Below are 43,698 nucleotides of genomic sequence, written 5' to 3' on the forward strand. Positions count from 1 at the left end.
GTCGATTTGCCGCATCCGGATGGGCCGACCAATGCGACAAACTCGCCGTCGGCGATCTTGAGCGTGGTCTTCGACAAAGCAGGCACGGCGCGGTCGCCGCGCCCGAAGGTCACCGAGGCCTCCGACAGCTCGATAGCGGTCGTCGCAGAGCCTTCGGGAACGGGCTGGCCGTCGAACTGGACGTTGGGTTGCATGCGCATCACAGAAAAAAGTGCATGCAAGCTGGATGCCAGCGATCGAGCCCCGCGAAATCAATGGCCTAGCCGAAACCCGCGCCAAACCGCCGGATTCGATTTAGGCAGTCCGGAGGCCAAACTGCATGCAATTGGAGCGCTGAATCGGCGCGAGCCTGTGCTAAAGAGAGATGTCACTCCCATGGGATTCGCCGATGGCGGCGCGCGCCAGCAGCAAGACTTCTGAATCGTCGGACAAGGTCAGCGTGATCTGCCGCGCGCTCCGGCGCGCCATCATCGAGCAGGCGCTGGAGCCCGGCGCCAAGCTGCCGGAAGATGCGCTCGGCGAACGTTTCGGCGTCAGCCGCACCATTGCCCGCCATGCCCTCGGCCAACTCGCCGCGGAAGGCCTCGTCGAGCTCCGCCGCAACCGGATCGCCGTGGTGGCGACGCCGAGCTGGCAGGAGGCGCGCGATGCCTTCGACATCCGCATCGAGCTCGAACGCCTCGTCGTGCGCCAGCTCGCGGGCAAGCTGACCAAGGCGCAGATCGCCGAGCTGAACGCCCATGTCGACGCCGAGGATCGCGCCCGCGGCGGCACGGATGCGGTGTCGATCCGACTCGCCACCGAATTCCACATTCTGCTCGCCCATATGACGAACAGCCCGATTCTGGTGCGCTATGTCAGCGAGGTCGCCTATCGCTGCTGCCTGACGCTGTCGCTGTACAGCCGGCCGCATTCCACCGAATGCGCCATCAACGAGCACCGCGCCATCATCGCGGCGCTCGCCAAGGGCGATGCGGCCAAGGTGATGGAATTGATGCATCATCACCTGGATTCGGTGGCCAATCGTGCGCTGGTCGCTCCCACTCCGCAGCGTGGCCGCGATCTACTCGACATCCTCGCCCCTTATGCGGACGAGGTGACCAGCAATCGCGTCGTCAAGCTGCCGAAAATCGCGCGGAGGGGCTAAGCCTCGATCCCGCGCTGAACGAGGATGCGCTCGGCGCTATCGTTCCAGACATCCATCTTCACGATCTGCCCGTCCCTCACGACGAAGCGATCGACGTAGCGGTTGCCCTCGAACGGCGTGCCGTCCATCCACTCGCCATAGAGCGTGCCGACGCTGTAGACGACGGTCTCATCCGCGCCCGGGCAGACGTCGAAGCGGTCCATCTTCTTCTTGACCCAGCGATAGCGCTTCGCGTTGAAGCCGGTCGGCCCGCGCGGATGGTCGAACGCGCGCCCGCCGGTGAACGTGATCACCGTGCCCGGCTTCATATAGGCCGCAGCGGCGTCGGGATCCGGTATCATCGAAGCGGTAAGATAGGCTTCGACAATCTCGGCGTCGGTCATCGGGCTTTCGGATTTTGCGGGAGTAGACATCGCGGGATTCTCTCCGGATGCCGCTATCTTACAATCCGGGCCTCAAAGTGCATGCACAATTTTTGGACAATCCAGCCCCAGCATTGCACACAATCTGGAGCTGCCCGCCCCCACGGCTTCCGCTAGGCTGCCACGGCTGAATCCAACGCCATGACCACCCAAGCCACCTTCGACCTGATCTTCCGCAACGCGCTGTTGCGCTCTTCCGCCGCACCGGTCGATATCGGGGTGAAGGACGGCCGCATCGCCGCGATCGCGCCCAAGCTGGCCTGCGAGGCCGCCGACGTCGATCTCGGCGGCCTCCTCGCCCTGCCCGGCTTCGTCGACACCCACATCCATCTCGACAAGGCCTGCCTGCTCGGCCGCTGCGGCCACGATCACGGCAGCGTCTCGGAGGCGATCCGCGCCGTCGCCGCGATGAAGAAGGATTTCACGATCGAGGATGTCTACGCACGCGGCGCAAGAGTGCTCGAACGCGCCATCGTCAACGGCACGACGCGCATGCGCACGCATGTCGAGATCGACCCTCGCATCGGCCTTCGCGGCTTCGAGGCGGTCAAGGCGCTGAAGCGCGATTACGCCTGGGCGATCGATCTCGAGCTCTGCGTCTTCCCGCAGGAAGGCCTCACCAATGATCCCGGAGCGGAGGAGCTGCTGATCCAGGCGCTTCGCGAGGGTGGTGAAGCCATCGGCGGCTGCCCCTACATGGACACCGACCCGAACGCGCACCTTGCGCGCATCTTCGACCTTGCCGGGGAATTCGACATCGACGTCGACCTCCATCTCGACTTCGACCTCGATCCCTCCTGGTGGCATCTCGACGAGGTCTGTCGCCAGACCGAGCAGCGCAATTATGGCGGACGCGTCGCGATCGGCCATGCCACGAAACTGTCGGCCTTGCCCCGCGAACGGATGAAGGCGGCCACTGCGCAACTGGCAAGGTCAGGCGTTGCGGTCACCGTCCTGCCCGCGACCGATCTCTATCTGATGGGGCGCGAGGCCACGCACAACGCGCCGCGCGGGCTGACCCTCGCCCACAAGCTTGCCGGCGACGGCGTGCTCTGCTCGGTCGCGACCAACAACGTGCTCAATCCCTTCACGCCGTTCGGCGATGCCTCGCTGCTGCGGATGGCGAACTTCTACGCCAACGTCGCGCACGCCTCTGTCAGCGACTTCGACACCTGCCTGGACCTCGTGACCGAGCTGCCGGCCCGGCTGATGAACCTCGCCGACTACGGCATCGAGGTCGGCAATCCCGCCGATCTGATCGTGCTCGATACCAGGGACAGCCGACTCGCGATCGCCGAGCTGCCCGACGTCCTGATGGGCTTCAAGCGCGGCCGGCAGACATTTGCACGGCCGCGGCCGACCCTGTTCAAGAGCTGAGCGCGTTTCGCGGCCGATATTTCGGGCATCGCGCGCACGACCTGATCGGCCGCGGGGCCACGGCAGTTCGATTTTACCGCCGGTCCGCGCCGACCCGAGTTCGGTAGAATCCCGGACCGTAGCTCAACGCATTGCGAGGCAGGCCGCGCCGCCGTAACTAGGACGTGCACTGACAATCTGCGTTCAGTGGGGAAGTATGAGTCTGTTCAGCGCATTCAGCAGCATCGATGATTCCGTCCACGCCCGAACGCCGACCGATACGGCGGTGAAGCGGCTGGACGGCATCGGCCACGTTCTCTCGGGCCTCGACATCTCGGCCATCCAGACGCAGGCCGACGTGAACCGTACGCTCTGGACGCTCGATGCCGCCAGCAAGTGCGTTCGCGCCGTGCTGGCGGAGTTCCGCACCCAGCCGGCCACCGAGCAGCTCGTCCGTAAATCCCGCAATCTGATCGACCTCATCGAACGCGCGCGTGACCAGGTCGGGAGCTTCGAATCCCGCGACCCGGTCCTGAGCTGACTATTTCGTCCGATTGATCTTCGCCAGGATCCGGTCCGCCTCGGTGCGCCAGTCCGCACTGCGGGCGAATTCGCTGCTGCCCCTCAACCCGAACAGCCCCTCATCGGCGAGATCGGCCATCCAGGCCTGCCGCTCGGCCGTGCCTTGCGCCGACCACGGCGTCAGCCCCGCCTCGCGCACGGTCTCGGCGACCTCGCGCACCTCCTCGGCCCGGCGGCGGCCGTGCTCGATCACGCGCTGGAAGCAATAGGCGCCCAGCTCCTCCCAGTCGATCCCGGGGAACGTTTCCGCAAGCGAAGGCAGCACCGCATCCTCGACGCCATAGGCACGCGCCGTCGTGAAGCTCTCGATGACCATGGCCTCCAGGCCCTTGATCATGATGCTGCGGCACATTTTGACGGCCGAGGACACGCCGAGCTTGTCACTGGCAACCTTGGCCGCGAAACCGATCGTATTCAGAAGCGGCTCGAGCTCCCTCGCGCCGGGTCCGCCGAGCAGCAAAGGCACCTTGATGCGATAAGGCGGCACCGAGGTCATCACCGCGCCCTCGACATAACGCCCGGCGGCACCGTCGATCAGCCCTGCCGCGCGCTGCTTGGCGCCGGGAGAGGCCGAGTTGAAATCGAGAAACCAGGTGCCCTGATTGATCGCTGCCGCACAGGCCTTTGCGACCGGCACGGCCTGGCTCGCCGTGACGGCGGAGATGATGAAGTCGGATTTCGCGGTCAGCTCGGCGTGGGACGTTGCAAGAGCGACACCGAATTTCGCCGCATGCTCTTGCAGCGACGCGCCCTGCTCGCCTCCGAGCTTGATGTCGTAGGCTGAGACCTTGATGTCCTGCTGGCGCAAATCCTCGGCCAAAATCCTGCCGACCTCGCCATAGCCGACCAACCCGATCTGCCAGCGCCTGGGATCACCTGCCATCAGTTCAGTCCTCGTGTCGTCTCGTCAAAGAGCTCATCGACCGCATAGCGGCGCGGGATCAGCGCCTGCTGGAATGCGTAGTCGATGATCAGCTCGAGCGGTTTTCTGTTGGCCTCGATCCCGAACGGAACGAGGTCGGGCGTTGCCGACGGCCCTGCCTGCGCCTTGCTCCGCTTCAAGAGATCATAAACGCCGGCGACCACGTCGGGGCGCGATTTCGCGAGGCTCTCGGTCACGACCACGAGATGATTGACCGGCACGACGCTGCGCCGCGCATACCATCGGGCGGCCTCTGCGGCCGGATCGGGAAACAACGGCTTCAGCTTGGGATCATCGGAGGTCTCGCCCAGAACGGCATCGAGCTCGCCGTCGCGCAGCATCTGCAGGATCTTCTTGTCCTTCGGCGCGCGCTCGGTGGTGTCGACATATTCGGCGACATGCGGATCCTCGAAGGTGATCCAGCGAATCCTGTCGAGATCGACGCCGCAATCGTTGGCGAGGATGCCCCTGATCCAGGCGCCCGTCGTGGTCGTGAAGGAGCGGATACCGACGCGCTTGCCTTCGAGATCAGTGGGCCCGAGCGTCCCATGCGCGGGATTATAGAGAGCGTAGGAATGCTGGAAGCGGCCGAGCATGGTCGCCGGCAGCAGCACCAGCGGCTTGCCGTGCGCTTTCGCCATCAGATAGGTGACGATCGCCATCTCGCAGACGTCGAGGGCCTGCTCGCGCACCATCGGCTTGAACGCCGTGTTGGTCGGCGTGTATTCGATGAAATCGAGATCGAACAGGTCGGAACGGAGCGCCCCGCTCTTCACCGCCTGCACATGGTGGTGACTGCCGAGCACGGCCTTCAGCTTGATGTTGCGGACCGGCGTCATGCCAGCTCGTCCGCAACCGTCGGGAACAGGCGCTGATAGGCCTCGCCATAGGTCATGGGCACGCCGGTGTTGCGGCTGCCCTGGATGCCGCGGTTGAGCGCGACGCGCTCGTAATAGCCCCAGAGATGTTTTTGCGCGGCGAGAATCTGGAACGCCTCGTATTTCTCCTTCCAGACCTCGTCGATCTTGAGAATGGTGTCGGGCTTGTAGTTACACTGCTCGGGCTGGTGCGGCTCGAACAGGAACACCGGCGGCGCCGAATATTTGTACGGCGCGCCGGGCTTGTAGCCCATGGCCTGCGCGACCACGCGCGTCTCCTGCGCGAAATGCGCCGCGTTCGGATGGTCGAAATTATAGGGGTCTTCCAGCGCATGCGTCAGGACGAAGCTCGGATTGAGCTCGCGGTAGATATCCACCATGCGGTCGAAATGCGCCTCGGTGAGCTTCAGCGGATAGTCACCGCAATCGAAGAACTCGATTTCGGCACCCAGCAGCCTGGCTGCCCGCTCCGCTTCGTCCTTGCGGCCGGCCTTGACCGATTCCAGCGTCGCGCCCTGCTCCTTCCAGGCGAACTGGCTCTCGCCGCGCTCCCCGAAGGACAGGCACACGATCTTCATCCGATAGCCCTTCCTCGCGTGCAGCGCGATGGCGCCGCCGGCGCGCCAGACGAAATCGCCGGGATGGGCTGTGACGACGAGGCCTGTTTTCATGGGCTACTCCTTTTCCTTGGTATGCATCCGCCGGCGCCCGCAACGCATGTCCGCGCAGCGTGCCGGTCGCGATGACGTCGTCACGCCTCGAACCCGAACAGGCGCGCGGGATTGTCGACCAAAATCTTCGTCTGCACCGCCGGCTCCGGCGCGAACAGCGGAATCAGATCGACGAGATCGCCGTCATTCGGCATCACCTTGATGTTGGGATGCGGCCAGTCCGTACCCCAGATGACGCGATCCGGCGCGGTCTCGACGATCTTTCGCGCGAACGGCACCGCATCGGTGAACGGCGGACCGATAGAGGACACCCGCTCCGAGCCGCAGATCTTCACCCAGCACTTGTCATCGCGCTGCATCAGCTCGATCAGGATTCTGAACGGCAACTGGTCGAGCCCGTCTGCCGCCTTCACCCGGCCCATATGGTCGATGGTGTAGGTCAGGGGCAGCCTTGTCAGCATGTCGGCATATTCGGGCAGATCGATCGCATCGAAATGCAGATCGATGTGCCAGCCGAGCGGCGTGACCATCGCGACCATGCGGTCAAACACGCGCTTGTCGGGGACGCCGCCGAGATGGCGGACGAAATTGAAACGGCAGCCGCGAAAACCGCCCTCATGCAGCACGCGCAGGTCGCGCTCGGTGACGGCGCCATCGATGTTGGCGACCGCGCGGTAGGCGCCATTGCTCTCAGCGATCGCATCGAGCGCCACCCTGTTGTCGGTGCCGTGCACGCTGGCATTGACGATGACGGCGCGCTCCACGCCGAGCTTGGCATGCAGGATGCGAAAATCCTCCAGCGGCGCATCCGGCGGCGTGTAGGAACGCTCCGGCGCGTAAGGGTATTTCGCGCCGGGCCCGAAGATGTGGCAATGCGCGTCACACGACAGCTGCGGCAGCCTGAACTTCGGCGTGCGCGTGTTCGGATCGGGCGGTGGAATGGTCGGCGTGTACATCATCGTCATGAGGTGAACCGCCGAAGCGAGATTTCTTGTTTCACGCCTTGCCGGCGACGACCGGCCGCCGCCGCGCCGGCGCGGCCTCATCCAGCGCCGGCGCCTGGAAGGCGGCGACGGTGGCCTGCACCAATTGTTCGATGGCGCAAGCGGCATCGCTGCCGTCGGCCTCGCCGCGCGACAGGCGCGACACGCGCTCCGGCGTCACCAGCGAATAATAGAGTGCGCCGAGCAGGAAGTGACTGCGCCAGACGATGTCCGTGCGCGGAATGTGCGGCAGACTCTCGTGCACCGCGTCGATGAAGGCGTGGCTGGTGTCGTCGAAGGTCTGCGCGATGATCTTTCGCGCGACCTCGTTACCTTCCGCCGACATCACCGCGCGCAGCCGCGTGAAACGCGCCCCGCCGCCGGCGAGATCGCTGCCCGAGGTGAAGGCCGGCACCACATAGGCCCGAACGATCGCCTCCAGCCGGTCCTGGAGATCGCGCACGCGCTTTGCGGCCGCGAGCAGCTCGGAACGGCGCAGATTCATCGGCCCGCAATGACGCCGGTAGATCTCCAGCAGCAAACCGTCCTTGGTCTTGAAATGATAGGTCACGCTGCCCGGATTTGCCCCGGCAGCTTGCGCAATGTCGCGCACCGATACGGCATTGAAGCCGTTGGTGGCGAACAGCTCCTCCGCGGCGGCGAGGATCGCCTCGCGCATGTTCGGCTTGCGGGCCGCTTCCTTGCTGGTGGGCTTGCGTACCATGAGATTTGTACTATCGTACAAAAGATCAGGTCTCGTCAACAAGAACGTGGCAATGGCGGGACGGCGCAGGCGCGTAAGCGCCGTTCAGTGACTGGCGCTCGCCCGCATCTTCTCCGGCGGTGCGGGACGCAGTCCGAGATCGCCCTCTCCGTCTCCCGACGGGATCAGGATGGCGCGGTCGCGCGGCAGCGCCTCCGGCATCTCGTCGCGGATGAAGGCGATGAGCTTCTCCCTGATCTCGCAGCGCAGGTCCCACGACTGCGGTGCGTTCCTGGCACTGACCAGCGCCCGAAGCTCGATGGTGCGCGAATCGGCATCGATCACCTGGAGATTCACCACCTCCCCGTCCCACAGCTTCGACTGCTTCACCGCCTCCTCCAGCCAGCGTCGGATGCGCGGGACGTCGGCGCGATAGTCGACATGCAGCGCGACGACGCCGATGAGGGATGCGGTGTCGCGCGTCCAGTTCTGGAACGGCTTTTCGATGAAGTAGGACAGCGGCACCACCATGCGGCGCCAATCCCACAGCCGGATCACGACATAGGTCGAGGCGATGTCCTCGATCCAGCCCCATTCGTTCTCGATGATCACGGCATCCTCGATGCGGATCGGCTGTGTGATCGCGATCTGCAGGCCGGCGATCAGATTGCTCAGCAGCGGGCGCGCGGCAAGGCCGACGATGATGCCGGCAGCACCTGCGGAGGCGAACAGGCTGACTCCGTATTGCTTCACGGAGTCGAACGTCATCAGCGCGGCGGAGACCGTGATGATGACGATGATGGTGTCTGTGACGCGCTTGAACACGCGCACCTGCGTGACATGCTTGCGCGCGACGAAATTCTCGGTGACATCGCGAAAGTTCTGCAAGTAGCGCGCCGCGCTCATGTCGACGATCCGGATCGAGATCCAGCCGATCAGCGCGATGAAGGCCACGACGAACAGCCGCGTCAGGGGAGTGCGGATCGTATCGTCGAGCGGCGCCAGCGGGAGCACCATTGCGACGGCGGCAAGGCAAAGCGCCATTTGCGCGGGGCCTGCCGTGCGCTCGATGAACACACTCAAGAGCGGAAGCCGCGTTCCGAAAGCGCGGTTGAGCAGCCATGTGGCGACCCGGTAGGCGAGCAGGGCAAGAAGGATCGCGCCGGCAACCAGGGTGAGGCCGATGAACCATGACGGTATCCAGCCGAACATCCTGTCGATATCGGCCGTCAGAGCCTGCCAATCCATGGATCGTCCCCATCATTGCATTCACGCAACCCGCACAACGCATCCCGGCCGGCTTCGCTCCCCCGCCCCGTGCAATGCAGCATCCCGCAGGTGCAACCGTCGCTGAGCTGCGCTAGGCTTGTCGCCATGACTCGACGAACCGGCAGCGCCGATCTTCCTCTTCACACCGGGCGGGTTCCGCCCTGGCTGGCAAGTCGCATGTCCTCGCTCGGGGCGATCGTCACCCAGGCGATCGTGCATCATTACGGCCGCGACGCATTTCTACAGCGCCTGTCGCATCCATTCTGGTTCCAGTCGTTTGGCGCCGTGATGGGAATGGACTGGCACTCCTCCGGCATCACCACCTCCGTGATCGGCGCGCTGAAGCGCGGGCTCGGACCGCTCCAGGACGAGCTCGGGATTTACGTCTGTGGCGGTCGCGGTCAGCATTCGCGCAAGACGCCGGACGAGCTGTTGCAGCTCGGCGACCGCGTCGGATTCGACGGCGTCAAGCTGACCCGGGCCAGCCGTTTGGTCGCCAAGGTCGACAGCGCCGCGGTCCAGGACGGCTTTGACCTTTACCTGCACGGCTTCTTCGTCACCACTGAGGGTAAATGGACGGTGGTGCAGCAGGGCATGAACGGCGACAAGCGGCAGGCGCGGCGCTATCACTGGCACTCCGAGGCACTGAAGAGCTTTGTCGATACACCGCACAGCGCAATCGACGGGCCGCAGCAGGGGGAGATCGTCAATCTCACCGATCATCGCGCCGATCTGTCTCGGACGGCACAGCTCGAGCTGCTCTCCGACCTCGGCCCGGATCGCATCGTCTCCGAATTCGAGCGGCTCGCGGGGACCCCGTCCACGCCGGCGCAAGGCATGCTGCCGCATCTGATCATGCCTGCGCATCATGATGTGCGGCCGAAGGACGTGTTCGCGCGCCGCCTGCACGGCACGCTCGCCGCCGCAGCCGAACGCGGCCCGGCGGATTTTCCGGAGCTGCTGCTGACGCCGGGCGTCGGCGCGCGCACGGTGCGCTCGCTCGCGATGGTTGCCGAGGTCGTGCACGGCGCGCCCTATCGCTTCACCGACCCCGCCCGTTTCTCGCTCGCCCATGGCGGCAAGGACCGGCATCCCTACCCCGTTCCGATCAAGGCCTATGACGAGACCATCCGGGTGCTGAAGGGCGCGATCCGAAACGCGAAGCTCGGACGCGACGAGGAGATGCAGGCGATCAAACGCCTCGACGACCAGGCACGGCGGTTGGAGAGGACCGCGCGCGGCCCCTCAGTCGATGCTTTCATCGCCGGCGAGCGTGCGGCCTCACCGGAGCTCGATGGCCGTTCGGTGTTCGGCTGGGAGCGTGACCTTGCGCCCACAAAAAAGCGGACCGGCTGAACACCGGTCCGCAAGTCGGCGGAAGGAACGTCCTCTCAGGTCTCGTCGGCCTCCGGCTTCTCATCGAGCCGGTTTGCTGCGTGGTCCTGATATTGTTCGGTCTGGATGGACTTGCCGTCCATGCCACGAATGTCCGAATGCTGTTTCTTGTCGCGGTTGGACAGGACCATGTTGTCGCCGATCATCTCCTTCGGCACGTCGGTCAATGCGCCGGTGCCGTCGCCCTTGCCATGCATGCCCGATCTGAAGTGCGTCTTGCTGCCATGCCCACCAGGCATCAGTCTCTCCTCTCTTCGGATGATTTAGTGCTTCTGTTGTGCCGTCGTCGGTTTGGGCGGCTTGTGGCCGCTCTGGCCGGGATCGTTGTGCTTGTTGTGATCGCTCTCCTGGTTGAGACCGCCGCGGCTCACTGGAAACTCGCTGTGACGAGCTTCGGGGTTCGCACGATGGACGCGCGTGTCTTGCGGGTTATGACCGGCGGCCTGCTCGAGTTCTCGCGCATCCGGAACATCTGGCTTCCGCTCGAGGATGCGCACTTGCTGTTCGTGAGTCTTCTTGCCCTGCATTGTGGGCCTCCAATCTTACCGGCCTCTTCGGGGCGAACCGCTCCGCGCGACATCCTTGTCGATACCGCCACCGGCGTTCACGTCGTTTTCGACGTCGCCTTCGATCGTGTTCTCGCCCAAGACGTCCTCGAGGTCGTCAGGCGAAACGCCTGCCCTGTTCACGCCCTTGGATCCGCCGATCAGGGGGTTGTCATGCAGGTCCTTCTCGGTCGGCGCGTACAGCTTGGGTTGCTTGTTGGCCATGTCACCTGCCTCCGCCCTTTCCGGCCTCGTCGTGCGTGTGATGGGAATCGCGCTCGCCACCGCCGCCGGAAACCCGGCTGTGGCTGCGCTGCGGATCGTCCGCCGGCGGCTTCTTCACCTGAAGCGGTGCCTTCGCGTTCTCATGCGAGGCGCCGGGTCCGCCCTGTCGAATGCTGTTCGGTGTCTTCGTGGATGTCGACATGAATGTCGTCCTCCTCAGCGATCTTGCTGATAGCCTTGGTTGGTCGTGTTCTGCTTGATGTTGCCCTGCTGTCCCTGCTGATCTGGATTCTGTACACGCTCCTGACCGCGCGGCATCTGATCGGCGGACATCTGCTTGCGATCGCCGGTTCCCTTGCGGCTCTGATTGTCCGGTGGAACAGGTGGCATCTTGCTGGCCATGATCTGGTCTCCCGTTAAGACGTCGATCTGCGACATGCGCCCCAAGGAACTCCCCTCCGCGTCATGTCGGGATGACAACAGCACGAACGGCACACCGTTCCTGGCCGATCACAACAGGCAAAGATTTTCCGAAGGGCGCCGCCAACGTCAGTTTGCCGCGGTGAGGGAACGATCGCCCCTCGTTCCGCTGCGTGCAGTCGCCTCTGTTCCGCGGCCCTCTGCCGTGACAGGAAGCTTCGCGATCGCGCGCAAGCCCGGCCGCTTGCGCCAGCGGATTTCAGCGGCATCGACGGCAAGACTCAATTTCGGCCAACGCACGAACAGCGCCTCCAGCGCGCAGGCCGCCTCGATGCGCGCGAGCTGATGGCCGAGGCAGAAGTGGATTCCCGTGCCGAATGAGATATGGCGGTTCGGCTTGCGTTCGAGATCGAGGGTCTCGGGACGATCATGTACCGCGGGATCCATGTTCGCAGCGGCGAGCATCACCATGACGCGATCGCCCTTCTTCAGGCGCACGCCCTCGACCTCGACATCGCGCCGCACGTAGCGTGGCTTGGAGAATTGCACGGGCGAGACGAAGCGCAGAAACTCCTCGACCGCGAGCCCGACGCGGCTCCAATCCTGTTCCAGCCAGTCGCGCAGCTCGGGATTCCTGAGCAGCTCGTAGATGGAACCGCTGATGAGATGGGTGGTGGTTTCCGATCCCGCCCCGAGCAACAGAAACACCATCGAGACCATTTCATCCGGCGTGATCTGGCCGCCTTCGCGCTCGACCTGAATCAGCTCGGCAATCAGGCCCTCGCCGCCCTGGACACGCGCGATCTGCAACTGCTGCTCGAGGTAGGCGCGCATCTTGCGCACCGCGAACAGCAGGCGGAAGAAGCTGACGACATTCGTCAGCGAGGATATCGCGTTGGCCCAGGCGATGAACTTTGGACGATCTGCGAGCGGCAGGCCGAGCAGCTCCGAGATCACCGCGAGCGGCAGGATGCGCGCATAGCGCTGGACCAGATCGGCCGGGGATCCTTGCGCGAACAGCTCGTCGGCCAGACCGTCAGCGATGGCCCGGATGCGCGGCTCCATCGCAACGATCGCGCGGCGGCGAAACGCTTCGTCGACGATGCTGCGCAGCCGCGTGTGATCCGGCTCGTCCATCGTCAGCATGTTGTTGGCGATGGTCCTGACGAATCTCGGCATCCACCAGCGCAAGCCCGCGATGTCGCCATCCTCCTTGCGCAACGTGAAGGTCGCGCCGTCCTTCAGAACCTGCGCCGTGGCGTCATGGGTCGTGGTGATCCAGACATCGCCGACGATGGGAAACGGCGTCGCGACCACGGGTGCGGACATGCGCAATTTCGCGATCGCCTTGGGCGGATCGCGAAAGAAGGCCTCGCTGGTGAAATCGAGGCGCGCTGTCATGTGATCACCGGAACGATTGGTGGCGTATCACCGAGATGGTGCGCGGCGCGGCCGGCGCAAGGGTGCGTCTGCTCGTCGGCCGCGGGCGTGGCGAGCCGCGGCTATCCGCGCCCGGAGGAGCGCTGGCCGCTCTTGCGCTGCTGTTGGGTGTAGGCGTCCCAATGGCTCCAGCTGCCATTGCTGAGGCTCTGCAGGTCGGTTGCGAGTGGACGGCGCGTCCGTTTGTCGTGATCGGCGATGGCGCGCTCCGACTGTGCGATCTTGCGCTTGAGTTCCGCGATCGTCTTCTGCGTCTGGCCGTTGCGCTTCGAGGTGGCGATCTCGCCCATCGTGAAGCGCGCGGTCTCCAGCGCCTTCAGCTCGGCGCGGTTCTTCTTCAACTGAACCCGGTGCCAGGCGATGTTGCTGTCGCTGTCCGCAACCATGTGGGAACTCCGCTGATTCGGTCCCACATAGTATCGTGCGCCGAATCGGCGCCGCAACGCCCCGGCGGTGGCGAAAATGCGATCTTCTCGCGCAGAAATTCCGGATCTGGAGCCCCGCAACGGGGCCCTTGATTCTTATTTGGGCGGGTCTTCTTGACGCGAACCGGTATCCACTTCGCTCGAAAACGCTTCAGCGCTCGGCGAAGGCCTTCTCGACCACGAACTGGGCAGGCTCGCCGTGATTGCCCTCGACGAAGCCGCGCTCACCCAGGAGGACACGGGTGTCCGCCACCAGGGCCGGGCTGCCGCAGATCATGACGCGGTCATGGGCGGCTTCCAGCACCGGCAGGCCGATATCGGCGAACAGCTTGCCTGAGGTGATGAGATCGGTGATGCGGCCGCGATTGCGGAAGGGATCGCGCGTCACGGTCGGATAGTAAATCAGCTGGTTCTGGATGTACTCGCCGAGCAGCTCGTCCTTCGGCAGATGCTCGGTGATCATCTCGCCATAGGCGAGCTCCTTGACGTGCCGACAGCCGTGCAGCAGCACCACCTTCTCGAACCGCTCGTAGGTCTCGGGATCCTTGATCACGCTCAGGAACGGCGCAAGACCCGTGCCGGTGCCGATCAGGTAGAGGTTACGTCCCTCTTCCAGATTGTCGATCACCAGTGTGCCGGTGGCCTTGCGGCTGACGATGATCTCGTCGCCTTCCTTCAGATGTTGGAGGCGCGAGGTCAGCGGTCCGTCCGGCACCTTGATCGAGAAGAATTCCAGCGTGTCCTCGTAATTGGCGCTGGCGACGCTGTAGGCCCGCAGCAGCGGCTTCTCGCCGACCCTGAGCCCGATCATGGTGAATTCGCCGTTGCGGAAGCGGAAGGTCGGGCTGCGGGTGGTCTTGAAGGAGAACAGCGTATCGGTCCAGTGGTGGACGCTCAAAACGCTTTCTTGATTGAAATTGCTCATCTCACCTTCCCTGTCGCGTCGATTGCGGTTCCGAGGCCGGCAGCTATGCGTCGTTTGTACACGATCATTCGTATACTAATGAATAATCCGGCTTGATCCCGCGGTCAAGGCTGCCCAAGATCGGAAGCGTTGCAGTTAGGAATAAGGAGCCCCTTCCATGGCGCATGACGCACCCCAGGCCACCGGACCCTCGAAGCTGGTGATCCGCAATATCGGCCTGATCCTGTCCGGCGCTTTGGAAAAGCCGATCCTGGACGGCGACACCATCGTCGCCGAGAACGGCAAGATCAGCGCGATCGGCCGCTTCAAGGAGGTCAATACCGAAGGCGCCACCACCATCGTCGACGCCAACGGCACCACGGTGGCGCCGGGCCTGATCGACAGCCACGTCCACCCTGTCGCCGGCGACTGGACGCCGCGGCAGAACCAGATCAACTGGATCGACAGCTATCTGCACGGCGGCGTCACCACCATGATCTCCGCCGGCGAGGTGCACATGCCTGGCCGACCCCGCGACGTCGTCGGCCTCAAGGCCATGGCCGTGTTCGCCCAGCGCGCATTCTGGACCTTGCGTCCTGGCGGGGTGAAGGTTCACGCCGGCGCACCGGTGATCGAATGCGAGATGGTGGAAGAGGACTTCAAGGAGATGGCGGCCAACGGCGTCAAGCTGCTCGGCGAGGTCGGCCTCGGCGGCGTCAAGGACGGCCCGACCGCGCGGAAGATGGTCGGCTGGGCGCGCAAATACGGTATCCAGAGCACCATCCACACCGGCGGCCCGTCGATCCCCGGCTCCGGCCTGATCGACAAGGACGTGGTGCTTGAGGCCGACACCGACGTGGTCGGCCACATCAACGGCGGCCACACTGCTCTGCCCGACGACCAGATCCGCTGCATCTGCGAGGGCTGCAAGCGCGGCCTCGAGCTCGTGCACAACGGCAATGAGCGCTCGGCCCTGTTCACGCTGCGCACCGCGCGCGAGATGGGCGACCTGCACCGCGTCATCCTCGGCACCGACGCACCCGCCGGCTCCGGCGTGCAGCCGCTCGGCATTCTGCGCATGGTCTCGATGCTGTCCTCGCTCGGCGACCTCCCGGCCGAGATCGCATTCTGCCTTGCCACCGGCAACACCGCGCGGATGCGTCAGCTCGATTGCGGCCTGATTGAGGTCGGCCGCTCCGCCGACTTCGTCATCATGGACAAGGCCCAGCACTCGCCTGGCAAGAGCATCCTGGAGAGCGTCCAGCTCGGTGACCTCCCCGGCATCGGGATGACCATCATCGACGGCATCGTCCGCACCCAGCGCAGCCGCAACACGCCGCCGGCCGGCAAGGTGCCGGAGGTGGTGGCGAAGTGATGGCAGACGTGCCGAAGCAGAAATTGGCAGTTGAAAGCTACTATCCACCTAGAATTTCAATCTCTCTCCAAGTATCATGGAGAGAGCATTCCTCACGCGAGCCCGTCGATGAATCCAGTTATCCAGGCACAACTCCGAGAGTTCGCCAAAGCCAACTCCATCACGACGGAACCGCAAGAGAAGCAATTTGAGATCTACTCGATATTCTCGGTGCTCAATGGCCTACTAGGCGAAACCATCGACTCTTATGACGTCCACCTCGACGGCGACGAGTTCGGCGTCGATGGAATCGCGGTAGTTGTCCAAGGGGAACTGGTTCTCAACAAACAAGAAGCCGAAGAAAAACTAGAGGCAGTCAACAATCCCTCCATCGAGTTTATTTTCTTTCAGGCAAAGACCAGCACAAGCTTTGACTATGGCGACATCTCGAAATTCTTCGACTCAGTGGCAGGCTTCTTTGATGGCGACTTGAAAGGAGAGAGCGATGCCGTGGACGACCTCATCGGGGCAATGGAAGCGATTTATGAAAGAGGCGTGGGAAAACGCAATCCCAAGATCAGTTGTTATTATGTGACGACGGGAAATTACGAGGAACCGTCTCGAATTGAGAAGTTGAAGTCTAGCTTTGTAGTCGATCTAGAAGAGAAAAATATCTTCGATGTAAGCACCATAGTCGTCAAGATGGTGGGAGCTCGTGAACTTCAACAATGGTATCGCGCAGCCACAAGGTCAGTCGAGGTCGAGATAGAATTTCCTCGCAATGTTGTTATGCCGAGCAACCAACACGTCGAGGAAGCATATATTGGATACCTTGACGCAAAGAATCTCCTTAGTTTGTACACCGTTAGAGATGCGGATGGGGAAGTTGTCGGCGTAAATCGCGCTGTGTTCTTCGACAACATCCGTGACTACGATCCCAAATCAAAGATAAACATTGCCATCAAGGAAGGCGTTCGCGGCGAGGGCGGGGCTGAGTTCGTATGACCATCATCGACGGCATTGTCCGCACCCAGCGCAGCCGCAACACGCCGCCGGCCGGCAAGGTGCCGGAGGTGGTGGCGAAGTGATGCAGCTGGAGCGGCCCGCCGCTCCGCATTGTCCCTCGAAGGCATTGAACAAGTCGCAAGCCTGTTGCGTCTAACGCAGGCAGCCCTCGGCGGCGGCAATTCATTGTTCGACCATCGAGGCAGACATGAAGGACCCATCACGGATAGCCGTGGGCGTCGCTGGCGCGGTGGCGGGCTATATCGCGATCTTTGTGCTGTTTTCTCTGCTCGATGTCGGCAACCGTGCGGACCCGATCACATCGGGTCTGCTGGGACTGTTCGTCTACTCGCCCACCGGTGCAATCGCCGGTGCGGTCCTCGCCAATTGGCTCGTGACGCGTTCAGGCAAAAATGCAGGGCAGGACGCAGGCGTCGGCGGCGTCGCGCGGAACAGCTTGAAGTCGCTCGGCATCGTCGCCCTGCTCTGCACCGCCGGCATCGGCGCCTACATTGCGTACGCATACGCGACCGCAACGCCCTGGCTCAACCGCAACGGCGCCAATCCCCTGCTCGTGTTCGAGGTCCGCTTTCCGGCGGGAGTAACGGTGCCGACATCGGCGCAGGACATCACCATCGAACTGCAAACCGACATCAACACCATGCCGGGCGAAGTCAGTCCGGCCGCGTTCTATCGCGATGGTGACCAGGCGGTTATCGCCGGCGAAGTCGAGCTGGCGTTTCGAACCTCGCACCGGCAGCTCGCCATCACCATCCAGGGCCAGCCGAGCCGGATCTATCCGATCGATTTGACGGCCCGGGCGCCGCATACGCCGGAATTCGGAACGTGGCGGCGGCTTGGTGACGGCAGCGAAATCCGCTACCGCGCCAAATGGCCGGGAAAGACGTAAGAGATCAGCGCTTCTTCGCAATCTCACAGCGCACATAGGTCTGGCGCTTGGCCCGCCCAACCGGACCGTTGTCCATCACCAGCCTGCCATCCGCAGCGACAGAGACGCGAGGATTGGAGCGAAATTTTTCGCCCTCGCCTTCGCAGGCCAGCTTCATTTTCCAGCCGAGCCTTCCGTCGGCCGTGATCTGGCTGGCGCGGCACCGCGTCTCATACCAGTACAGGCGATTGCCGCCCTCGATGCTCATGCGGTTGGGACTGTCGTCGTCGCGACAGTCCTTTTTGGTCGAGGCCCAGAAGCCTTCGTAAGGCTGCGCCGCCAAGGCGGGAGTGCTTTCGCCGACGAGCACGGCAGCAAAACTCAAGACAGCCGCAAAGCGCGTCGCAACTCTCATGACCAAAAACCTCGATAAACCCTTCATCAAGGTTAGTCGCCAGTTCCGGCACCTTGTTCAACTGCCGTAGGGTGGTCAAACGGCGCGAAGTGCCGTGCCCACGATTTTTGCGACTCGAGAAAGGATGGCGGGCACGCTTCGCTTTGCCCGCCCTACGAAACCTTCACCTGAGCTTGTTCAGCAGCATCATCAGCGTCTCGCGCTCTTTCGCCTCGAGCGGCGCCAGCGTCTCGCGGGTGATCGCCAGCGCGTTCGGCGCCAGCTTTTCGGCAAGCTGCTGTCCGGCGCGGGTCAGGCTCACCAGCAGGCGGCGGCCGTCCTCGGGATCCTGGCTCGTCTCGGTGAGGCCGCGCGCGGTGAGACGATCGATCACGCCCTTGATGGTCGCGACGTCCATCGCCGTCAGGCGCCCGAGCTGATTCTGCGAGCACGGCCCGGTCTCGGCCAGTTTCGACAGCGCCGCCCATTGCGTCGGCGTCAGATTAGTGCCGATGTCGCGGGCGAAGATCGAGCTGTGGCGCTGCCAGACCTGGCGCAGGATGAAGCCGACCTGTTCGTCGAGCACGTAAGGCGGTTTCGCCGGTTTGACACTTTTCTTTGCCGCAACGCTTCTCGCCATCCGTTCGCAGCCCTTCCCCTTGCCTCACAACGACAGATGCGCGTCGCGGATATCCGGGCGCGCGTCGAGCTCGGCCATGGTGCCGCCGAAGCAGATGCGGCCGCGCTCGATGATGTAGGCGCGATCCGAAATCAACCGCGCGAAATGCAGATTTTGCTCGGAGACGACGATGCTGACGCCTTCCTTCTTCATGGTCAGGATGGCATCAACCATCTGCTCCACGATCTTCGGCGACAGGCCCTCCGACGGCTCGTCCAGCAGCACCAGCGAGGGATTGCCCATCAGCGTGCGCGCAATGGTGAGCATCTGCTGCTCGCCGCCGCTCATTCGTCCGCCCGGGCGGTTCTTCATCTCGCCGAGGTTAGGAAACAGCGCGAACAGCTTTTCGCGCGTCCAGTGCGGCGCGTTCGGACGCTTCGGCTGGCGGCCGACTTCGAGGTTTTCCTCGACGGTCAGGTCCGTGAAGATGCGACGCTCCTCCGGCACGTAGCCGAGGCCCTCGCGCACGATCTCGTGCGTCGGTTTCGTCGAGACGTCCTTGCCCTCGAACGTGATGCGGCCGGAGCGCTGCGCGACGAGGCCGACGATCGAGCGGAACGTGGTCGACTTGCCGGCGCCGTTGCGTCCCAGCAGTGCCACCACCTCGCCCTCGCCGACCTCGAAGCCGATGTCGAACAGGATATGCGCCGGACCATAATGGCTGTTGAGGTCCTGCACCGTGAGCTTCATGTGGAGGCTCCCTCGCGGTGGCGGGAATCGTAGACCAGGCCCTCGCCGAGATAGACCGCCTGCACCTGGGGATTGCCGCGCACTTCCGCCGGCGAGCCCTCCGCGATCAACGTCCCGCGGTTGAGCACGAGGATGCGGTCGGCATGCTCGAACACCACGTCCATGTCGTGCTCGGTGAAGAGCACGCCGATGGATTTTTCCCGGGCAATGCGCGCGGTCAGCCGCATCAATTCGACGCGCTCGCGCGGTGCCATTCCGGCCGTCGGCTCGTCCATCAGCAGCAGTTTGGGCTGGTTGGCGAGCGCAACCGCAAGCTCGAGCCGCTTGAGATCGCCATAGGCAAGCTCGCCGCAGGGCCGGTCCGCATAGCCGCCCATGCCGACCAGCTCGAGCAGGCGGCCGGCCTCGTCGCGGTCGAACTTCGGCGCCGAGCCGAACAGATTGAACAGCTGCTTGCCGTGCGAGATCAGCGCGACCTGCACGTTCTCGCGCACGGTCATGGTGGCAAAGGTCGCGGTGATCTGGAATGTGCGGCCGACGCCGAGCCGCCAGACCTCACGCGGCTTCCGGCCGGTGATCTCCTCGCCGAGCAGGCGGACGTGGCCGCTATCAGGCATGTTCTGGCCGTTGAGCATGTCGAAGCAGGTGCTCTTTCCCGCGCCGTTCGGTCCGATCAGCGCCAGGATCTCGCCGGCCCGCAGCGAGAACGAGACGCCGCGCACGGCATGGATGCCACCATAGGATTTGGTCAGGCCTTCGACCGCGAGAAGTGGAGGTGCGACGCTCATTCGGCAGACTCGATCGGCTTGGCGAGCAAAGTTGATCCCGGCGGCGATGCTTTCTTGCGGCGCTGCGCCAGCATCTCCAGCGTGCCGACGATGCCCTTGGGGAAGACGACGACGATTAGCATGATGAAGCCGCCAAGCACGAGCTTCGACAGATCGGTCTGGCTCACCAGCCAGATGTTCAAAGCCTTGTAGACGATGGCGCCGATCACCGCGCCCGAGACCGTCTCGACGCCGCCGAGCAGCACCATGACGAGCGCGTCGACCGAGAGCGAAATGCCGAGATTGTCGGGGAACACGCTGCCCTTGAGGTAGGCGAACAAGGCACCGCCGATGCCGGCGGTCGTGCCGGCGATCACGAAGGCGGTCCACTGGATCCGCTTGGCATCGATGCCGATGGCTTCGCTGCGCAGAACCGAGTCGCGCGTGGCACGAAGCGCGTAGCCGAACGGCGAGAACACCATGGCCCGCAGCGCGACAGTCACCAGCGCCGCGACGCCGAGCGAAAGCCAATAGAAGCGCGACGGACTTGCCACCCAGCTCGATGGCCAGAGGCCGAGAATGCCGTTGTCGCCGCCGGTCACGTCCACCCACTGGAACGCGATCGACCAGACGATCTGCGCGAAGGCGAGCGTCAGCATCGCGAAATAGACGCCGGAGAGCTGCACCGCGAAGAAGCCGAACACGGCCGCGCCCATGCAGCCGAGCAGCGGCCCGAGCAGCAAGCAGACGATCATCGGCAGTCCCGCCATCTTGGCGAGGAAGGCGATGCCATAGGCGCCCAGGCCAAAATAGGCGGCGTGCCCGAACGATGCGAGGCCGCCGACCGACATCAGGAAGTGCAGGCTGACGGCGAAGATCACGAAGATCGCGATCTCCGAGCCCACGGTCAGCAGATAGTTGCCGGCGAACAGCGGCAGCATCGCTGCGACGATCAGCGCCGCAAGCGCCATCAGCCGCTCGTTCGACGTCAGCGGCCGCCAGGGATTGACGGTGAGACCCGGCGTCTTGCGCGCGGCCGCCTCCGGCTTGCCGAACAGGCCCCAGGGACGCACGATCAGCACCACGGCCATCACCAGGAATACAAGGATGATGGAGATCTTCGGGAAGATCAGGATGCCGAAGGCATTCAGCTCGGAGACCAGCACCGCCGCGACGAAAGCGCCGACGATGCTGCCGAGGCCACCGATCACCACCACGACGAAGACTTCGACGATGATGCGCAGGTCCATGGCGTGGTGCACGGCATCGCGCGGGATCTGGAGCGCGCCGCCGAGCGCTGCCAGGAAGACACCGACAGCGAACACCGACGTGAACAGCCACTTTTGGTTGACGCCGAGCGCGGCCACCATGTCGCGATCCTGCGTCGCCGCGCGCACCAAGACGCCCCAGCGCGTGCGCTGGAACAGCAGCCAGAGAATGCCGAGCACGACGGGACCGAGCACGATCAGGAACAGGTCGTAGCTCGGAATGTTCTGGCCGAAGAAATCGATCGCGCCCCTGAAGCCCGGCGCGCGGCGGCCGACGAGATCGTCGGGCCCCCAGATCAGCACGACGAGATCCTCGACCATCAAGGTCAGGCCGAAGGTCGCGAGCAGCTGGAACAGCTCGGGCGCATGATAGATGCGCCGGAGCAGCACCATCTCGACGATGACGCCGATCAGCGCCACCGCGAACGCGGCCAGGACGATGCCGCCCCAGAAGCCGAACGCGCCGGACAAGCGCTCGGTCAGCGTGAAGGCGATGTAGGCGCCGATCATGTAGAAGGCGCCATGCGCGAAATTCACGATCCGGGTCACGCCGAAAATGATCGACAGGCCCGAGGCCACCAGAAACAGCGACGCTGCGCTGGCGAGACCGGTCAGAAACTGTACGACGTAAAAGGCCATCGGCGGTCCGGGTTGGTTAGGTCTCGGTGCTGGTCTTCATCCTTCGAGACGGCGCTCCGCGCCTCCTCAGGATGAGGTCCGGGACCCTCATGGTGAGGAGCGCGGCGACGCCGCGCGTCTCGAACCATGAAGGCCCCGGTCTCTGTTGTATCAATCCTTCGGACGCAACTTCGCGACTTCGGCATCGCTGGGCAGATAGTCCGCGCCCTTCTTGTAGGACGAGTCCACCATCACGCCCTTGCCGTCCTTCAGCGCGGTCTTGCCGACGAACGCCCCCAGCGTCGACTGGTGGTCGATCTTGCGGAAGGTAATCTCGCCGAACGGCGATGGCATCGTAAGCCCCTCCGCCGCGGCAATCAGCTTCTCCGGATCGGTCGATCCAGCCTTCGTCAGGATCGCGGCGGCCGACTTGATGGTCTGGTAGCCGACGATCGAGCCGAGACGCGGATAATCGTTGTACTTGGCCTGGTACGCCTTCAGGAACGCATCATGCTCTGGCGTCTTGATCGAGTACCAGGGATAGCCGGTGACGATCCAGCCCTCCGGCGTCTCGTCCTTGAGCGGGTCGAGATATTCGGGCTCGCCGGTGAGGAAGGAGACGACCTCGCGCCCCTTGAACAGGCCGCGGGTGTTGCCTTCGCGCACGAGTTTGACGAGATCCGCGCCGAACGTGACGTTGAGGATCGCTTCCGGGTTGGCGGCGGCAACCGCCTGCACCACCGGGCCGGCGTCGATCTTGCCCTGCGGCGGCCATTGCTCGTCGACCCACTGGACGTCGGGGCGCTTCTCCGACATCAGCTTCTTGAACACCGCGACCGCCGACTGGCCGTATTCGTAGTTCGGCGCGATCGTCGCCCAGCGTTTGGCGGGCAGCTTGCTCGCGGCTTCCACCAGCATCGCCGCCTGCATGTAGTTGGAGGGACGCAGGCGGAACGTGTACTTGTTGCCCTTGGACCAGGTGATGGCGTCGGTGAGCGGCTCGGCCGCGAGGAAGAACACCTTCTTCTGGTTGGCGAAGTCAGAGACCGCAAGACCGATGTTCGACAGGAACGTGCCGGCGAGCATCGCGACGCCCTCGCTCGACACCAGCTCGTTGGCCGCGGTCTGCGCATCCGCCGGCTTGCCGCCGTCGTCCTTGGAGATAACGACGAGCTTCTTGCCGTTGATGCCGCCGGCCGCGTTGACTTCCTCGACCGCAAGCTGCCAGCCCTTGCGATAGGGCTCGGTGAATGCCGGCAGCAGCGAATAGCTGTTGATCTCGCCGATCTTGATATCCTGCGCCAGGGCCGAATGGGCCATGCCGCCCGCCAGAAGCGCGAAGGCCGCGCCGACGATAGTATTTCTTGCTCGCATCCCAACCTCCAGTTTGAACTCGCCTACGACTTCTATCTATCTCAGACCGTCTTCGCCCTTGATCTCCGCAACCGTCAGCCCGCCGACGCGCGGCAGCGGACGGCCGCTGTCGGTGACGGCGACCGCGACCATGATCTCGTTGGCGCGCGGCGCATCGTTGATCTGTACCTCCATCCCGTCGAAATGGCTGCGGACGAAGGCTGCGTCCTTGTGCCCCAGCGGAATGTCCAGGGTCGTGCCGGGGCCGCTGCGCTTCTTCGAGGACGGGATCAGCGCCGCGCCCTTGCCCAGAACTTTACGCACCGGCGCGCCCATCTTGGGGTGGAGGATTGCGGCGGCATGCTCCAGCTCGCCGTTCTCGCCGACGGCCGCGGCCTTGCCGTAGCTGTGCGCCTTGGCACCATCGATGCCGAGCGCCGCCACCGCGCGCTTCGACAGGAGCTCGCCCAGCTCCTCGCCGATCGCGATCAGCGGCGAAAGATCCTCGACATATTTTCCGGCGAAAGGATTTTCGATCACGGCGATCGCGGCGGCACGCCGGGTCGGCGGCGACACCTGGCGTCCCATCTCCATCTGCGTCTCTTCGACGACGGTGACGATCTTGCGGATGATCGCGCTCATGTTTCGCTTCCCTGTTCAGGCATGGACCGCGTTCTCCAGCACACGCGGGCGCGATCGTTGCTCTTCTATATCCTTTGTTCCGATGACAAGCATATCACCACAAAGCCGCAGCACGGCACCTTCGATCAGTCCGCGATCGAACAATTGCCGTGCACATTCCGCGCCAGATTCAAGCGCGGCTGCGATCTCATCGTGAGACAGCTCGCCGACACCGCGCGTCACAAGGCGTGCGCCCAGATCGCTGTCGGGCTGAAGCTCGTTCGCAGGCTGCCGGATGATTGCGGGATGCCCGGGCAGATCGACGGCATTGGCGATCACGGTCGCGGCCGCATCGGCCTGCGAAGCGGTTGCGGCCAGCACGGTCACGGCATCGGCGATCCCGAGCGAAAAGCTGCGGCCGTGCCGACCGCTGGTCGCGACGCCCCGCACCGGATCGTTCGCATCGATCCGCATCCTCCGCATCACGCCGTCGTGGTCGGGACGATCCATCAGGCCGACCGAAAAATGCTCGCCCACACCGAGATGCAGCGCGATGTCGCCGCCATTGTTGACGTAAATCCGATCGAGCGGTGCAGCGCGCAGCATCGCGGCCAGAATCTCCTCCGCGACGCTGCCGGCAACGGCCGCCATCGGCGTGATGAAGCAATCGGCGGCATAAGGCGCGACGGCAGCGTGCATGCGGCGGGCGACAACGCCCTTCAGCGAGGTCTTCTCCTCGACCGCCGTACGCAGCCCTGGCAATTCCGCGCAAAGCTCGTCGAGCAATCCAGTGAACCGCAGCGCCGCAGCCTCATAGGCGACCCGCACCGCATCCGTACGTCCCCTCGCCTCCACGATCAGATCGATCGGTCCATCCTGCAAATGCAGCCGCCGGCCATCAGACAGCAATGCGATTTGCGGGCGCCTGGTCATGTGCGAGGCCCCGGAATCGGGTTCTGCCAGGGCAATTGGCGGACATCGTCGCCGCTCTGCACCTCGGAGAGCGGCTTCACATAATCCATGTGGCCACCGAGCGCGGCATAGTCGGACAGCTTCATGGTGAATTCGATCGGCGCGACCAGGGCCGGTGTCGGCACATAGCCGAACGCGCCTGACGGCATCTGCGTCACGTCGACCATGTAGGTGATGCCGCCGCCGGGCCAGACATAGACCGGCGCGCCGCCGCTGGTGACGCGCGTCAGCGCATCCTTCACCGAGCGCGTCAGCCGCACCGGGTTGTCGGTGACGCCAGCGCGCAAGGAGCCGCCCGCGCCCGCCATGAACAGCACCGTGCACAGCGCGGGCTCGCAATTCTCCTGGATGCGCTCGACCGAGAACTTCAAGTCGTCAGGCATCTCGGTCTCGACCGGCTTCAAGGCCTCATCGAGCACGTAATAGGACGAATGCTCTCCGGTGGTGGAGACCATCAGCATGGTCAGACCGGGCTTTGCTTCCTTGGCATCGAACGGGCCAAGGATCGACAGGGGATCTGAGATGTTGGTGCCGCCCCAGCCCGTGCCTGGATCGGCCACCTGGAAATAGCGGCCGGGCGTCGAGCGACGGCCCTTCATCTTGATGCCGGTGTCGGCGATGTCGAGCAGCTTGCCCGCTTGATGCTCGCTGAGCACGCCGGTGATGTGGTCATCGACCACGACGACTTCGTCCACCTTGCCGTGCCATTGCTTGGCGAACATGCCGATCGTCGCCGAGCCGCAGCCGACGCGCATGCGCTCTTCCTTCACGCCGTTGACGATCGGCGGCTGCCCGGCCTGCACCACCACGGTGGCGCCGCCATCGATGGTGAGCTCGACCGCCTTGCAATTGGCGAGGTCCATCAGCGTGTCGCAGGTAACGCGGCCCTCCTTCTTGGAGCCGCCGGTGAGATGATGCACGCCGCCGAGCGAGAGCATCTGCGAGCCGTATTCGCTGGTCGTGACGTGGCCGACCGCCTCGCCCTGCGCGCGCACGGTCGCGGTCTCCGGGCCGAGATAGCGGTCGGTGTCGATCTTCACCTTGATGCCGCAATAGGAGAAGATGCCCTCGGTGACGACCGTCACCATGTCGACGCCGTCGACCTCCGCAGAGACGATGAACGGCGCCGGCTTGTAGTCGGGATAGGTCGTGCCTGCCCCGATCGCCGTCACGAAAGTCGAGGGCTCATGGACGATCTTGCCGTCCCAGTCCTCGGTGCGGCTGAACGGGACGAGCTTGCCGCCATGAGAGACGGTGCGCTCCAGGATGACGTGCGGATCGACGCGGACGAGCTTGCCGTCGTGATTGGCATAGCGATCGCAGGCCCCCGCTGCGCCGGGCTTGATGTAGCACATCACCGGACAAGCATCGCAGCGAATCTTGTCGATGACGGCGCTCGTCGTTTCTGTCACCATGTCGGAGCCGGCGGACACCGCTGTTATCATTCGTATACGAACGATGTTGCGCGCGCTGCCCCGGGGCTGTCAAGCGGCGGTGCAGCGCAAAAGATGCCACTGCCGCATAAAACCTCATTTGCCTATCCGCCCTGTCTACAAAGAAGGCAACCGCGCTGCAGTGCGGCATGCACGGCTTGCACGTTTGTGTACAAACGGTATCGTCGCGGCGTCCGATTTTCGCGATTGCATGATCTTGTATATCGTCTTGGGCTTGGGAACGAGGATGACGCAGACACCGATCCGCCTCACCGTGAACGGCAGGATCCACGAGGTCACGGCAGCGCCGGACACGCCGCTGCTTTATGTGCTGCGCAACGACCTCGCGCTGAACGGCCCGAAATACGGCTGCGGCCTCGGCGAATGCGGCACCTGTACTGTCCTGATCGACGGACTGGCGGCACGCTCCTGCGCGATTCCGGTGAGCGGCTGCGCCGGGCGCGACATCGTGACGCTCGAAGGCCTCGGCACAAGCGACAAGCCCGACGTCGTGCAGCAGGCCTTCATCGACGAGCAGGCCGCACAATGCGGCTATTGTCTCAACGGCATGATCATGACCACCAAGGCGTTGCTCGCGATCAACCCGCGGCCGACCGAGCAGGAGGCGCTGGCGGCACTGCGCTACAATCTCTGCCGCTGCGGCACGCATGTCGAGATCCTTCGGGCGGTGATGCGCGCATCGGGCCAGCTCACCGAGGCCGCAAATTGATGGCGTCCTTTGTTACGAACGGAGCTGAGCGTGCGGGTTCGCTCATCGTCGCGCGCAGCGTGGACGAGGTCACATCGGAAACCTTCGTCCGCATCACCGCGGACGGTTCGGTCACGGCCTATAACGGCCATGTCGATCTCGGCACCGGCATCCGCACTGCGCTGGGCCAGATCGTCGCCGAAGAGCTCGACGTTTCTTTTGCCCGCGTCATCGTCGTGCTCGGCGACACGGCATTGGTGCCGAACCAGGGCGCGACGATCGCGAGCGAAACCATCCAGATCACGGCCGTGCCGCTGCGGAAGGCTGCGGCGCAAGCCCGGCACTTTCTGATCGCGCGCGCGGCGGAACGCCTGGACTTGCCCGAAGCCGAGCTCAAGATCGAGGACGGACTCGTTCGCGGCCACGACAATCGCAGCGTCAGCTATGGCGAGCTCATCGGCGACGAAGCGATCCGCCTCGAGCTCGCCGATGACGTCGAGCTCAAGCCTGTCGGCGATTACGCGATCGTCGGCCAGTCGGTGCCGCGCGTCGATTTACCTGCTAAAGCCACGGGCGAGCTGACTTTCGTGCACGACGTCCGAGTATCAGGAATGGTGCATGGCCGCGTGGTGCGGCCGCCCTATGCTGGCGTCGATGCCGGACCGTTCGTCGGCACCAGCCTCATTGCGGTCGACGAATCCTCCGTGCGCGACATTCCCGGCCTTGTCGCCGTCGTGCGGATCGGCGATTTCGTCGGCGTCGTCGCCGAGCGCGAGGAGAATGCGATCCGTGCGGCAGAGCAGCTCAAGGTGAGCTGGAAGCCGACGCCGACGCTGACCGATCTTGGCGATGTCGAGACCGCCCTGCGTGCCAATCCATCGACGCCGCGCACGCTGATCGACAAGGGCGAGGTCGACAAGGCGATATCAGCCGCGGCCAAGCCGATGCAGCGCACTTACCTCTGGCCGTATCAGATGCACGCCTCGATCGGCCCCTCCTGCGCCGTCGCCGACTTTCAGGACTGCAACATCCGCGTCTGGTCGGGCACGCAGAACCCGCATGTGCTGCGCAACGACCTCGCGTTGCTGGTTGAGCGTCCCGAGAGCGAGATCGAGGTGATCCGGCTGGAGGCGGCCGGCTGCTACGGCCGCAACTGCGCCGACGACGTCACCGCCGATGCGCTGCTGCTGTCGCGCGCCGTCGGCCGTCCGGTCCGCGTGCAGCTGACGCGTGAGCAGGAGCATGCCTGGGAGCCCAAAGGCACGGCACAACTCATCGACGTCAATGGCGGCCTCGACGCTGACGGCGGCATTGCTGCTTACGACCTCGCCACGCGCTACCCCTCGAACGCCGCTCCGACGCTGGCGCTGCTGCTGACCGGTCGCATCTCCCCCGAGCCCACCGTGCTCCAGATGGGCGACCGCACCGCGATCCCGCCCTATGATTACGAGCACATGCGCGTCGTCGCCCACGACACGCCGCCGATCGTGCGGGCCTCCTGGTTCCGCGGCGTCTCGGCATTGCCGAACACCTTTGCGCATGAATCCTATATCGACGAGGCTGCGGCCGAAGCCGCCGTCGATCCGATCGAATATCGCCTGCGCTATCTGAAAGACCCGCGCGCGATCGATCTGGTCAATGCGGTGGCCGAGCGCGCGGGCTGGACGCCGCGGCCGGTCCGAGAGGAGAAGGACGGCGAGGTCGTGCACGGGCGCGGCTTTGCATATGCGCTCTACGTCCACAGCAAGTTTCCGGGTTACGGCGCGGCGTGGTCGGCCTGGGTTGCCGACGTCGCGGTGAACAAGACGACCGGCGACGTCAGCGTGACGCGCGTCGTCGCGGGGCAGGATTCCGGGTTGATGATTAACCCGGACGGCGTGCGCCACCAGATCCAGGGCAACGTCATCCAATCCACCAGCCGCGCGCTGATGGAAGAGGTGTCGTTCGAGCGCGGCACGGTGGCCGCGCGCGAATGGGGCGCCTATCCCATCATCCCCTTCCCCGACGTACCCAAGATCGACGTCTTGATGCTGCCGCGGCAGGACCAGCCGCCGCTCGGCGTCGGCGAGTCTGCTTCGGTGCCGAGCGCAGCGGCGATCGCGAACGCCATCTTCGATGCCACCGGCGTGCGCTTCCGCGAGCCGCCGTTCACGCCCGAGCGAATCCTCAAGGGTCTGCGTGGCGATGCGGCGGTGACGCCGCAGGCTCTGCCCGCACCGGCGGCATCGCGGCCGTCGCGGGTCTGGGCGAATCCGTTCGCCAGGCGCGCCGGTTTCGCTGCAGCGATCGCAGCCGTCTGCACCGCTGCCATCGGCATCGGTGCGGCGCTCCTTCCAGGTCGCGCGATTGCGCCGATCGCACGGCCCGACGCGTCGGTCTATTCCGCGGCGACCATCACCCGCGGCGAGCAGCTTGCAGCGCTTGGCAATTGCGCGGAGTGCCATACCAGCATTGGCGGCGCGCCCAACGCCGGCGGCCGCGCATTGGAGACGCCATTCGGCACGATCTATTCGACCAACATCACGCCCGACGTCGAGACTGGTATCGGTGCCTGGTCCTATCCGGCCTTCGAGCGCGCCATGCGCGATGGCTTGCATCGCGACGGACGGCAGCTCTATCCCGCTTTTCCCTACACGCATTTTGCAAAGACCAGCGACGCGGACATGCAGGCGCTCTATGCGTATCTGATCGCGCAGCCTTCAGTGCGTGCGACGGCACCGCCGAACGAACTCGCCTTCCCTTACAATCTCCGCTCGTTGCTCGCGGGCTGGAATGCGCTGTTCCACGACACGAAGGAGTTCAAGCCTGATCCCGCCAAGTCCGATCAATGGAATCGCGGCGCCTATCTGGTCGAAGGTCTCGGCCATTGCAGCGGCTGTCATTCGCCGCGCAACGCGCTCGGCGCCGAGCAACGCAACGCTTATCTCGCCGGCGGCTTTGCCGAGGGCTGGGAAGCGCCGGCGCTGACCTCGCTCTCGCACGCGCCGATTCCGTGGAGCGAGGAGGAGCTCTACGCCTATTTGCGCACCGGCCATTCGCGTTACCACGGTGTCGCGGCCGGCCCGATGGCGCCTGTCGTCAGGGATCTCAAAGCCCTGCCCGACCAGGACATCCGCGCGATGGCGGTCTATCTGAACTCCTTCAACGACACGGCCGATACACCAGCGCCGGATGCGCTCGCCGCCAAGCTCGAGAGCGCAACGCAAGTGACCGTCGCCTCCTCCGCGGGCGCCCGCCTCTATCAAGGCGCCTGCGCCGTGTGCCACGAGGTCGGCGGCCTGCCGCTGTTCGGCACGCGGCCCTCGCTCGCGCTCAACAGCAACGTTCACAGCACGAAGGCGGATAATCTCGTGCAGGTGATCCTGCACGGCATTGCAGACCCAGTCTCCAGCGATCTCGGCTACATGCCCGCGTTCAGGAATAGCATGAGCGATGCACAGGTCGAGGAGCTCGTGACGTTTTTGCGCAAGCAGTTCGCGCCGGACAAGCCGGCCTGGACCGGCGTGCGCGAGACGATCTCGCGGGTGCGAAGTTCGACCCACTAACGTCATTCCGGGGCCCGAGCATAGCGAGGGAGCCCGGAATCCATAGCCACCAGCCGGGGTTATGGATTCCGGGCTCGCCGCTTTGCGTCGCCCCGGAATGACACTGCGTGAATACGCTAGTCGTGCTTCACCTCCACCGGCGGCGTGCCGTGGGTGTGGAAGGACTCGATCGTCTTCAATCCCCAGGCCTGGCCCTTCTTGCGCTCCTCCTCGGTCCACACGATCGGCTTCCAGTCGGGCGCGAGAATGAGGCGCGCGCCGGCATTGGCGACTTCGACGCGGTTGCCGCCGGGCTCGTAGACATAGAGGAAGAAGGTCTGCTGGATCGCGTGCTTGTGCGGGCCGGTCTCGATGTGCACGCCGTTCTCTAGAAAAATGTCCGCGGCGCGCAGAATCTCCTCGCGGCTGTCGAGCGCGTAGGTGACGTGGTGGAAGCGGCCCGGCACGCCCGAATGATCGAGCGAATAGGCAAAGTCGTAGCTCTTGTTCGACATCGTCAGCCACATCGCCGCCTCACGGCCGTCGTTGAGCACGATCTGCTCGGTGAGGCGGCAGCCGAGGTAATTCTCGAAGAACTCGCGGTTGGCCTTGATATCGACGGCGAGGCAATTGAGATGATCGAGCCGGCGGACGTTGACGCCGCGCCCCGGAAAGCGCTGCGCCTGGTTCTTTAGTGCGGGCTTGAGCTCCGGCGGCGCCTGATACCATTCGGTCTCGTAATAGAGCTCGACGATGTGGCCATCGGGGTCGCGGCAGCGGAAGGTCGGCCCCTGCCCCATGTCGCCGTCGATCCAGCCGATGTCGAAGCCGGATCCCTTCAGCGCGGCGACGCGCCGCTCCAGCGCCTGCTGGCTGCGCGCACGGAGCGCCATGTGGCCCATGCCCGAGGTCTTCGACGCCGTGAGCTTGAGCGAATAGCGCTCGTAATCGTCCCAGCCGCGCAAATAGACCGACTCGCCCTTCTGTCCGCTGACGGTCATGCCCATGACATCGACGAAGAACTTCAGGCTCTCGTCGGGCTTCGGCGTCAGCAGCTCCATGTGGCCGAGGTGGGCAAGGTCGAGGATCGGTTCGGGCTGCATGTTTTCCTCCTGGATCGGACGCGGGGCTTTCGGCGCGGCACCTCATTTGTACTAATGTACAAATCATTAGGTCCAGTCAACAAAGCAGCCGGTATCCTGCTGCGATCGGCGCCTGACCGCCGGCCTCCGGACGAGACGGGCAGCCTGCCCGAATGGTAAACTCTTCCTTAAGGACCATCTCACCTGAAAGGTCCGGAAAATGCAGCATTTTCCCGGCGATTTTGCCAATAAGCAGGCATTGGCGGCGAGGCTCCCGACCGAATTACCGCGGATTTAACGGAGCCGGCGCGTCCGGCGTTTAACCGTTTGTGCAGCGACGGCCGCGCATAGTCCGGGCAACTCCCCTTGCTCTTGCCAGGTTCATTCATCGTGACATCCTTTGGACGCGTGATTTCGGTTCGCGGATCGCTCGCCCGGGTTGGGCTTCTGGCGGAAAGCCGGATGCCGATCTCGGAGGTGCGGGCCACCGTCGGCCGGTTCGTCAGCATTCGCTGCGCCAGCTCGGTCATCGTTGCGATGATCACGGAGGTCTCCTGCGAAAATCTGTCGAGCTCCGACAATTACATTGCCATCGCCTCGGTCGACCTGCTTGGCGAGATCCTCAATGCCGCGGACAAGGCCAAATTTCAGCGCGGCGTCACCAACTATCCGACCATCGGCGATGCCGTCGACCTGATCACGAGCCAGGAGCTGCGCACGATCTACGCGCCGACCGGCTCGGACCAGATCAATGTCGGCTTCCTGCAGCAGGACCGCTCGGTCATCGCCTATGTCGACGTCGAGGAAATGCTGTCCAAGCATTTTGCCGTGCTGGGATCGACCGGCGTCGGTAAATCGACCGGCGTCTCGCTGCTGCTCAACGAGATCCTGAAGGCGCGGCCGAACCTGCGCATCTTCCTGCTCGACGTGCACAACGAATATGGCCGCTGCTTCGGCGACCGCGCGCTGGTGCTCAACCCGCGGAACCTGAAGCTGCCGTTCTGGCTGTTCAACTTCGAGGAAATCGTCGACGTGCTGTTCGGCGGCCGCGCCGGCGTGCCGGAAGAGCTCGACATCCTCGCCGAGGTGATCCCGCTCGCCAAAGGCGTCTACACCCAGTACCAGAACGCCGACCGCATCGGCCTTAAGCGCATCGATCCCAAGCAGATCGGCTATACCGTCGATACGCCTGTGCCCTATCGCCTGGTCGACCTGTTGTCGCTGATCGACGAGCGGATGGGCAAGCTCGAGAACCGCTCCTCGCGCATCATCTATCACAAGCTGATCTCGCGCATCGAGGCCGTGCGCAACGACCCGCGCTACGCCTTCATGTTCGACAACGCCAATGTCGGCGGCGACACCATGGCCGAGGTGATCAGCCATCTGTTCCGCCTGCCCGCCAACGGCAAGCCGATGACGGTGATGCAGCTCGCCGGCTTCCCGGCCGAGGTGATCGATTCCGTCGTCTCCGTGCTCTGCCGCATGGCCTTCGACTTCGGTCTGTGGAGCGACGGCGTCTCGCCGCTGCTGTTCGTCTGCGAAGAGGCGCACCGCTATGCTTCCGCCGACCGCAACATCGGCTTCGGCCCGACCCGCAAGGCGGTATCGCGCATCGCCAAGGAAGGCCGCAAATACGGCGTCTATCTCGGCCTCATCACCCAGCGCCCCGCCGAGCTCGACGCCACCATCATCTCCCAGTGCAACACGCTGTTCACGATGCGCCTCGCCAACGACCGCGACCAGGCGCTGCTGCGCGCCGCCGTGTCGGATGCCGCCGCGAACCTGCTCTCCTTCGTGCCGTCGCTCGGCACCCGCGAGGTGCTGGCGTTCGGCGAAGGCGTGGCGCTGCCGACCCGCTTGCGCTTCAAGGAGGTGCCGCCGCACCAATTGCCGCGCGGCGAGGCCACCATCTCGAGCGTGCCCTCCGTCACCTCCGGCCACGACATGCATTTCGTCAGCGCCGTGCTCGAACGCTGGCGCGGCGCCACCTCGCAGCGCGACGTGCCGAACGACCCCGTGTTCTCGGCACCGCCCGCGAGGACGATGTCCAGCGTCGAAGCCCCGATGCTGCAGCCCTCGATGGGCCTCGATCCGGACCGCTTCTCGCTGCTGAAGAAGCCGCTGCGGTAAGGCTTCGCTCCATCCACATCGTCATTGCGAGCGCAGCGAAGCAATCCAGAGTCTTTCCGCCGGGGGGACTCTGGATTGCTTCGCTGCGCTCGCAATGACGGAGGATGGAACGTCGTTCTCACCTGACACCTTCGTCGCGGCCGCTTCGGACCGGCAGATTGAGCCCGCCCCACGCATCGACTATGGTTCCCGCCCCAAGCTGGAACCATGCCCATGACAAAGACCGCCGCGCAACGCTTTCCCGCACCCGCCCTCGACACCCTGCCCGACGACATTCGCACGCGCCTCCTTGCCGTGCAGGAGAAGAGCGGCTTCGTCCCGAACGTGTTCCTGACGCTGGCCTATCGCCCCGACGAGTTCCGCGCCTTCTTCGCCTATCACGACGCGCTGATGGAGAAAGACGGCGGCCTCACCAAGGCCGAGCGCGAGATGATCGTGGTGGCGACGTCGGCGGCCAACCAGTGCCAATATTGCGTGATCGCCCATGGCGCGATCCTGCGCATCCGCGCCAAGAACCCTGTGATCGCCGACCAGGTCGCCATCAACTACCGCAAGGCCGATATCACGCCGCGGCAGAAGGCGATGCTCGATTTCGCCATGAAGGTCTCGGTAGACGCGCAGCGGATTTCCGAGAACGATTTCGCCGCTCTCGCGCCGCACGGCTTCAGCGACGATGATATCTGGGACATCGCCGCGATCTCGGCCTTCTTCGCGCTGTCGAACCGGCTGGCGAATTTCACGGGCATGCGGCCGAACGAGGAGTTCTATCTGATGGGCCGCCTGCCGAAGACGTGATCGAGGCGCCATGACCGAGCTCGATTGGCCCGAAATCCTGCTGCGCCTCGGCACGGCCACGCTTGCCGGCGGCGCGATCGGCCTCAACCGCGACCTGCACGGCAAGCCGATCGGGCTGAAGACGCTCGGCATCGTCGGGCTCTCCACCGCGAGCGTGGTTCTGCTCGCATTGCAGCTCGCCGAACCGGCCAGGGTCGTCGACGCCGCCAGCCGTGTCATCCAGGGCATCCTCACCGGCATCGGCTTTCTCGGCGCCGGCGTCATCGTGCACCAAAGCACCGGGTTTCGCGTTCGAGGCCTCACCAGCGCCGCCTGCACTTTCCTTGCCGCCTGCCTCGGCATCGTCTGCGGCGCCGGACAATGGAAGATCGTCGTCGTCGTCCTGGCGCTGGCCTTCGTGCTGCTGACGATTGGCCGCCGCCTCGAGCGCCGGCTGCATCGTATGCTTGGCGGCAAGGAAGATCCTCAGCGGACGGAGACCTCGCCGAGCTCGGGTCAGCGGGAGAGCGATTAGAATCGCAACCGTCGGCCCCAAAACGGCTTCAGCAGTTCGAGCGCCGTGAGCACCAGCACTCCCGCGCCGAGCGTGATCATCAAATCGTCAAGATGCAGGGGACCGAAGCGAAACAGGCCGGAGGCCGGCGGCCAGAACAAGGCTGTGGCGAGAACGAGCGCAATCAAGAGGAAGATCCAGAGCAATGCCGCGTTCGGACGGAAGAAGGCGGACAAGAACGATGCGCTGAAGGATCGATTGACCAGCACCAGCGCGAGGACGCAGACGACGAGCGCGATGAATGCGAGGGTGCGAGCCTCCTCGGGCGGAAGGCCGGAACGAAGCGCTGCGACGAAGATCACGGCGATCAAGGCGAAGGCCATCGTGCCTTGCAGAACGCTCCAGGCGATCAGGGGCCACGAGAACAGCTCCGCATCGGCACGCCGCGGCGGACGCTTCATGACGTCGCGCTCCTCCCGCTCGGCCTCGAACACCAGCGAGCAGACGGGATCGATGATCAGCTCCAGAAAGGCGATGTGCACCGGGCCGAGCACCAGCGGCAGCCCGAACACCAGGGGAAGCAGCGCAAGACCCGCGATCGGCACGTGGACGGCAAAGATAAAGGCCATGGCCTTGCGCAGATTGTCGTAGATCCGGCGACCGAGGCGGATGGATGCGACGATGGAGCTGAAGTCGTCGTCGAGCAGGACGATCGAGGACGCCTCGCGAGCGACGTCGGTGCCGCGGCCACCCATCGCGATTCCGATATGGGCGGCCTTCAGCGACGGCGCGTCGTTGACGCCGTCGCCCGTCATCGCGACGATCTCGCCGCTGCGCTTCAGCGCCTGCACGATCCGCAGCTTCTGCTCCGGCAGAACCCGCGCGAAGACGTTCACCTTCCTGACGAGTGCCTCGAGCTCGCGGTCGTCAGCGAGCTTGACCTGCTCCCCGGTCGCGACCTCATCGACGTCGAGCCCGGCTTGCGCGGCGATCGCCATGGCGGTCGCCGGATAGTCGCCCGTGATCATGATGACGCGGATGCCGGCCGAACGGCATTCGCGAACCGCCTCCGGAACATGAGGCCGCAACGGATCGGCAAGCCCGACCAGGCCGACGAAGCGAAATACAAAAGCCTCCTGGGATGCCGGCAGGGAAGCCTCATCGCAAACGGCAATCGCCATCCCCAGCACCCGGAGCCCGTCCTTCGCCATTGCCCCGATGGCAGCTTGCACGGCCTCCCGATCGGCCTCGTTCAGCCTGCACAGGCGCGCAATCGCTTCCGGCGCGCCCTTGGCGCATGCGACGAGGTCCGCCCCTCCGGCTGTCCGCCAAACCTGGGTCATGGCCAGCAGCTCGGGGCGCAGACCATAGGTGCGCACCAGCGTCCGCTCGCCATCCATCGCGTCGCCGTCCCGCAGGACACCACGCGCGAACGAATGCAGCGCCTTCTCCATCGGATCGAACGGCTCCGGAGAGCTTGCCAGTGCCCCGCAGCGCGCCAGCTCTGCGAATTCGCGCCCGACCTGATCCGGTCCGGACGCCTCCGCGCGCAGGCGCGCGCCGTCCAGCAGGCGCAGCTCGGCGACCGACATCTGATTCTGCGTCAGCGTTCCGGTCTTGTCGGTGCACAGGACTGTTGCTGAGCCGAGGACCTCGATGGCGGCGGCGCGCCGCGTCAGGACGCGGGCCTGCGAAATCCGCCACGCACCCATTGCCATGAACACCGTGAGCACGACGCCGAATTCTTCCGGAAGCATCGACATACCGATGGCGACGCCTGCCAGCAGCGCCTGCAGCCAGTCGCCGCGCGAGACGCCGTAGAGCACAATCGCGGCCAGGCTGATCACGGCGCCGCCGAGGAAGCAGAGCCGCACCAGCCTTGCGGTCTGTTGCTGAAGCCGCGGCGGCTCGGCCTGCAAGCCGCGAAGCGACAGCCCGATCTTCCCGATCTCGCTGCGCGGCCCGGTGGCCTCGACCAGCGCCAACCCCTCGCCGCGCACGACGAGCGAGCCGGAATACACGAATGGCTGATCCTCGCCGCCGGGCCGGTGAGCGGCTACTTTGATCTTGTCGGCCGTCTTCTTGCGGACGGGCACCGACTCGCCGGTCAGCAGGGACTCGTCGATCTGCAGGTCCCGCGCTTCGACGAGCGCGGCGTCGGCGGGAACGCGATCGCCTTCACCGAGGACGAGAAGGTCGCCCTGCACGACCTCGCGGCCGGCAATTCGCCGGCACGCACCGTCACGCACCACCAGCGCCCGCGGGCTGGTCAGGTCGCGCAAGGCTTCCAGCACGCGCTCGGTCCGGGTTTCCTGCACCACCGTGATCACGATGGACATCGCCCCGAACGCCAGCAGGATCACCGCCTCCTTGAGATCGCCGAGCACGAGGTAGATCAGCCCGCCGCAGAGCAGCAGCAGGAGCATCGGCTCGCGCAGCACTTCCACCACGATGCGCAGCGGACTGCGTCGTTCCGGCCGAGGCAGTTCGTTGGGGCCGTCTGCCGCGAGCCTCGCCCGCGCCTCGGTCTCACTCAGACCGGCCGCACCTCCGCGTTGCACCTCGCTCACGGTTTCCGCCGCAGGCTCCAGAAGCTGCCGGCACCGACGATTGCAGTGGCGAGCAGGACGGCGACGAAGGTCTGGATGATGGTGAAGTTCAGCGCGTCACGCGCGACGAACAGCGCCGTGATCGCGCCGGCGAGGACAAAGAGAATGCGAAAGATGACGCTCATGGCCGTGCCTCCAAGATCTGCATGACAAGATCTGCATGACTTGGAGCCCGGGCCCTCGGCATCGGGGCGCAACGCTGTCTCTGCAACCATGCTGGCAGACCTTAGCCGGTCAGGGCGAGGCAGGTTTGCGACAGGTCAAGCCTGACCCGGCCATCATCGGTCGGCGACTGCGACGTGATGTCCGCCCAGCAGCGAACAGCCGCTGCATCGCTCACGGCTGCGAGGCGTATGCGGCTAGCGCTTCGCCATCAGCTCGAGCGCCGGAGCAAAGCGCTCCGCGAACGTCAACGTCTTGGCGTGGTGGACTGCGGCGAAGGATGCAGAGATTCCCGCCGAAGCGACCGCGAGCAAGCCAACTACGAAAGCCAGACGGCGCATGTTCGCCTCCTGTATGAGCTCGACTACCCCATAGAGATGGGGCCGCTCTGTTTCAGGACGGTTTCGTGGGCGGGGAAATTGATTTCGCTCAAGCGGCTGTGATGAGATCCGGCTTATCTCGGCACATTCCGTAACCAACTAACAAGGGTGGACGTGTTTTGCAGCGCCGGCCGTATTGGGAATTTGATACCCGCGAGCGCTATCCTAGGCACTGCGGCGGCAACATTCGCCGGAATGGGAGTCATTGAGGACTACGCAAATGAAGATCGTGATCCAGAAGCTCAATGGCCTGTGGCACCTCATCGTCGGATCGAGCCAGATCCGAACGCCGTTCCTGGACACCCAGGACCGCGCGCTGGTGGTAACTTACGCCCGCCGCGCCTATCCCGGCGCCAGGATCTTCCAGCGCGACTGACGTGAATACCCTCAGTCGTCGTCCGCCGGGCCGCACCAGCCGGGCAGATAGATCGCATTCTTGCTTCTGGCCGCGGCCATCGCCTTCTCGAGCGCATTATCGAAATCGGCCTCCACCGCCTTGCGCGAGACCTGCCGGCGCAGGAAATCGGCCCACAGGAATTCGGAGAACGGCGTGGTGTCCTTGGCGAAGCCGCCCATGCGGCGCAATTCGCCGGCAAGACTGCGGAACGGATCGTCCTTGAGGTCAGCGACGGATTTCGGCAGGTCGCGGAACGAGCGCCGCTCACCCTTGGCGTCGTAAGGATAGACCCAGCGCTTGTTGTCCATGACGCCCCAGAACGCCTCGCGCTCCACCATCCTGAGATCGCCGACGACGGTCACCAGCACTTCCTTGACGCCTTCATCGTGCAGTGCGCGGCCGAGGTGATGATGATCGATCACGTAGTAGCGCGCGTCGGGACCGTAAACGACGGGGATCATGTGCTTGCCGAGCAGATCCGCCTGCTTCTTCTTGCCGTGCTCGCGCCAGCGCCTGCGCTTCTCCTTGACCTCGCGCATGCCGACCGTCATCTGCGTCGGCCGGAGCGACAGGATCGGAACCGGATGCACTCTCGGCTCGCGCGCGTTGGTCGTGGTCATGATCGAAGGCCCCTGGCAGCAACGAAACGGTTCGGGTTCCCGCGACTATGCCACGGGTCCCGCGGTGGCAAAATCCGTTCGGAAGACGCGCAGATCACAAGTCGATGCCGGCCGGTAAAAAAAGACGTCCTCAATGGCTGTCGCTATGCCCGCGTTGCAGCGCAACCCTCGCGACGGGCACGATGGCCCGTTGCTGGATCGCGGCACACCGGTCCATGCGCAAAATAGTACGAACGCACAAATGCATCCTGGCATTGCAAAGATTTACTGCAACGCGTGCCTCACCTATGCTATCTAGATCGCTGCTTCGGAGTGATCCCCGCCCCATGAACAATCAGCGGCCCATAAGCTCTGATGAGGAGCACCGGGTGCTCCAGTTCAGGCCGCGCACCCCGCCTTCTCCAAGGGTCCAGCGCGGCAATGGCTCCGTGCAACCGCTCCGCGGCACGCCCGAACGGCTGGACCTGTCACGCTACGAGCAGCCGCGTGCCGAGCCCGACAATTACCGGCAGCGCATGTTTGCCAACATCGCAGCGCTCGCCTTCACCATCGCGCTGACGGCGATCGGGATCTGGCTCGCGGTCAGCATCGCCGACCTGCGCCGGACCCAGGATTGCGTGCTGATGGGCCGCCGCGACTGCGTCAAGATCACAACGCCGCATATTTAGGGACCGGCCCGGCACGGACCTCGCGGCGGACGGACCCAGCCGGCATCCCCAGCCACGTCCGATGCTGTCCCCGGAGGCCTGCCCGGCTCCATTGAACTCAAGGCGGCGCTCCGATATACGGGCTTTCGACCCGGCCAGAGGGGGGTTTGAGGGCGTCATCAGGGGCGCGATGCCCAGCCACCGTGCCACTCTGGACAATCTGACAAATACCTACAATATATCAAAGGCTTAGTGATGTCCTCCACATTCGATCAGGTCGCCACGATCATCGCTGAAACCTGCGACATCCCGCGCGACACGATCACGCCGGATAGCCATGCCATCGATGACCTCGGCATCGACAGCCTCGATTTCCTCGATATCGCCTTCGCGATCGACAAGCAGTTCGGCATCAAGCTGCCGCTGGAGAAGTGGACTCAGGAGGTCAACGACGGCAAGGCGACCACCGAGCAATATTTCGTGCTGAAGAACCTGTGCGCCCGCATCGACGAACTGGTTGCGGCCAAGGGCGCGAGCGCCTAAGGGCGCAGTCATGCAACTCGAATACTTCCACATGATCGATCGCATCGTCGACCTCAAGGTCGACGAGAAGACGATCGTCGTCGAAGCGCAGGTCCCGCAGGAAAGCACCATCTTCGAGGGGCACTTCCCGGGTTATCCGTTGATGCCCGGCGTGCTCCTGATCGAATCGATGGCGCAGGCCTCGGGCTGGCTTCAACTCGGCGTGTTCCGATTCGAACGCATGCCGATCCTGGCCGCCGTGAAGGAGGCCAAGGTCCGCGGCTCGGTCTTCCCCGGCGACCTCATGAGCATCGAGGCGAGCCTCACCCATGAAGGCTCCGGCTATGCCATGACCGAGGCCAAGATCCGGGTCGGCGGCAAGCTGCGCGCCAATTCGGCGCTGACCTTCACGCTGATTCCCTTCCCCAATGCGGATATGCGCGGATACATGGCGAAGGTCGCCGAGCGCGTCGGCTTTCCGCAACAGGCCGTATCGTCATGACTGACACTCCCGCTTTGAAGCCGGGCCAGACCGAGGTCTGGATCACCGGCATTGGGCTCGCCACCTCGCTCGGCGAGGGCCTCGACGCCAATTGGGCCGCGCTTTCCGAGAAGCGCATCAATGTCGACGAGAAGGGCTTTGCGCCCTACATCGTGCATCCCTTGATGCCGGTATCCTTCGACAGCCAGATCCCGAAGAAGGGCGACCAGCGCCAGATGGAAGCCTGGCAGCGCATCGGCACCTATGCCGCCGGTCTTGCGCTCGATTCCGCCGGCATCAAAGGCAACAAGGACATCCTGTCGAAGATCGACATGGTGGTCGCCGCGGGCGGCGGCGAGCGCGACATCAACGTCGACAGCGGCATTCTCACCGCCGAGGCCAAGGGCGCCAACGCGCCGGGCTTCCTCAACGAACGGCTGATGAGCGATCTCCGGCCGACGCTGTTCCTGGCCCAGCTCTCCAACCTGCTTGCCGGCAACATCGCCATCGTGCACGGTCTCGGCGGCACCTCGCGCACCTTCATGGGCGAAGAGGTCGCCGGCGCCGATGCCGCCCGCATCGCGCTCGCGCGCATCGCCTCGGGCGAGAGCGACATCGCGCTGGTCGGCGGATCGCACAACGGCGAGCGCAAGGACTTGCTCGTCCTCTACGAATTCGGCGATTTCAACCTGAAGGACAAGTTCGCGCCCGTGTGGGCGCGCAAGGACCATCCCGGCTTCGCGCTCGGCTCGGCCGGCGCCTTCCTGGTGCTGGAGTCGAAGGCGCATGCGGAAGCGCGCGGCGCCAAGCCGTTCGCCAAGCTGTCGAGCGTCGTCGCCGACCTCGCCAAGCGCAAGCAGCCTGGCGACATGACCGCGACGCTCGAGAAGCTGTGGGCCAAGCTGCCCAGGCGCGAGGGCAAGGGCGCGATCATCACCGGCGCGACCGGCGCGGAGCCTGCGACCTCGGACGAGCGTGACTTCCTGAAGAACCATGCCGACTTTCCGGTGCGCTCGACCGGCACGGTGTTCGGCCACGCCATGGAAACGCAATTCCCGCTCGGCATTGCCCTCGCCGCATTGTCGATCTCGCGCGGCGCGCTGTTCCCGCCGAATGATTCCACGGGGACCGAGATTGAAATGCAGGGCGCGCCCACCCAGATCGTGGTGGTGGGAGCCGGACACTGGCGCGGCGAAGGCATGGCGCTGGTCGAGGCGGTTTAATCAGCTCAAGCGGGGATCGACATGACTGCACCACGCGACAAACTCGGGCGTCCCGTCGTCGTCGTCACCGGCATGGGCATCATGACCTCGCTCGGCGCCGGCAAATCCGACAATTGGGCAAAGCTCGTCGCCGGCGAATCCGGTATCCGCACGATCACGCGTTTTCCGATCGACGGCCTCAAGACCACGATGGCCGGCACGGTCGATTTCGTCAGCGCCGATCCGTTCTCTTCCACCGCTCTGTCCGAGCGGATGGCCGAGCTGGTGACGCAGGAAGCGCTGGAGCAGGCCGGCATCGGCGCCAAGGCCGATTTCCCGGGTCCGCTTTTCCTCGCGGTGGCGCCGGTCGAGGTTGAATGGCCGCAGCGTCGCGAGCTCGGTCGCGCCGTCGGCCAGCAAGACATCACCTATGACGATCTGCTCCGCATCTCCGGCGGCGGCAAGTTTAGCGCCTATCATCATCGCTTCATGTTCGGCTCGGTTGCCGCCTATCTTGCCGAGACCTTCGGCACCAAGGGCTCGCCGATCTCGCTGTCGACGGCGTGCGCGTCCGGAGCCACCTCGATCCAGCTCGGCGTCGAGGCGATCCGCCGCGGCGAGACGGACGCAGCGCTCTGCGTCGCGACCGACGGCACCGTGAATCCGGAAGCGCTGGTGCGCTTCTCGCTGCTCTCGGCGCTGTCGACCCAGAACGATCCGCCGCAGGCGGCCTCCCGTCCCTTCTCCAAGAACCGCGACGGTTTTGTCATGGCGGAAGGCGCCGGCGCGCTGGTGTTGGAGAGCTATGAAGCCGCCACCGCGCGCGGCGCAAAAATTCTCGGCGTGATCGCCGGCTGCGGCGAGCTCACCGATTCCTTCCACCGCACCCGCTCCTCGCCCGACGGCAAGCCGATCATCGGCTGCATGAACAAGACGCTGGCCGATGCCGGCATGACGCCGGATCAGATCGACCACATCAACGCGCACGGCACCGCGACGCCCGAGAACGACAAGATGGAGTTCAACACGACGTCGGCCGTGTTCGGCGAGCTCGCGCAGAAGATTCCGGTCACCTCCAACAAGTCGATGGTCGGCCATACCATCTCGGCCGCCGGCGCGGTCGAGGCGATCTTCTCGCTGCTCACGCTCGAGCATCAGCGCATTCCGCCGACGATCAACTACGACAATCCGGATCCCACGATCCTGTTCGACGTCGTCGGCAACAAGGCGCGCGATGCGCGCGTAACCGCGGTGATGTCGAACTCATTTGGCTTCGGCGGCCAGAACGCTTCGCTGATCCTGACCCGCGAACCGGCCTGACCGGACGCATGGCGCTGCTTCCTGCGAGCACGAAGGCCCGCGCGCGGGAGACTGCCAAATCGCTCGGCGGCAGCCTGATCGGCGCCGCGACCGTCGCGATGCTGCGCACCACGCGCTATTTCGATCCGGCCAAGACCTCGGACTTCTTCGCGCGTGCCGTCAAGCTGATCGGGCCGCGCCTGCGCGAGCACCGCATCGGCCGCGCCAACCTCACCGCCGCCTTCCCCGAGAAGTCACCGGAGGAGATCGAACGGATCCTGATGGGCGTCTGGGACAATCTCGGCCGCGTCGGCGC

At 64.6% G+C, this 43,698-nt stretch carries 48 protein-coding genes and 1 pseudogene (1 of these 49 cut by a window edge); 19 read left to right on the top strand and 30 right to left on the bottom strand.

Annotated elements, in window-relative coordinates; translation table 11 throughout:
* Positions 1 to 194 carry the 5' end (the start) of an ABC transporter ATP-binding protein gene (locus XF30_RS24700; protein ID WP_244609012.1) on the bottom strand. The gene continues 664 nt to the left of window position 1, outside the view, so 194 of the gene's 858 nt are visible here — the first part of the coding sequence; the start codon lies at positions 192 to 194; the stop codon falls past the left edge of the window.
* A gap of 194 nt (positions 195 to 388) precedes the next feature.
* On the opposite strand from XF30_RS24700, the gene XF30_RS24705 reads away from it, so the two are divergent.
* A complete protein-coding gene (locus XF30_RS24705) occupies positions 389 to 1,147 on the top strand; it encodes a GntR family transcriptional regulator (RefSeq protein WP_025035646.1) in 759 nt (252 codons plus the stop codon).
* Here the strand turns inward: XF30_RS24705 and XF30_RS24710 are convergent.
* Entirely contained in the window at positions 1,144 to 1,560 is a 417-nt protein-coding gene (locus XF30_RS24710; protein WP_109144105.1) for a nuclear transport factor 2 family protein, read from the bottom strand. The two genes, XF30_RS24705 and XF30_RS24710, sit on opposite strands and share 4 nt — an antisense overlap.
* A 150-nt stretch (positions 1,561 to 1,710) precedes the next feature.
* Between XF30_RS24710 and XF30_RS24715 the strand changes: the two genes are divergently transcribed.
* Together XF30_RS24715 and XF30_RS24720 are read left to right on the top strand one after the other, a co-directional pair.
* A complete protein-coding gene (locus tag XF30_RS24715; RefSeq protein WP_109144106.1) occupies positions 1,711 to 2,946 on the top strand; it encodes an amidohydrolase family protein in 1,236 nt (411 codons plus the stop codon).
* A gap of 196 nt (positions 2,947 to 3,142) precedes the next feature.
* Positions 3,143 to 3,466: a hypothetical protein gene (locus XF30_RS24720; protein ID WP_085968782.1), complete on the top strand. Its 324-nt coding sequence runs from the start codon at positions 3,143 to 3,145 to the stop codon at positions 3,464 to 3,466.
* Here XF30_RS24720 and XF30_RS24725 read toward each other — a convergent pair whose 3' ends face one another.
* The 6 genes from XF30_RS24725 to XF30_RS24750 form a co-directional block, all read right to left on the bottom strand.
* Positions 3,467 to 4,390: a DUF1932 domain-containing protein gene (locus XF30_RS24725; RefSeq protein WP_109144107.1), complete on the bottom strand. Its 924-nt coding sequence runs from the start codon at positions 4,388 to 4,390 to the stop codon at positions 3,467 to 3,469.
* Positions 4,390 to 5,268: a substrate-binding domain-containing protein gene (locus XF30_RS24730; RefSeq protein WP_109144108.1), complete on the bottom strand. Its 879-nt coding sequence runs from the start codon at positions 5,266 to 5,268 to the stop codon at positions 4,390 to 4,392. The genes XF30_RS24725 and XF30_RS24730 overlap by 1 nt, the downstream gene beginning before the upstream one ends.
* On the bottom strand, positions 5,265 to 5,978 hold the full coding sequence (locus tag XF30_RS24735) for a PIG-L deacetylase family protein (RefSeq protein ID WP_109144109.1): 714 nt from the start codon (positions 5,976 to 5,978) through the stop codon (positions 5,265 to 5,267). The genes XF30_RS24730 and XF30_RS24735 overlap by 4 nt, the downstream gene beginning before the upstream one ends.
* An 80-nt stretch (positions 5,979 to 6,058) precedes the next feature.
* The gene (locus XF30_RS24740) at positions 6,059 to 6,943 is read right to left on the bottom strand and encodes an amidohydrolase family protein (RefSeq protein ID WP_109144110.1); all 885 of its coding nucleotides are present in this window, start codon (positions 6,941 to 6,943) and stop codon (positions 6,059 to 6,061) included.
* A 31-nt stretch (positions 6,944 to 6,974) separates the two neighbouring features.
* Positions 6,975 to 7,685, bottom strand: a complete 711-nt coding sequence (locus tag XF30_RS24745; RefSeq protein ID WP_036001304.1) for a TetR/AcrR family transcriptional regulator — start codon at positions 7,683 to 7,685, stop codon at positions 6,975 to 6,977.
* 84 nt (positions 7,686 to 7,769) lie between these two features.
* Positions 7,770 to 8,912: a mechanosensitive ion channel family protein gene (locus XF30_RS24750; RefSeq protein WP_109144111.1), complete on the bottom strand. Its 1,143-nt coding sequence runs from the start codon at positions 8,910 to 8,912 to the stop codon at positions 7,770 to 7,772.
* A 126-nt stretch (positions 8,913 to 9,038) separates the two neighbouring features.
* On the opposite strand from XF30_RS24750, the gene XF30_RS24755 reads away from it, so the two are divergent.
* Positions 9,039 to 10,289, top strand: coding sequence for a DUF763 domain-containing protein (locus XF30_RS24755; RefSeq protein WP_109144112.1), 1,251 nt, complete (start codon positions 9,039 to 9,041; stop codon positions 10,287 to 10,289).
* Positions 10,290 to 10,324: 35 nt separating this feature from the next.
* Here XF30_RS24755 and XF30_RS24760 read toward each other — a convergent pair whose 3' ends face one another.
* The 8 genes from XF30_RS24760 to XF30_RS24795 all read right to left on the bottom strand — a co-directional run bounded on the left by XF30_RS24760 (position 10,325) and on the right by XF30_RS24795 (position 14,308).
* Entirely contained in the window at positions 10,325 to 10,567 is a 243-nt protein-coding gene (locus XF30_RS24760; protein WP_036001316.1) for a hypothetical protein, read from the bottom strand.
* A gap of 24 nt (positions 10,568 to 10,591) precedes the next feature.
* Entirely contained in the window at positions 10,592 to 10,855 is a 264-nt protein-coding gene (locus XF30_RS24765) for a hypothetical protein (protein WP_036001319.1), read from the bottom strand.
* A 15-nt stretch (positions 10,856 to 10,870) separates the two neighbouring features.
* Positions 10,871 to 11,098: a hypothetical protein gene (locus XF30_RS24770; RefSeq protein ID WP_036001323.1), complete on the bottom strand. Its 228-nt coding sequence runs from the start codon at positions 11,096 to 11,098 to the stop codon at positions 10,871 to 10,873.
* A 1-nt stretch (position 11,099) separates the two neighbouring features.
* Entirely contained in the window at positions 11,100 to 11,300 is a 201-nt protein-coding gene (locus XF30_RS24775; protein ID WP_036001325.1) for a hypothetical protein, read from the bottom strand.
* A gap of 14 nt (positions 11,301 to 11,314) precedes the next feature.
* Positions 11,315 to 11,500, bottom strand: coding sequence for a hypothetical protein (locus XF30_RS24780; protein ID WP_109145838.1), 186 nt, complete (start codon positions 11,498 to 11,500; stop codon positions 11,315 to 11,317).
* Between the two features lie 147 nt (positions 11,501 to 11,647).
* Positions 11,648 to 12,919, bottom strand: coding sequence for a cytochrome P450 (locus XF30_RS24785; RefSeq protein WP_109144113.1), 1,272 nt, complete (start codon positions 12,917 to 12,919; stop codon positions 11,648 to 11,650).
* Positions 12,920 to 13,020: 101 nt separating this feature from the next.
* Positions 13,021 to 13,344 (bottom strand): hypothetical protein, encoded by a 324-nt coding sequence (locus XF30_RS24790; RefSeq protein ID WP_036001330.1) that lies wholly within the window; start codon positions 13,342 to 13,344, stop codon positions 13,021 to 13,023.
* A 190-nt stretch (positions 13,345 to 13,534) separates the two neighbouring features.
* On the bottom strand, positions 13,535 to 14,308 hold the full coding sequence (locus XF30_RS24795; RefSeq protein ID WP_109144114.1) for a ferredoxin--NADP reductase: 774 nt from the start codon (positions 14,306 to 14,308) through the stop codon (positions 13,535 to 13,537).
* A gap of 157 nt (positions 14,309 to 14,465) precedes the next feature.
* On the opposite strand from XF30_RS24795, the gene XF30_RS24800 reads away from it, so the two are divergent.
* The 3 genes from XF30_RS24800 to XF30_RS24810 all read left to right on the top strand — a co-directional run bounded on the left by XF30_RS24800 (position 14,466) and on the right by XF30_RS24810 (position 17,556).
* Positions 14,466 to 15,662: an amidohydrolase family protein gene (locus tag XF30_RS24800; protein ID WP_109144115.1), complete on the top strand. Its 1,197-nt coding sequence runs from the start codon at positions 14,466 to 14,468 to the stop codon at positions 15,660 to 15,662.
* A gap of 108 nt (positions 15,663 to 15,770) precedes the next feature.
* Positions 15,771 to 16,646 (top strand): hypothetical protein, encoded by an 876-nt coding sequence (locus XF30_RS24805; RefSeq protein WP_192893241.1) that lies wholly within the window; start codon positions 15,771 to 15,773, stop codon positions 16,644 to 16,646.
* Positions 16,647 to 16,854: 208 nt separating this feature from the next.
* Complete coding sequence (locus tag XF30_RS24810) at positions 16,855 to 17,556, top strand: hypothetical protein (RefSeq protein WP_109144116.1); 702 nt, start codon at positions 16,855 to 16,857, stop codon at positions 17,554 to 17,556.
* Positions 17,557 to 17,560: 4 nt separating this feature from the next.
* Here XF30_RS24810 and XF30_RS24815 read toward each other — a convergent pair whose 3' ends face one another.
* From XF30_RS24815 to XF30_RS24855, 9 genes are all read right to left on the bottom strand, one after another.
* Positions 17,561 to 17,950 (bottom strand): hypothetical protein, encoded by a 390-nt coding sequence (locus tag XF30_RS24815; protein ID WP_109144117.1) that lies wholly within the window; start codon positions 17,948 to 17,950, stop codon positions 17,561 to 17,563.
* A gap of 163 nt (positions 17,951 to 18,113) precedes the next feature.
* The gene (locus XF30_RS24820; protein ID WP_036001344.1) at positions 18,114 to 18,569 is read right to left on the bottom strand and encodes a MarR family winged helix-turn-helix transcriptional regulator; all 456 of its coding nucleotides are present in this window, start codon (positions 18,567 to 18,569) and stop codon (positions 18,114 to 18,116) included.
* Positions 18,570 to 18,593: 24 nt separating this feature from the next.
* Positions 18,594 to 19,298, bottom strand: a complete 705-nt coding sequence (locus XF30_RS24825; RefSeq protein ID WP_057028850.1) for an ABC transporter ATP-binding protein — start codon at positions 19,296 to 19,298, stop codon at positions 18,594 to 18,596.
* Positions 19,295 to 20,086, bottom strand: a complete 792-nt coding sequence (locus XF30_RS24830; RefSeq protein WP_109144118.1) for an ABC transporter ATP-binding protein — start codon at positions 20,084 to 20,086, stop codon at positions 19,295 to 19,297. The genes XF30_RS24825 and XF30_RS24830 overlap by 4 nt, the downstream gene beginning before the upstream one ends.
* Positions 20,083 to 21,972, bottom strand: coding sequence for an ABC transporter permease (locus tag XF30_RS24835; protein WP_109144119.1), 1,890 nt, complete (start codon positions 21,970 to 21,972; stop codon positions 20,083 to 20,085). The genes XF30_RS24830 and XF30_RS24835 overlap by 4 nt, the downstream gene beginning before the upstream one ends.
* A gap of 150 nt (positions 21,973 to 22,122) precedes the next feature.
* Positions 22,123 to 23,325, bottom strand: a complete 1,203-nt coding sequence (locus tag XF30_RS24840; RefSeq protein ID WP_109144120.1) for an ABC transporter substrate-binding protein — start codon at positions 23,323 to 23,325, stop codon at positions 22,123 to 22,125.
* Positions 23,326 to 23,361: 36 nt separating this feature from the next.
* Positions 23,362 to 23,946 carry an amino acid synthesis family protein gene (locus XF30_RS24845; protein ID WP_025035619.1) on the bottom strand — a complete coding sequence of 195 codons (585 nt, stop codon included), beginning with the start codon at positions 23,944 to 23,946 and terminating at the stop codon, positions 23,362 to 23,364.
* A gap of 15 nt (positions 23,947 to 23,961) precedes the next feature.
* Positions 23,962 to 24,858 (bottom strand): UPF0280 family protein, encoded by an 897-nt coding sequence (locus XF30_RS24850; RefSeq protein WP_036001359.1) that lies wholly within the window; start codon positions 24,856 to 24,858, stop codon positions 23,962 to 23,964.
* A complete protein-coding gene (locus XF30_RS24855; RefSeq protein WP_192893441.1) occupies positions 24,855 to 26,312 on the bottom strand; it encodes a 6-hydroxynicotinate reductase in 1,458 nt (485 codons plus the stop codon). The genes XF30_RS24850 and XF30_RS24855 overlap by 4 nt, the downstream gene beginning before the upstream one ends.
* A 265-nt stretch (positions 26,313 to 26,577) precedes the next feature.
* On the opposite strand from XF30_RS24855, the gene XF30_RS24860 reads away from it, so the two are divergent.
* Positions 26,578 to 27,060, top strand: a complete 483-nt coding sequence (locus XF30_RS24860) for a (2Fe-2S)-binding protein (protein ID WP_109145839.1) — start codon at positions 26,578 to 26,580, stop codon at positions 27,058 to 27,060.
* Entirely contained in the window at positions 27,060 to 30,584 is a 3,525-nt protein-coding gene (locus XF30_RS24865; protein WP_109144122.1) for a molybdopterin cofactor-binding domain-containing protein, read from the top strand. Before XF30_RS24860 ends, XF30_RS24865 begins: the two co-directional genes overlap by 1 nt.
* Positions 30,585 to 30,700: 116 nt before the next feature.
* On the opposite strand, the gene XF30_RS24870 is transcribed toward XF30_RS24865, so the two are convergent.
* A complete protein-coding gene (locus XF30_RS24870; protein WP_109144123.1) occupies positions 30,701 to 31,666 on the bottom strand; it encodes a catechol 2,3-dioxygenase in 966 nt (321 codons plus the stop codon).
* 369 nt (positions 31,667 to 32,035) lie between these two features.
* Between XF30_RS24870 and XF30_RS24875 the strand changes: the two genes are divergently transcribed.
* The 3 genes from XF30_RS24875 (at position 32,036) to XF30_RS24885 (ending at position 35,084) form a co-directional block, all read left to right on the top strand.
* Positions 32,036 to 33,775 carry an ATP-binding protein gene (locus XF30_RS24875; protein WP_192893242.1) on the top strand — a complete coding sequence of 580 codons (1,740 nt, stop codon included), beginning with the start codon at positions 32,036 to 32,038 and terminating at the stop codon, positions 33,773 to 33,775.
* Between the two features lie 213 nt (positions 33,776 to 33,988).
* Positions 33,989 to 34,570, top strand: coding sequence for a peroxidase-related enzyme (locus tag XF30_RS24880; RefSeq protein WP_109144125.1), 582 nt, complete (start codon positions 33,989 to 33,991; stop codon positions 34,568 to 34,570).
* Between the two features lie 10 nt (positions 34,571 to 34,580).
* On the top strand, positions 34,581 to 35,084 hold the full coding sequence (locus XF30_RS24885) for an MgtC/SapB family protein (RefSeq protein ID WP_109144126.1): 504 nt from the start codon (positions 34,581 to 34,583) through the stop codon (positions 35,082 to 35,084).
* Here XF30_RS24885 and XF30_RS24890 read toward each other — a convergent pair.
* From XF30_RS24890 to XF30_RS38660, 3 genes are all read right to left on the bottom strand, one after another.
* On the bottom strand, positions 35,081 to 37,633 hold the full coding sequence (locus XF30_RS24890; protein ID WP_109144127.1) for a cation-translocating P-type ATPase: 2,553 nt from the start codon (positions 37,631 to 37,633) through the stop codon (positions 35,081 to 35,083). The genes XF30_RS24885 and XF30_RS24890 overlap by 4 nt on opposite strands.
* Positions 37,630 to 37,797, bottom strand: coding sequence for a hypothetical protein (locus XF30_RS38655; protein WP_167361653.1), 168 nt, complete (start codon positions 37,795 to 37,797; stop codon positions 37,630 to 37,632). The genes XF30_RS24890 and XF30_RS38655 overlap by 4 nt, the downstream gene beginning before the upstream one ends.
* A gap of 234 nt (positions 37,798 to 38,031) precedes the next feature.
* On the bottom strand, positions 38,032 to 38,175 hold the full coding sequence (locus tag XF30_RS38660; RefSeq protein WP_167361652.1) for a hypothetical protein: 144 nt from the start codon (positions 38,173 to 38,175) through the stop codon (positions 38,032 to 38,034).
* A 259-nt stretch (positions 38,176 to 38,434) separates the two neighbouring features.
* Here XF30_RS38660 and XF30_RS38665 point away from each other — a divergent pair, with 259 nt between their 5' ends.
* Positions 38,435 to 38,590 (top strand): hypothetical protein, encoded by a 156-nt coding sequence (locus XF30_RS38665; RefSeq protein ID WP_165637160.1) that lies wholly within the window; start codon positions 38,435 to 38,437, stop codon positions 38,588 to 38,590.
* An 11-nt stretch (positions 38,591 to 38,601) separates the two neighbouring features.
* Here the strand turns inward: XF30_RS38665 and XF30_RS24895 are convergent, their stop codons facing one another.
* Positions 38,602 to 39,231: a ParB-like protein gene (locus XF30_RS24895; RefSeq protein WP_057028844.1), complete on the bottom strand. Its 630-nt coding sequence runs from the start codon at positions 39,229 to 39,231 to the stop codon at positions 38,602 to 38,604.
* A gap of 326 nt (positions 39,232 to 39,557) precedes the next feature.
* Between XF30_RS24895 and XF30_RS38670 the strand changes: the two genes are divergently transcribed.
* The 6 genes and pseudogenes from XF30_RS38670 to XF30_RS39480 all read left to right on the top strand — a co-directional run.
* Entirely contained in the window at positions 39,558 to 39,899 is a 342-nt protein-coding gene (locus XF30_RS38670; RefSeq protein ID WP_192893243.1) for a hypothetical protein, read from the top strand.
* Positions 39,900 to 40,133: 234 nt separating this feature from the next.
* Positions 40,134 to 40,421 (top strand): acyl carrier protein, encoded by a 288-nt coding sequence (locus tag XF30_RS24905; protein WP_007592476.1) that lies wholly within the window; start codon positions 40,134 to 40,136, stop codon positions 40,419 to 40,421.
* Between the two features lie 10 nt (positions 40,422 to 40,431).
* The gene (locus tag XF30_RS24910) at positions 40,432 to 40,902 is read left to right on the top strand and encodes a 3-hydroxyacyl-ACP dehydratase FabZ family protein (RefSeq protein WP_036001387.1); all 471 of its coding nucleotides are present in this window, start codon (positions 40,432 to 40,434) and stop codon (positions 40,900 to 40,902) included.
* On the top strand, positions 40,899 to 42,104 hold the full coding sequence (locus XF30_RS24915) for a beta-ketoacyl-ACP synthase (RefSeq protein WP_036001390.1): 1,206 nt from the start codon (positions 40,899 to 40,901) through the stop codon (positions 42,102 to 42,104). Before XF30_RS24910 ends, XF30_RS24915 begins: the two co-directional genes overlap by 4 nt.
* 21 nt (positions 42,105 to 42,125) lie before the next feature.
* Positions 42,126 to 43,403, top strand: a complete 1,278-nt coding sequence (locus tag XF30_RS24920) for a beta-ketoacyl-ACP synthase (protein WP_036001392.1) — start codon at positions 42,126 to 42,128, stop codon at positions 43,401 to 43,403.
* Positions 43,404 to 43,411: 8 nt separating this feature from the next.
* Positions 43,412 to 43,698: pseudogene (locus XF30_RS39480) on the top strand (lipid A biosynthesis lauroyl acyltransferase); the annotation flags it as partial.

Origin of the sequence: Bradyrhizobium sp. SUTN9-2 (genome assembly GCF_003122645.1) — a bacterium.
In the GTDB taxonomy this organism is placed as follows: domain Bacteria; phylum Pseudomonadota; class Alphaproteobacteria; order Rhizobiales; family Xanthobacteraceae; genus Bradyrhizobium; species Bradyrhizobium yuanmingense.

Coding starts and splice junctions, on each gene's coding strand:
- XF30_RS24795 (WP_109144114.1), bottom strand. CDS start 14,308: ATGAGCAATTTCAATCAAGAAAGCGTTTTGAGCGTCCACCACTGGACC.
- XF30_RS24920 (WP_036001392.1), top strand. CDS start 42,126: ATGACTGCACCACGCGACAAACTCGGGCGTCCCGTCGTCGTCGTCACC.
- XF30_RS24720 (WP_085968782.1), top strand. CDS start 3,143: ATGAGTCTGTTCAGCGCATTCAGCAGCATCGATGATTCCGTCCACGCC.
- XF30_RS24865 (WP_109144122.1), top strand. CDS start 27,060: ATGGCGTCCTTTGTTACGAACGGAGCTGAGCGTGCGGGTTCGCTCATC.
- XF30_RS24815 (WP_109144117.1), bottom strand. CDS start 17,950: ATGAGAGTTGCGACGCGCTTTGCGGCTGTCTTGAGTTTTGCTGCCGTG.
- XF30_RS24870 (WP_109144123.1), bottom strand. CDS start 31,666: ATGCAGCCCGAACCGATCCTCGACCTTGCCCACCTCGGCCACATGGAG.
- XF30_RS24825 (WP_057028850.1), bottom strand. CDS start 19,298: ATGAAGCTCACGGTGCAGGACCTCAACAGCCATTATGGTCCGGCGCAT.
- XF30_RS24715 (WP_109144106.1), top strand. CDS start 1,711: ATGACCACCCAAGCCACCTTCGACCTGATCTTCCGCAACGCGCTGTTG.
- XF30_RS24800 (WP_109144115.1), top strand. CDS start 14,466: ATGGCGCATGACGCACCCCAGGCCACCGGACCCTCGAAGCTGGTGATC.
- XF30_RS24855 (WP_192893441.1), bottom strand. CDS start 26,312: ATGGTGACAGAAACGACGAGCGCCGTCATCGACAAGATTCGCTGCGAT.
- XF30_RS24760 (WP_036001316.1), bottom strand. CDS start 10,567: ATGCCTGGTGGGCATGGCAGCAAGACGCACTTCAGATCGGGCATGCAT.
- XF30_RS24905 (WP_007592476.1), top strand. CDS start 40,134: ATGTCCTCCACATTCGATCAGGTCGCCACGATCATCGCTGAAACCTGC.
- XF30_RS24745 (WP_036001304.1), bottom strand. CDS start 7,685: ATGGTACGCAAGCCCACCAGCAAGGAAGCGGCCCGCAAGCCGAACATG.
- XF30_RS24880 (WP_109144125.1), top strand. CDS start 33,989: ATGACAAAGACCGCCGCGCAACGCTTTCCCGCACCCGCCCTCGACACC.
- XF30_RS24885 (WP_109144126.1), top strand. CDS start 34,581: ATGACCGAGCTCGATTGGCCCGAAATCCTGCTGCGCCTCGGCACGGCC.
- XF30_RS24790 (WP_036001330.1), bottom strand. CDS start 13,344: ATGGTTGCGGACAGCGACAGCAACATCGCCTGGCACCGGGTTCAGTTG.
- XF30_RS24860 (WP_109145839.1), top strand. CDS start 26,578: ATGACGCAGACACCGATCCGCCTCACCGTGAACGGCAGGATCCACGAG.
- XF30_RS24750 (WP_109144111.1), bottom strand. CDS start 8,912: ATGGATTGGCAGGCTCTGACGGCCGATATCGACAGGATGTTCGGCTGG.
- XF30_RS24765 (WP_036001319.1), bottom strand. CDS start 10,855: ATGCAGGGCAAGAAGACTCACGAACAGCAAGTGCGCATCCTCGAGCGG.
- XF30_RS38660 (WP_167361652.1), bottom strand. CDS start 38,175: ATGCGCCGTCTGGCTTTCGTAGTTGGCTTGCTCGCGGTCGCTTCGGCG.
- XF30_RS24845 (WP_025035619.1), bottom strand. CDS start 23,946: ATGAGCGCGATCATCCGCAAGATCGTCACCGTCGTCGAAGAGACGCAG.
- XF30_RS24780 (WP_109145838.1), bottom strand. CDS start 11,500: ATGGCCAGCAAGATGCCACCTGTTCCACCGGACAATCAGAGCCGCAAG.
- XF30_RS24820 (WP_036001344.1), bottom strand. CDS start 18,569: ATGGCGAGAAGCGTTGCGGCAAAGAAAAGTGTCAAACCGGCGAAACCG.
- XF30_RS24770 (WP_036001323.1), bottom strand. CDS start 11,098: ATGGCCAACAAGCAACCCAAGCTGTACGCGCCGACCGAGAAGGACCTG.
- XF30_RS24775 (WP_036001325.1), bottom strand. CDS start 11,300: ATGTCGACATCCACGAAGACACCGAACAGCATTCGACAGGGCGGACCC.
- XF30_RS24735 (WP_109144109.1), bottom strand. CDS start 5,978: ATGAAAACAGGCCTCGTCGTCACAGCCCATCCCGGCGATTTCGTCTGG.
- XF30_RS24755 (WP_109144112.1), top strand. CDS start 9,039: ATGACTCGACGAACCGGCAGCGCCGATCTTCCTCTTCACACCGGGCGG.
- XF30_RS24740 (WP_109144110.1), bottom strand. CDS start 6,943: ATGACGATGATGTACACGCCGACCATTCCACCGCCCGATCCGAACACG.
- XF30_RS24835 (WP_109144119.1), bottom strand. CDS start 21,972: ATGGCCTTTTACGTCGTACAGTTTCTGACCGGTCTCGCCAGCGCAGCG.
- XF30_RS24810 (WP_109144116.1), top strand. CDS start 16,855: ATGAAGGACCCATCACGGATAGCCGTGGGCGTCGCTGGCGCGGTGGCG.
- XF30_RS38665 (WP_165637160.1), top strand. CDS start 38,435: ATGAAGATCGTGATCCAGAAGCTCAATGGCCTGTGGCACCTCATCGTC.
- XF30_RS24785 (WP_109144113.1), bottom strand. CDS start 12,919: ATGACAGCGCGCCTCGATTTCACCAGCGAGGCCTTCTTTCGCGATCCG.
- XF30_RS24730 (WP_109144108.1), bottom strand. CDS start 5,268: ATGACGCCGGTCCGCAACATCAAGCTGAAGGCCGTGCTCGGCAGTCAC.
- XF30_RS24805 (WP_192893241.1), top strand. CDS start 15,771: ATGAATCCAGTTATCCAGGCACAACTCCGAGAGTTCGCCAAAGCCAAC.
- XF30_RS24830 (WP_109144118.1), bottom strand. CDS start 20,086: ATGAGCGTCGCACCTCCACTTCTCGCGGTCGAAGGCCTGACCAAATCC.
- XF30_RS38655 (WP_167361653.1), bottom strand. CDS start 37,797: ATGAGCGTCATCTTTCGCATTCTCTTTGTCCTCGCCGGCGCGATCACG.
- XF30_RS24840 (WP_109144120.1), bottom strand. CDS start 23,325: ATGCGAGCAAGAAATACTATCGTCGGCGCGGCCTTCGCGCTTCTGGCG.
- XF30_RS24705 (WP_025035646.1), top strand. CDS start 389: ATGGCGGCGCGCGCCAGCAGCAAGACTTCTGAATCGTCGGACAAGGTC.
- XF30_RS24895 (WP_057028844.1), bottom strand. CDS start 39,231: ATGACCACGACCAACGCGCGCGAGCCGAGAGTGCATCCGGTTCCGATC.
- XF30_RS24915 (WP_036001390.1), top strand. CDS start 40,899: ATGACTGACACTCCCGCTTTGAAGCCGGGCCAGACCGAGGTCTGGATC.
- XF30_RS38670 (WP_192893243.1), top strand. CDS start 39,558: ATGAACAATCAGCGGCCCATAAGCTCTGATGAGGAGCACCGGGTGCTC.
- XF30_RS24850 (WP_036001359.1), bottom strand. CDS start 24,858: ATGACCAGGCGCCCGCAAATCGCATTGCTGTCTGATGGCCGGCGGCTG.
- XF30_RS24910 (WP_036001387.1), top strand. CDS start 40,432: ATGCAACTCGAATACTTCCACATGATCGATCGCATCGTCGACCTCAAG.
- XF30_RS24710 (WP_109144105.1), bottom strand. CDS start 1,560: ATGTCTACTCCCGCAAAATCCGAAAGCCCGATGACCGACGCCGAGATT.
- XF30_RS24725 (WP_109144107.1), bottom strand. CDS start 4,390: ATGGCAGGTGATCCCAGGCGCTGGCAGATCGGGTTGGTCGGCTATGGC.